Raw genomic sequence first — 57,671 nt, forward strand, 5'->3', positions numbered from 1 at the left:
CTGTCATTTCAACTCTGTGAACCGGTTTCTTTTGTCTTGCCATAGTAAAAAGCCCTCCTAATGATATTTATTTTATCATAGAAGGACCTTATCGTAGTTAATTTTACAGAAAAAGTTTCACATTCTCTTAATTGATTGTTATATATTATCTTGTTCAGGCTCACTAAATCTACCTCTTTTTTGTACTCTTGAACGCTTTTCAATTTCCTCAGGAGACATCTGTGCTGAAATTGATAATAAAACTTCTTCCAATCTTGCATTAATTTTTAAGTTTCTCTCTTGTTTTCTTCTAATTATCCCGTAGCAACCTACTGGTGATATATATATATCTTCCGGTGCATCAGGTGAAACAATTGATCTCATATCAGAGAATTTGCTTTCTTCTGGAACTGTTGTACAATTCAAAGTCAACTCTGAATTAACTTCTATAATATCCTTTCCAAAGTCAATATAAAATCCTTCATTTGGAATGTCTGTACGTCTTTTGGCTAACAAAAGATTCCCATTTCCTAATTTAAATTCATCTTTTTCATATGCCAATAATCTTTTTCCAATCCACTCAACAACTGGAACTGCCCAAGAATTTCCTGTTGCCTGATATCTATTTGTTTTTCTCGCACCTTTCAAATCAGTATATTTATCTGGGAATCCCATCAATCTTTCTGTTTCTAGTGCTGATAATCTTCTTATTCTATCGTCTTGAACCACAAACAATGACCCATTATAAGCGGCAGCATTTCCATTCCATTTTGTTCCATAAGCTGAGTATAAACAATCCGTATATTCTCTAAAGACCTCAAATTTATGACCGTCTTTCTCAAAAACAAGAGGAGCTGAGGGATACTCTTCCAAAGTATGTTCATGCTTCTCGAACAATATATTTTCTGGGTAAAAATCCTTTCCACCTGCCATTACATATAATCTTTTTCTTTGTTGTGGTAATCCAAAGAATTTTGCATCTAAAACTCTCCAGGCAACATTTCTTTTTGGTCCGTGTACAATTCCTGCATTTGGCCATTTTTTTCCTTCTATAACATCGCTAAATCCTGCTAAAGAAGAGATTAAACACCCAAAAGCATTAGTTTTATCTTTAAGAACCCCTTCAACATTCTCCCAAAAAAGAACTGTTCTGTCTTTCCCATTTTCGAGTCTAACTTTATCATTAGCCTCAATTATATCAACAAATTTAAGAGTCAAGTTTCCTCGGTCATCATTTAATCCATTTTGCCAACCGGCTAATGAAAATGCTTGGCAAGGTGTTCCTCCACAAATCATGTCCGGTGCAGTTATTTCTTTCTTTTGTATTTTATCTGGAATTTCACTCATATCCCCTAAATTAGGTGTGTTGGGATATTTCTTCTCCAACACTCTTGATGGAAAGTCTGCAATTTCAGAAAACCAATCAAACATTAATCCTAAAGGCTCCCATGCGACTGACGCAGCTTCTATTCCAGAGCAAATACTTCCAACATTTTTTATAAACATTGTATTACTCTTTTTCAATTGTAGTATATCGTATGTTAGCTAATATATACTCATATATCAAGTACTATTATCCTTTATTTAATTCTTTATTTATGCTATCTCTCCACAATGCAAAATCATACCAACAACAACCTTTGCAACCGTTTTCTGCAATTTTACCTTGTGGTTCTCCCACCCAATCTTCTGAACCTTCGTAGTAATACTTTATCCCGAACGGATAAGGCCTTTTACCAGTAAGTCGGCATTTTCTACAAACTTCTCTTTTTTCTTCGTTATGCTGATTTGTCATAAGCTGAAATTTCTCTCGAATGTCATCCTCCGACATATCATCTGGATTATGTCCGATAGTATCTTGATCCCAACGAATCTCCGGAAATTTGTGATCTGGCAATAAATGTGCATTTCTTTTATTGTCACATACATCAACCCCGCCTAATACTTGAATAATTCGTTTTCTTAAACAGTCACTCCACTGTTCATATCCATTACCTACCCCATTTCTTTCTATAGGCAACATCATCAAATGTGTTCTATTTCTATTACAAGCCTCACAACGGTACTTTGTTTTTGTAGCAAGGGTATACCCAAAATCTTTTATCTGTTGTATTCTTCTTTGTGGATTACCATTATCTGGACTTAAACAATGACAACACATCCATTTACCTGTGTTATCTAATAGCCCATCAAAAAAACGTTTTGTTTCTCCTGCATTACTGTGTTCGGCATTCCACCACTCATGATTTTCTTGCACCCAAGTTTTTAATTCCTCTGTTGTTTTAGGAATGCATTCCGAAACCCTATTCAAGTAGTCATACAAGCGATTTCTCTTAAGACGGTTTTCTTCCAAATCAATAGCATTCTTACCAGGATATTCTAAGAACAAACCATTTCTTCTATATACAATAGGAATAAATAAAATCCATGTTGCATCATCAAATGGAAACAGAACCTCAATATATTCTTCAGCAGCTTTGGAATGACCAATTGATTCTTCAGAAATAATTCTTATTCCATCATTTAAATTTGTATCTGGCATATTATTCCTCTTCCTGTAATTTATTTATTACTTTCTTTCGCCATGTTTCAATATCATACCAAGGGCATCCTATGCAACCTTTTTCTGCCTCTTTTCCCTTTTTAGGAATATTTTCATCCCATTCAGGACCGCCTTCATAAAAATATGGAATACCAAAAATAGTTCCTCTTTTTCCTGTCTGAAAACAATTTCTACATACTTCTCGTTTTTGCTGATTTCTTTGATTACTTAAAAGCTGAAATTTTGCCTTGATTTCCATATCAGTCATAGTGTCCGGATTCTCTGCTTTTGTATCATCGTCCCAACGAATTTCAGAAAATTTATGATCCGGTAAACAATGTGTTGCTGAAGTGTCTTCATATACATCCACACCACCAAGAACTTTAATTATTCTCTTTCTTAAAGCAGGAGACCATGTTTCATACCCATTTCCAGCTAATTCTACTCTTTTAATAGGTAGTAATTGCAAGTTTGTGCTTCTCGAATTACCACAAACAGGACATTTATAATTCACATGGGTTGCAATAGTATATCCCATCTCCTTTAAATCCTGAATTCTTCTAGCAAAGTTTGGATTAGATATATCACAATTTCTGCAATGCCATTTTCCATCATTCAAAACATAAAAAATGTCTTTTGTCTCAACAGAACGAGAAGAGCTCCACAACTTATCCTGCTCCTTTTTCCACTCAGGATAATTCACAGGATTAATCTGTTCATATACACTATTTAAATGATTCTCTAATGCCTCTGTATCTCCATCAACAATTGCTACACCAGTTCTTCTATACTGAACAGGTACCCAACCATCCCATTTTGTATTGCTGTCAGGATATGAAAAAATAACATGAACATATTCTTCCGAAGCCTTTGTATTAACAGTTCTTCCGCTAAATAATTTAATATTCTTATTTAATGCCATAATCGTTCCTCCTCGTTATTTCTCATCTTCTGAATTTTTTACAGTCTCTAAAATATCTTCAATTTGGCAATCCAACGCATCACATATTTTTAGTAAAACATCAGTGGTAATATTCTCACCCTTACCAAGTTTTGCTATTGATGCAGAGCTTATCCCTGCTACTTCTTTAAGCTGTTGTTTACTCATATCACGGTCAATTAACAATTTCCACAGTTTCTTATATGTAATCTGCATTGTATACTTCCACCTTTACTTATTTGCAATTCCTCATAAAAATGTACATTTTATTCTATCATATTTATATAACATTGTATATAAAAGAAAATATTTTTTCTGTAATTGTGAATATCGTCTTTCTCTTTTGAGTCTTTTTTATGCAAAAACAAATAAAAGCACTCTCTAATTGAGTGCTTTCATATTCATATACTTTTTATCTTAACTAACACAGATATGATTACTCTCTATGTCATCAAAGCAATGTGTTATTATTTCTCCATCCGGAACAAGATTATTTTTTAAGTAATCTAACAATGGTAAGTCATCTAGATAATAATACATATATGGAATATTAAATCTTGGAACATCCTGATGTGGTATAAAAAAGTAGACAGCTTGTTCTCAAGGATCTCATAATAAAATCAAGAGAACAAGGAGGTATTCAAAGTGGCACGTAAATATGACCAGGAATACAAAGTACAAGCAGTAAAACTTGCCAAAGAAATCGGTGGTGCTAAGGCTGCGAAAGAATTAGGAATCCCTGAAGGAACCATCCACACATGGTTAAAAGCCGTAAGAAACGGTAAACTGGATATCGGGGAAGGTTCCCATACCCCTGCCAGTGCAATGAGTCTTTCAGAAGAAATTACCATGCTGCGTAAGCGGGTTAAGGATCAGGACAAAGAAATCCGACGTCTGAAGGAGGAAAACGAATTTTTGGAGGAAGCCAGCGCTTTTTTCGCCGCCAGCCGTCGGAAGTCAGCAAAAACCAGAGAATGATGTTTCTGGCATTGAAAACAGAAGACGGCAGGATTACCGGAAAAATTTCATTTTATTGCCGGATGCTTGGTATCAGCCGACAAGGCTTCTATAAATATCTTGTGGACAAAGACCGTCCATGGAGATATCAGGAGCTGACGGATGCTATGAAAGAAATCATCAGCGAGGATGAATGTAACGATACTTATGGACGGAGCCGTATGTATCAGGCACTGCTGCTGAAACAGCCAGAGGGAGTCCGTATTCCCAGTGAGCGGACCGTATACCGGGTTATGAACCGGATGGGTCTGAGCCATCGACCAAAGAGAAAGCCGAATGGGATCACAAAAGCAGATCGGGAATCCATGAAATCGGAGGATCTGCTGAAACGGGATTTCCATGCAAATGCCCCATTGGAAAAATGTATTACAGACATCACGGAGATCCCGGCGTCCAATGGAAAACTGTATGTATCTGCGATTTTCGACTGCTTTGATCTTAGCGTCCTTGGACTGGCAATGGAAACAAATATGAAAGCAGATCTGTGTGTCCATACACTGGAAAATGCTTTGACTGCTTATCCCGCACTGGAAGGTGCAGTCATCCACAGTGACCGTGGAACGCAGTATACCAGCGAGACCTACCGTCAGGCCATCCGGGAGAACCACATCCATCAAAGCATGAACAGTGCCGGATGACGCTGCCATGATAATGCACGGTGTGAAAGTATGTGGGCTAGAATGAAGACGGAGCTTCTCTATGACCGCTATGACATAAAGCAGATGACAGTAGAGGATTTAAAGGTGCTCATCTGGAGATACTTCCTCAGTTACTGGAATAACCGGAGGATCTGCTCAGCCAATGGCGGCCTTCCTCCTATGATAAAACGCAGGCAGTATTATGAGGCTTTGGAGATGGCGGCATAGTCAGTGATATCCTTGAGGAAAATGCAAACTAATATTGACAATATCAGTTTGCATTTTAGGATTCTATGAAAGTTTTTCTGTAAATAAAGACTTAGAAGGTCTTCTATGATAAAATAATAAATCATAGGAGGCCTTTTATTATGGAAAGGGAAAACAAACCCGTACATAAAGTACAAATGACGAAAGGAAAAGGAAATATCATCCAAATGTTCCAGCGGGAGTATGACATTGAGTCTGCCCAGGACATCCAGGATGCGCTCAAAGACCTGCTGGGCGTACCATCAAGGAAATGATGGAAGCTGAAATGGATGAACACTTAGGTTACTCCAAATCAGAACGCTCTGACAGCGATGACTATCGCAATGGCTATAAACCTAAGAGGGTCAACAGGCAGCTACGGTAGCATGGAGATCCAGGTGCCACAAGACCGCAAATCCACCTTTGAACCTCAAGTGGTTAAAAAGCGCCAAAAGGACATTTCTGATATTGATCAGAAGATTATCTCCATGTATGCAAAAGGGATGACCACCCGCCAGATATCAGATACCTTAGAGGATATCTATGGCTTTGAAGCTTCAGAAGGCTTTATTTCTGATGTGACAGATAAACTCATGCCTCAGATCGAAGACTGGCAGAACAGGCCGCTTGCAGAGGTTTATCCAGTCCTCTATATAGATGCGATTCACTATTCCGTTCGGGACAACGGAGTCATTCGGAAACTAGCAGCTTATGTTATCTTAGGCATCAACCAGGATGGCCAGAAAGAAGTCCTGACGATCCAGGTAGGAGAAAATGAAAGTTCAAAATACTGGCTGTCTGTCTTAAACGGACTGAAAAACAGAGGAGTAAAGGATATCCTCATCATTTGTGCCGATGGACTTAGCGGTATCAAGGAAGCCATTTAAGCAGCTTTTCCAAAGACAGAGTATCAGCGCCGCATCGTCCATCAGGTACGCAATACCCTAAAATATGTGGCAGACAAAGACCGCAAGCCATTTGCGACAGATTTAAAGACCATTTATCAGGCTCCTACGGAAGAAAGTGCTCTGGAAGCCTTAGAGCGTGTCACAGAAAAATGGAGTGAGAAGTATCCGAACTCCATGAAAAGCTGGAGGCAAAACTGGGACGCTATTTCTCCTATCTTCAAGTTTTCAGCCGAGGTACGCAAAGTCATTTATACCATCAATGCCATTGAGAGTCTGAATGCCACTTACCGGAAGCTGAACCGCCAGAGGACTGTATTCCCAAGCGATACTGCATTGCTGAAAGCCCTGTATCTATCCACCTTTGAGGCCACGAAAAAGTGGACGATGCCGATCCGTAACTGGGGGCAGGTTTATGGGTGAGCATCATGTACGAGGGACGGCTACCAGAATAACCCATAAGGTTCCTGTAAGACAGGCGGACTTTCCGCCTGCCCTTGACATACACTGATAGTGCTGTTATATATAAAGTGAGGGCTGAAAACTCCGGAACGAGCCTTCAGCCCCAATCATTATCATAGAAGATCTTAATTACAGACTTTTCTTCACACACTCTTTTGAGGTTGGCACGCCCTGTATTTCAGCGCTGTAAAATACAGTTGAATATGAGAAAACCACACGAAAAGATCAGGCAGTCAGCCTCCCGCAAAGGAGACTGGCTGCCTTGTTCCTATCATCTCATATACTTAGTTCAACGGCTCAATCACAGGAGCAGTCTCGGCTGCTGTGGTTGACTGTGCGGCTTTGGAGGTCTCAGAGGCTTTTGTAGAATCTGCCGCCTTTGTGGATTCTGTACTGTTTGAGGCCTTAGTGGATTTGGCTGCTTCTGTGCTCTCGGCAGCTTTAGTGGACTTGGTCGACTCAGCAGCTTTGGTGGATTTTGCAGCCTCTGTACTTTTGGAGGCCTTAGTGGATTTTGTTGTCTCTGTACTCTTAGAGGCTTTGGTGGATTTTGCAGCCTCGGTGGATTTGGAAGCTTTGGTGGATTTATCCGCTTCCGTACTCTTAGAGGTTTTAGAGGACTTTGTCGTTTCCGTACTCTTGGAATCCTTATCCGTCTTAGAGGAAGAGGAAGTGCTGTCTTTTTCATCCTCTTTCTCAGTGCTGCTGCCATTGGTTCCGTTGGTGCCGTCTTCCGGAAAGTCGCTGCTGCGGCCGTTGGTGTCGATGCCGGAACTGTTCAGGGAAAACTCAGCCTGATTTGCGTTGCCTGCCATGTCCTCCAGATAGACTGTGAGAGAACCTTTTTCCAATTCAAAGGTTATGCGGCCGGTTTCCTTGTCATAACTGAGCGGGGTGATCTTTTTGCCGGAATCGTCGGTAGCATAAACGGAATCATAATTGATGCCGGATACGTTGTCCTCTGCCATCAGCTCCAGTTTTCCGTCCTCCATGACGACGCTGTCCTCATCGATGGAGGGCGCAGTATCATCCAGTACGGCAATGTGTTCATTGTGCTGGGCGGGCATACCATTCCAGCTTTCAGCGTAAACCTCCAGTGCACCGTTGTTGGTCAGAGTTGCGTGATAAACGCCGTTTTCCTTCTGAAATTCAATGTCCTGAGATTCCAGAGTGGTGGTGAGCTTGCGGATAGGGAGCAGAGATTTTACCTTGAAGGAGACATCTACGGTTTTGTAATCGGAGGTGTCGCCTATGGTCATCTCGATTCTGGGGGAAGAAGTCACCAGAAAATATAAAATAACGTTAAAGACAATAAAGGGCAGTATGTAGCATAAAAAATTGTGAAGGAAACGATTTTCATTTCCGGGACGGCCGCTGTTGCCGCGTTTTGGACTGCGCCGTGTACTGCCGGAGGCCGGCATACGGCCGCTGCGGGGCGCTGTATAGGATGAATGACGATCCATTGTCCTATCCTCCTTTAAAATTCCTGTAACAATTCAGGAAAGAGCGTTCTTTTAACCGGGAAAGCGGTTGGAACACGGTACAACCGTGCGTTCTCCTGGCTGCTGATAGTAAGACCCGTTTATGGTAGGGACAGATTTCTTATGACCCTTGATCTGCGCTGCCTTGAATGGTTACGGTTTTATGAAAAATACCACTATAGCATAGCAGAAATCCTCCTTACTTACAAGGAAAAAATAGTCTTGTAAGAGTGTTGTAAGAAACGGGCGCAAAAAGGGGATGAAAACGGTGGCGGGATGTGATATGATGAAGATGATACACACATCTTTCCGAAATGGCTCAGGAAACAAAAGAAGGCCGGGAGAAGATGCAATGATCCCCAGGGATCCCATGAGAAAAGGGGCAGGAATATGATAGAGGAAGCAGCATCATTTGCAGCAAAGGCGCATCAGGGAGTATTCAGGAAAGGGACAGAGATTCCGTATATTACGCATCCTATGGAGACAGCTGTTATTGTTTCCGGTTTTACAGATGATCCGGAAATGATTGCCGCGGCTCTTCTGCATGATGTGATCGAGGATGCGGGAGTGACGAAGGAGGAACTGGAGGCGCGTTTTGGCCCCAGAGTGGCGCAGCTGGTGGCAAATGAGTCGGAGGACAAAACAAAGAGCTGGCAGGAGAGAAAAAGCGCTACGATCCGTCATCTGAAATGTGCCTCACGGGAGGTAAAGATTCTGGCCCTTGGGGACAAACTCAGCAATATGCGGTGTACCTCCAAGGATTATCTGGTACTGGGGGATGCGATCTGGCAGCGGTTTAATGAAAAGGACAAGGCGAAACATTCCTGGTATTACTGGGGGATCGCGGATGCCTTAGAGGAACTTCAGGAACATCTGTATTATAAAGAATATATTATGCTCTGCCGGACGGTGTTTGGCAGAAAGCGAGGGTAATTTATAATTAAGGAGAATGATAGAATGGGCTGTTTTAGAAAGAAAGGCAGGTTTCTGGCAGCTGTGGCAGCGGCGGGAATCCTGCTGGGAATACAGGCAGTGACTGCGTATGCGGGAACAACGGGGATTGGATCTGCAAAGACAGAGACGGGCGGTCCCGGCGCAGGGGAGATGAGCCCGGAATCCGTGGATCAGAAGTCGGACGGGCAGACGGGAATGGATGCATCTGCAAGTCAGTCCGGTGCCGCAGAAGGCGGAGATCATGGACAGCAGTCCGGCAGTTCTGCGGGAACGGATTCATCCGCCCCCCTTCAGGTCAACTACAGCGCCTGTATCCCTGGACGCGGCTGGAGTGCCGTGACGGCAGATAATGAGGCCCTTAGGGCCAATGCCGGCGGCTGGGTTACGGCTATGCGGGCTAATTTGATCAATATTCCTGCAGACGCTCAGGTAGGAATCCGCTATCAGGTCAATTTAAGCGGCTCTGGATGGCTGGATCCGGCAGAGGATGGAGCGGAGACGGGAAATGCTTCCGCCGAAGCCCCTCTGGAGGCTATACGCATGGAGCTTTACGGTTCTTCAGCCTCATCGTATGACCTGTACTACACCGTTTATCAGAATGGTTCCTGGACTTCCTGGGCCATGAACGGGGAAACGGCCGGTACAGAGGGAGAAGGCCTGCGGGTAGACGGGATCTGCGCATCCATTACGGCAAAGGGAGCGCAAGCGCCTGCGGCGCCTTGGGTGACTGCCGCAGTGGATCCTTCCAGGCCCATGATCGCGCTTACCTTTGATGATGGCCCCAGGACAGCGGTCACCAGCCGTATTCTTGACAGTCTGCAGCAGAATGGCGGACGCGCCACGTTTTTTATGGTGGGCTCCAATGTGGAGGCAAATGCCGGAGTGGTTCGCCGAATGACAGAGCAGGGCTGTGAGGTAGCGAACCACACGTATAATCACAGGTATATCACGAAGATCGGGGCAGACGGCATCCGCAGTCAGGTCGGCTCCACCAATCAGAAAATTGCATCCGTCTGCGGCGTCTCTCCGGTGCTGATGCGTCCTCCGGGCGGTTATGTGGATGCGGCTTCCCTTTCTGTGTTAGGCTCAATGGGAATGCCGGCGATCATGTGGTCCATTGATACAAGAGACTGGCAGCACCGCAACACGCAAAAGACCATTGACATTGTGCTGGGCCAGGTGAAGGACGGCGACATTATCCTGATGCACGATATTTATGAGCCCACGGCCGCTGCTGCGGAGGTGCTGATTCCAGAACTTACAGCACGAGGGTATCAGCTGGTAACGGTCAGCGAGCTGGCTTCCTATCGTGGAGGGATCCAGCCGGGGCACAAATACAGCCAATTTCGCTGAAAAACTTGCAATTTTTAAAAGGGACATTTATAATATGCTTACCGGGCGGAATTCCATCCGCCCGGATTTTTTTCTAAGGGCTTCAGGGGTTCACACATCCGATAAATTCATTTCTTAATATTTCAAGGGCTCCCACACCAGGATTTATATTGAAAATGAAAAAATCATGCGGCTGTTTATGACAGCGGGAAAACAGGTGCAAAATCATTGTACATTGGCAGTTGAATAGGGGAAAGCTGTATCATTTTGCAGATATCAGGCTTACTGCAGGCTAAAAGGAAAGAAATGGGGGAATACAATGAAGGAAAAAAGAGGAATACGGCGGTTTCTGAGGCTGGCAGGCATGGCGGCTGTATTGACGGCAGGTATGGCGGGGGCAAAGCCGGATAAGGTCCAGGCAGAGCAGATGGTGCCTGAAATGTCTGTCCTGTCGGCGGAAGGGAATGGGCTGGATTCAAATACAGGGGCAGCCGGAAAAGTCATTTTAAAGCAAAGTCTGAAAGAAGAGGAACTGGCAGCCTTAAAGCAGCCGGAATTGTCCTATACAGACGAGAATGGAACGGAGTACCGTCTGGCAGACTGGGAGGTGCGGGAGGTACCGGGGCTTACAAAAAGCTGCACCCTGGAAAAGACGGCCCTGTATCAGGCGGTAGAAGGAGCGGAGACCTTGCCGCCTTACATAGACAGCCGTGAGAATGAGGACGGAACACAGCTGTCAGGCCGTTTATATATGAAGGAAAGCCGGATCCTGAAAGAAGAGTGGAGGGATGATTTTAGGGTTCCCGTGACATTTTACTCCTATGGGGCAGATGCCTACGAACTGGGAGAAATCACAGTTTCCGGGGAAAATGCCCTGGCATCGGTTCTTGAGGAACAGGAGCGGCTTTTAGGGGAAATGGGACTGTCGCCGGAGGACTACCGTATTACGTCTATAGACTGGGATGGAGAGAGCTTTATGGATGAGGAGGGACAGGTCTGCCGTCTTGCGTTGGCGGGCGGGGAGAGACGCCTGCGGGATTATGAGGCAGTATACAGCGGTCAGGTACAGGCAGAGGAACCCGTTTCTTATGAGGTTTCTGCCATTTATGAGACGGCGCGGGAATCAGCAGGAGAGGACACAGTGCCGGATATACAAGAGGAAACAGGAGAGAACGAAAGGCCCTCTCCCCTGCCGGATCGATATTCAAGGTGGGTTCAGACCGGTGTGGTGATCACGATTGCAGCAGGTTTTTTCGGCCTGATTTTGGGAATTTTTCTCCTGGCCATGTCCAGGAGAAGGAGAAGAAAAGAAAGGGAGGAGGAGTTTGAGTACAGCTGAATTTTAATTATATTTTCATAGATTTTAAAGAAAAATTCAAAAAAAAGACATAGTAAAAACACAGGTTACGTAGTAAGATTAACGTACATACAGAGATGTACGGAGAGAGGAGATGTTATATTTATGAAAAAAAGATATCTTATGATTGCAGTGATGACAGTGGCTCTGGGAATGACAGCCTGCTCATCTAAGAAAACAGAGACAACAGCAGCTCCCACTACGACAGAGGCCCAGACAACCCAGGAAGAAGCGACTCCTGAGGATGCAGTAGAGGCGTCTGAGAGTTTTTATGGTTTCGTAAAGGCGGTAGAGGGGCAGACAGTGACCGTTGCTGATGATACCGGCGCTACGGCCAAATTTGATGTATCTGCGGCGGCAGTTACAGGAGCAGATGCCATCGGCGAAGGCGACGAGGTAGATGTCTACTATACCGGAGAGCTGGGCGATACGGCTGCAAAGGCAGTGGAGGTGGATATTATCACATCCGCGGCTGACATTGCAAAAGAGGAGGCTGCTCAGACGGATGATCTGACAATTACAGGAACCATTGAGAGCACAGAGGATGGAAGCCTGACCTTAAAGACAGAAGACGGATCCTATAAGCTGAATACGCTCATTGCCCAGAAGGTCACAAAGGACGGCATCAAGGCAGGAACCGAGGCAGACATTACTTACTATGGAGATCTGGAGGACGAGGAAACTCCGGCAGTAGCTACAAAGATCGTTACCGCTGATGCAAGAGATACCGCAGAGGCCAAGATCAAGACGCTTACAGGCACGGTAGCTCAGGTGGAGAGCAATTACATTGTTCTGGATACGGCGGATCCTGACAACACATTTTTCTCTTTTGTAGGGAAAGACGGTATGTTTGACGGCGTGAAAACCGGCGATAAGGTTACGGTTATCTATGAGGGAACTCTGACAGCTAAGACGATCACAGCAACAGGGCTTCAGAAATAATAACTCTGTCCGTCCAGAGACAGGAAGATAAGCTGCCCTGAATCTTTATAAAATATAGTAAAGGTACGCCTGTCAGCCAGGATTTCTTTGGCTGGCAGGCGTTTTTTGATAGACAAAAAAGAATCTGCAAAAAAATTAGCACTCGACACTTGACACTGCTAACAACGTGTGTTATAGTACGGCTATAACAAAAACACAGACACACGATTCCGCAGATAAAGAAAGGGGAATGGCGTATGAATATCAATAAATTTACACAGAAATCAATGGAAGCAGTGCAGAACTGTGAGAAGCTGGCTTACGAGTATGGCAACCAGCAGATCGATCAGCCCCATCTGCTGTACAGCCTTCTGACCCTGGAGGACAGCCTGATTATGAAGCTGATTACAAAAATGGGCATCCAGGGAGAACTCTTTAAAAATGAAGCAAAGCAGGCCCTTGAAAAGCTTACGAAGGTAAGCGGAGGGGGTCAGCTTTATATCAGCAATGACCTGAATAAGGTACTGATCAATGCCGAGGATGAGGCTAAGGCCATGGGCGATGAGTATGTGTCCGTAGAGCATTTGTTTCTGGCGCTGTTAAAGCAGCCGGGCCGGGAGATGAAGGAGCTGTTTAAGACTTACGGTATTACAAGAGAACGGTTCCTTCAGGCCCTGTCCACCGTTCGAGGCAATCAGAGGGTGGTAAGCGACAACCCGGAAGCCACCTACGACACACTGGAAAAATATGGTTATGATCTGGTGGAACGGGCCAGGAACCAGAAGCTGGATCCGGTGATTGGCCGTGACAGTGAGATCCGGAACGTAGTCCGTATCCTGTCCCGTAAAACGAAAAACAATCCGGTGCTTATTGGTGAACCTGGCGTCGGAAAGACCGCCGTTGTGGAGGGACTGGCTCAGAGGATCGTCCGGGGTGATGTGCCGGAGGGATTAAAGGATAAGAAGCTGTTTGCACTGGATATGGGTTCTCTGGTAGCAGGCGCCAAGTACAGGGGGGAGTTTGAGGAACGCTTAAAAGCGGTTCTGGAAGAGGTAAAAAAGAGTGAGGGCCAGATCATTCTCTTTATCGATGAGCTTCATACCATTGTAGGCGCAGGAAAGACAGAAGGGGCCATGGATGCAGGAAATATGTTAAAGCCCATGCTGGCAAGAGGCGAGCTTCACTGTATCGGCGCTACGACCTTAAACGAGTACCGCCAGTATATTGAAAAGGACGCGGCTCTGGAGCGCCGGTTCCAGCCGGTTATGGTGGCAGAGCCTACGGTGGAGGACACCATTTCCATTTTACGGGGGCTTAAGGAGCGGTATGAGGTGTACCATGGCGTGAAGATCACAGACTCTGCTCTGGTAAGCGCAGCCATGCTTTCCGACCGCTATATTTCCGACCGTTTCCTGCCTGATAAGGCCATTGACCTGGTAGATGAGGCCTGCGCCATGATTAAGACGGAGATGGACAGTATGCCGGCAGAGCTGGATGAGCTGTCCAGGAAAATCATGCAGATGGAGATAGAGGAGGCGGCTCTTAAGAAGGAGACAGACCGCTTAAGTCAGGATCGTCTGCAGGATCTGCAGCGGGAGCTGGCGGAGCTTCACGATGAATTTACAGCCAAAAAGGCTCAGTGGGAGAATGAGAAATCCAGTGTAGACCGTCTCTCGGCCCTCAGAGAGGAAATCGAGGCGGTAAACCGCCAGATCCAGGATGCGAAACAGAAATACGATCTGAATAAAGCGGCTGAACTGCAGTACGGTAAGCTGCCGCAGCTTCAGAAGGAACTGGAGGCAGAGGAGGAAAAGGTCAGGAGCGAGGATCTGAGCCTGGTTCGTGAGAGTGTGACGGAGGATGAGATCGCAAGAATCATTTCCCGATGGACCGGAATCCCGGTGGCAAAGCTGACGGAAAGCGAGAGAAGCAAGACACTCCATCTGGATGAAGTGCTTCACAGGAGGGTGGTAGGACAGGACGAAGGCGTTGAGAAGGTGACGGAGGCGATTATCCGCTCCAAGGCCGGTATCAAGGATCCTACAAAGCCCATTGGTTCCTTCCTGTTCTTAGGGCCCACAGGCGTAGGCAAAACAGAGCTTGCCAAGGCGCTGGCGGAGTCATTGTTTGATGATGAGTCGAATATGGTGCGTATTGATATGAGCGAGTACATGGAGAAGCATTCTGTGGCCCGTCTCATCGGAGCGCCTCCCGGCTATGTGGGCTATGACGAGGGAGGCCAGCTGACGGAGGCAGTGCGCAGAAAGCCTTACAGCGTAGTGCTGTTTGATGAGGTGGAAAAGGCCCACCCGGATGTATTTAACGTGCTGCTTCAGGTGCTGGATGACGGCCGGATTACGGATTCTCAGGGGCGGACGGTAGATTTCAAAAATACTATAATCATTCTGACCTCCAATATCGGTTCTCAGTATCTGTTAGAGGGCATCGATGAAACGGGCAGTATCCGTCCAGAGGCGGAAAGCGCCGTGATGAATGACCTGCGGGCACATTTCAGGCCGGAATTTTTGAATCGTCTGGACGAGATCATCCTCTTTAAACCCCTGACGCGGGAAAATATCGGCAGCATAGTGAAACTGTGCGTGGAGGATCTGAATAGGCGGCTGGCTGACCGGGAACTGAAGCTGGAGCTGACAGACGCTGCTGGGAAGTTCATCACGGAACACGGCTATGACCCCATATATGGTGCTCGGCCGTTAAAGAGGTATCTGCAGAAGCACGTAGAGACTCTGGCTGCCAGACTGATTCTGGGAGACGGACTGCGGGAAGGTTCTGTGATTGTGGTGGATGTATCTGAGGATGGAAAGCGGCTGACCGCTTATGCAAAATAAAAGACGCAGCAGGATATATGGGATGATATGTTTTCAGTAATAGACAGAAAATTTCGCTTTTAGAAATATAATTGCAAAAACTGAAAGCCCCGACTGGCAGATTCACATAAAAATTGGTACAAATAGGAAAAATATATTGAAAAGGCTATTTTTCGGTGATATAATCGAAACGGCTGAGCGTTTCAGGCAGGCTTTGACTGACTGAAAGAACGGATATTTGCCAGATGCGGATCAGGACGGTTTTCGAGCCGCAGAGGGCGGGAAAGGCAGGAAACAAAAGGTGAGTACGATTCCCAGGGATCCTATGATCCTGTTGAGTTATGTAAATACACAGCTTCGCGACCGTTACAGTTCTTTAGAAGAGATGTGCAGGGAGCTGGAGCTGGAGCAGGCATCGATTGAGCATACGCTGGCGGAGGCAGGATTTGCCTATGACCCGGAGAGAAACTGTTTCCGGTGACGGATTGCCAGGCAGCGGCTGAAGAGTTGATTAGATGTAGGCTTTGGCCGGTCTTTTCTGATCTGTTGGGATCAGAAAAGACCGGCTTTTGCATGGCTGAATCGTTATATTTTGTGAAATAACATGGAGAAAATGGGGGAAGAATCAGAGGAATGCCGCGTTACAGATATACAGCGAAAGGTATGAACGGCAGAGTCTGCAAAGGCAGCATGGAGGCATCAGACCCGGCAGATCTGACAGAGCGTTTAAAACAGAGGGAGCTTTACTGTTTCCGGTGGAGGGAAATAGAGGAGTCCCGTTCCAGCGGTCTGTCTCCTCTCAAAATCAGAATGCTCCCTCCCCTGTGCCGGCAGTTCAGTTCCATGATGGCGGCGGGAGTGCCTTTGGGGGATATTCTGACGGTGAGCATTCGGGCGGAGGGAGACAAAGGGATGAAGAAGGTGCTTCTGCGGATCCGCAAGGCGGTTTATGAAGGCAGCACGCTGTCTGAAGCCATGGAGGCAACGGAAGGGATTTTTCCTAACCTTCTTGTATACATGATACAAACCGGTGAGGCCAGTGGCCGTCTGGATGAGATACTGGACCGTCTGGCAGCCTATTACAGCCGTGAGGAAGAACTGGCGGGAAAGGTTCGGGCCGCTATGACGTATCCGCTGATTCTTCTGTTCGTTACCATATGCTGTTCCATTTTTCTTCTGACAGCGGTCCTTCCCCAGTTTGCCGCCATGCTGCAGGGAGCCAGGCTGCCGGTGCTTACCCGGTTTATGCTGGGAGCGGGTGAGCAGCTGCGGCTTCATGGCGGTCTGTATGCTGCGGCAATGCTTATACTTATTCTCTTTATTCTTAGCGCATCTGCGGTTACCGGTGTGCGCCTGCGGATCGGACGGGCGCTGCTTCATATTCCGTTTGCAGGCAAACTGCTTAAAATTATATACACATCCCGGTTTGCGTCATCCTTCTCCGTGCTGTATGGAAGCGGAACCGGAATCCTTGAGGCTCTGGATATAGCGGGCCGCGTGATTGGAAATGAACATATTCGGCTGGAAATCAGGGAAGCCTGTTTTTGTATGGAACAGGGACAGAGTCTGTCAAAGGCCCTTGGCAGGCTGGAGATGTTTCCGCCGGTGTTTTTATCCATGACAGCAGCTGCGGAGGAGTCCGGTGATCTGGAACGGATCATGGAACAGACAGGCAGGTACTATGAGAAGGAGGCAGAACGGGCCATGAATCAGATGATTGCCCTTCTGGAACCGGCTATGATACTGGTAATGGCGGGGATGGTGGGAAGCATTGTGCTGGCTGTGATGCTGCCGATGTTTCAGATGTATTCCTCGATACTGTAGAAACAAATGTTTGACGAATGAGCTTTTGACAGCTGGGTGGATCAGGAATGAAATATTATCTCTATTTGACAGAACGCCGTCTGTTCTGCTTTGAAATAGAATGCGGGGCAGGCCTTTTGAGGGAAAGAAGGGAGCGCTTTCACCTGCTCTGCGTAAAGGCCTATGAAAATGGAGACAGCCTGGAAAAGGCGTTTAAGGAAACGGCCTGTCTTTGCGGACTGGAGGGACAAAGCGCCGTGCTGGCTCTGGAACCTTTGGCAGGGGCCCGGTCTATGAGACTTCCGCCGTCGGGAAAGAAAACGGCGGTTCGGATGGCAAAGGCACAGATGCTTCGCGCAGCTGCATATGAAAGAAAATGTGAAAAGGATTTCACGGATCCTTTTGATCGGGTTATGACGGTTCAGCTGCTTACCGGTTCTGTGAGAGAGGAGGGGATACTTGCCGCTTTTGGGAAAATGCCGGTTAAAGCGATGGTATATACGGCAGATCGGAACGTATTAAAGGATACGCTGCGAATGGCCAGACAGGCGGGAATCCGTCTGAAGGCGGCGGTGCCGGGGCCGGATTTTCTGGCTCATGTGTATGAGGCGGAGAGATGGAGACGGGTAGAAGATAGAATCCGGCTGGGGAAGGAGGCCGGTTTTATTGTTATATGCCCGGAGAAGGACGGCATACGGGTATGCGGGATCTGGAAAGGAAAATGCGCCGCATGGATCCGGTCGGAGCTGAAACCGGAGGTCTTTTTGAGGCTGGGAGGCACAGAGCTTTTATATGAGGAGCTTGGGGATCTGGCCTGTCAGGCCAGAGAAGAGATGGAAACGCTGGACGGCAGATTTGCACCAGCCGGTATTTTTCTTACTGCCGGGTGTCTGGAGGATGCAAAGGGGGCGGCTGAGGCGGTGGAAGCAGCCGCAAAGCTCCCATGCATATGTTTGGAAAAGCCAGGGATATCAGGGATAAGACATACCCGTTGGCTGTCGTTTCCCATATCGGCCGGATGGGGGAAACGCCAAACAGAAGAGGAGGCATCGTTGGCTTTAAGGGAAATGGATGTGGATTCTCTTGGCGCGTATGAGAGGAACCGGGGAAAATGGATTAAACTGCGCAGCGGGGGAAATGTGGGCGTGTTTTTACTGGCGGTCAGTCTGGCGCTGTTTATAGGACTTGGGAGCTTCTTTCAGGGAAAGCTGGAGAACGAACAGAAACGGCTGACGGAGGTTTCTGAACAGCTGGATCGGGAGGACAGGCAGGGGGAGGAGGAGCAGCTGGAAACGCTTAAGGATGAGCTGGAGGCGGTTCAGCCCCCATCCTTTCTGGGAATATTAGATTCTGTTCTGGAGCCGGGGCTGGAGATCCGGCAGGTGGAATGGGATGGGGAAGAAGGCCTGCTGACCATTGCGCTGAGGGCTGTCCGCGCGGGCCAGATCCCCATGTATGGGAACCGCGTGCAGGAAGCGCTCCCGTTTTTGCATATTACGGGAAGCAAGTGGGAAAAGTCCGGGGATGAAACCGTTTTCCTGGGAGTGATTACGGCCAGCGCTGGAAAGGAGGAGGCGGTTGAAACTGAGTAAGAGAGAACGGGCGCTGTTGTGGACGGTATTTCTGATGGCATTGTGGCTGATGTTTTACCGGTTTTATATGGAACCGATTCTGATACAGCTGGATGGCTGTGAGGAGGAGATTCGTGAAATACAAAGCCGGATGGAACGTATCAGCAGCAGAAAGAGCGGGGAACAGGAGGCGCTGTCCCCAGAGGAAGCAGGACAGGGCCAACTGTTTTATCGAAACCTGACGGCCGGGGATATGGACCGGATTCTCCGGGAACTGGCCGTGGCTTCTCAGATAGAGCTTTTAAGTTTTGAAACCGGAGAAACATCGCCTATGGGAACCGCTGGATTTTACCAGACGCCGGTAAAGCTGGAATTTCGCTGTGCCGGCCTGAACCAGTGGAGTGATTTGGCAGAACGGATCGGCAGCCGGGGTCTCGGGCTGCAGGTAAAAGAAGTGAGTCTCTGGGAAGAGGAAACAAAGGATGGGGCCGCAGGCGGCAGGAAGGGGACAATGACGGTGATGTTTTGCCATGAAAATGAATAAGGATCCGATACGGGGCCGGGAGGGCTTTTCACTGATAGAGGCCGTGTTGAGCGCGGCTCTGATCCTTCTTGGGGCCACTGCATTTCTCACCATGGCTGCCGCAAACGGAAAACTGCTTTTACAGAGCGGCCGGATTGCCAAAGACAGCTACGGATGGGAGGCTGCGGCAGCCGACGGAGAGGGAGAGAAAACAGGGGAAACCATGGAGGTTATATTCCAAAAAGACGGGGAAGAGGCTGTGGAGGTATTCGATCAGTATCGGATGCCGCAGGATGAGCAATCAGCGGGAGAGGGGGTACCGTTTTTCCGTTACAGAGAACCGTAGAGGAGAGCGCAGAATCGCAAAAACACGAAGGAAGCAGGAGCGCCTGGGGCGCAAGGAGAAATGGGATGTCCAAAAGATACGGCGCGAGGGGTAAGGGCATGGAAAGGGACACGGCTTACAGGGATAAATGGGGTTATACGCTTATAGAGCTTGTAACGGCTCTTTCTGTCAGCGTGATGATAGGAACATTCCTGGCCGGATTTCTGTTTCAGCAGGCAAGTCTCTACCGCCGGCAGAGCGCTGCAGCCCAGGCTTTGAGCCTGGGCGGATTGATCTATGTACAACTGGAGGAGCAGCTGCGCTATGGGGAGCACTTTTACCCAGACCCTCAGGATCCGGGAAGGCTCTTTTATGCGGTAAGGCGGGAGAATTCGGGAACAAAGGACGCAAAAGTGTGGAAAAGTCTTGGCGCTGGGGAGCTTTTTGTGGATATCCCCCAGGGCTTTGAGACAAAAATAGACTTTAGCGGAACAACAGATAAGAGGGCAGAGGCTGAGATGACGATTTTATTTCAGGGAGACATAGTTTACACCCAGAAATATACCATCTGTTCTCTTTTGGGTGATATAGGGGAGAGTTTGGAGGATGAATGAAACAGGCATACCAGAAGAAGGGCAGGACAGAGTTGTGTGATGTACGGGAAATAAAACACAGCATGGGAGACCGACGCTGCGGGGGCAGCTCCATGGTATATGTGATCCTTATGATTACGCTTATGGTCACGCTTTCCTGCGGGTATATGGTTATTTCCCACCGCAGTCTTCAGTCGGCGCTTCGGACCAGGAAATACCTGAAAGCCAGTCTGAATGCAAAGTCCATGCACCGGGGATTCTGCGAAGCCGTCAGCCGCGGTGACAGTCCTTCCATGAATCTGATATGGGATGAATTTGACGCAGACTGCCTGGAACTGCGGGAAACCTATGAAGAAGAGATGGAAATGGCGCAGGACAGAGAGGGCGATTCCAGGAAACAGACGGATTGGGAGGAATACCTGAAAGAATACCTTGGAGATAAGGAGTATGTGATAGAAGGATATGGGGAGGACGTTTCAAACAGACTTAAGGTTCATATCACGGTTCGGGCAAAGCCTATGCATGAGCGGGCCTTTGTGGAAACGGCTGTTACAGAGGACGGATATCAGATGTCCCTTGAGAGTGAGATCCGTTTCGACGGGGCTTTGGACAGCGGGGATTAACCAAATCAATTCTCTGGCCGTCGGGGATTGACCGGTTCCCCGGTCAGCTCCGAGGCCTCACAGGCTTTCTCCTTGTTGCTGTTTCTACAGGCCCCACAGTCCCATATACCACTGGCCGAGTTCATTTCCAAAGAGAACTGTCGTGATGAGGGCAGCAGTGAAAAATGGCATCATAGGAAGCCGGTCTTTCGGATCCGCACGGCCTGAGAGGAGCAGCGGAAGGCAGAATACAGAGGCAAGCACATACCCTGCGGCCATAGCGCAGAACCCATGGGGCCAGCCAAGGAAAAAACCGCAGGCTGCCATCATTTTTACATCCCCAAGGCCTATGCCTCCTCCGGTTAAAATACGCAGCAGCCACAGCCCGCCTCCGCAGATCACAAGGCCGGCCATGCGGCGGAGAAATTCGGGCCAGAATCTGCCGTGATCTGCGAAAAATCCGACGATTCCCAGAATAAGCACCAGAAGGGAGAGTCCATCCGGTATATAAAAATGCCGTCCGTCGATGAAAGCCGCTGTTATAATCAGAGAGAAGAAGGCGCACAGGATCACGGATCTGAACCCGGTTCCCCGAAAGAAACAGGTCAGAGAAAATAAAATCCCCATCCCCAGTTCGACGGCAGGGTACTGTATGGAAATGTTCGCCCTGCACCAGCGGCATTTTCCGCCCAGAAAGAGCCAGGAGAGAACCGGAACCAGTTCAAGGGCGCGCAGCGTGCGGCCGCAGACGGGGCAGGCCGAGCGGCCGGATATAAAACTGCGCCCCTCAGGGATCCGCAGGATGCACACATTTAAAAAACTGCCGGTTAAAATACCGGCAATACCATATAAAAGGATAAAAAGCTTCATCTATATCACCTCTATGCTGTTATGGGCAGATGGGATCGGTATATCACCGCATTTATCTGCTGAACCGTTATCAGTATATCATTACCGGAAGAAGGGAGCAACCAGTGGATCAGCCATATATTACAGCCATGAAACCAACGATAGAAGAGATCCTTGTGGAAGAGGGCTATATTTCCAGACAGCAGTTAAGGCGTCTGCGCCTCTTCCATAAGAAATGTCCGGAGCGCTCCGTAACAGAGCTTTTGACAGAGCTGGGATATGCGGATGAAAACAGGATTCTGATGTGCGCGGCAGGCAGAGAGCATCTGGAGGTGGCGGATCTTAAGAAGCTGACTCCAGATCCGGACGTCCTTTCGCTGATTCCGGCGGGATTTGCGGTACGAAACCGGCTGCTGCCGCTGTCCTGTCCGGATCAGATACTGACAATGGCCTGCGGATTTCCGCTGCCTTCGGAGGCTCTGGCGGAGGCGTCCCTTCTGACGGGGAGGGAGATCCGGCCAGTGCTGGTTCCTTCCGGGGAATTGGAAGATGCTGTGAGAGCGGCATATGCTGGTGCAAAGGAAGAGACCAGAAAGGAACATAGCGGGGAGACGCAGCCGCTTAAGGAGGAGTTTCTCACAGAGGAGGGGGATGAGACGGCTCCTGCAGTGCGGATGGTCAACCGCCTGATCGAGACGGCTTACCGGGAAAATGCCAGCGATATCCATGTAGAACCTGGAAGAAAGACGTGTATCATCCGTCTGCGCATCAATGGGGATCTGGAGCGTCACGGAGAGATGGAACTGTCCTTTTACCATCCCATGGTCACGCGGCTAAAGCTGATGGGCGGTATGGATATCGCAGAAAAACGGCTTCCTCAGGATGGAAAATACCGCTACCAGAGGGGAGAGATTGCTACGGATCTGCGCATTTCCACCCTTCCGTCCGTTTACGGGGAAAAGGTGGTGCTGCGTCTGCTTGGGAACGACAGGGACCGCAGGCTGATGGATATCCGTCAGCTGGGGATGGAACCGGAACAGATGGGCGCATTTGAGCGGATGATAAAGTCTCCTTACGGCCTGGTGCTGGTAACAGGGCCTACAGGAAGCGGGAAATCCACCACGCTGTATGCGGTTTTAAGCCGTCTGGCAGAGGGGAAGATCAACGTAGTTACGGTGGAGGATCCAGTGGAAAAGGAGATAGAGGGAACGGTTCAGGTGCAGGTAAATACCAGGGCAGGGCTGAACTTTGCCTCGGCTCTGCGGTCCATCCTAAGGCAGGATCCCGATGTGATTATGGTGGGAGAGATGAGGGATGAGGAAACGGCTGCCATGGGCGTCAGGGCCGCCATCACAGGCCATCTGGTACTGTCTACCCTGCATACCAACGATTGTCCCGCTGTGGTGAACCGCCTGCGCAATATGGGTGTTCCTTCCTATATGATAGCGGCAGCTCTTACGGGAGCGGTGGCCCAGAGGCTGGTAAAGGTGCTCTGTCCCTGCTGTAAGCGGAGGGTAAAGGCGAGGCAGGAGCAGAGACAGACATTGTGCCGCCTTGCCGGCAAGGCGGCGGAGGAGGTGTGGGAAGCGCCGGGGTGTGAAAGCTGCCGGGGAACCGGTTACATCCATCGCCGGGCCATCTACGAGATCATGGAAGTAGACGGGGAGATTAAGGAGATGATCCTTCAGGAAGAAAGTGCCGCCAGGATCCGCAAAGCCCTGAGGGAGCGGGGCTGTCCTTCCCTTAGGGATCAGGCGGCCAGACTGGTGGCCGAGGGAGAGATCGATTTGAAGGAAGCAGAGAGAATACTGTATTTTGGGGAATAAAGGAGATATGTCCCATCCGGTTCAAAACGGTCTTTTCCATGGACAATCCATACAAAGGAGAGAAATGATATGAAACAGAAACGCAGTACAAATTCACAGTCCGGCTTTACCCTGGTGGAGATGATCTGTGTCATCGCCATTCTGGGAATCCTGGCTGCGGTGGCAGTTCCGGCCTACAGTAAAATTCAGGAAAAATCCGCCAGCCAGGTGGCCATCACCAATGCTAAGAGCAATTACATCCAGGGACGGGCACAGCAGGAAATGGTGGAAGGCGGAGTGATGAAACCCTCAGAGACAGAAGATTTTCACTATGATGCCCAGGAGGACAGCGCCTACTGGGAGGGCGAGATCGGAGGAAAGACGTATCATGCCGTTTATCCCGGAGAGGACGGAGAAGGCACGGTGGAGGCTGGAAATAAATAGCGGAATATGATAGACTGGAGGAGAAAACGATGCCAGAAAGATCCAGCCGGAGAAATGACGGCTTTACGCTTGTGGAACTGACAGCTGTTTTGGCGATTCTGACGGTTCTGATGTATATTGCGGTTCCTGGTATGTTAAGCTATATAAAGAAAGCAGAAGAAACAGCCGCCTTTACCGAAGCACAGGTTGCCGCAGAGGCGGTTCAGCGCTATCTGAACGATGAAAAAGAGGCCGGCCGTCTGACACCGGGCCGCCTCCACCGCCTGATGAATGTGAGGTTAAATGATCCTTCCGGCCCGCTAAAGCCGTATATCAGCACCAGTTCCAGGAATGCAAGGGTAGTATCTGTGGATGTGGATCTGGCAGAGGGACGTTTGAAGAGCCTTACATATGAAAACAAAAAAGTCCGCGTGAAGGTAACAATAGAGGAGGACGGGACTAAGAAAGTGGAGGATGCCGGATCAGACAGCCCGTAAAAAGGCAGGAGGAAGCATATGACCCATCTGATTGTTATCAATCTGTTGTTTTCCGTTATTATTGTGTTTTTTCAGCGCAGGGATCCCAGGTCTGTGTGGACCTGGCTCCTTGCGCTGAATTTTATTCCTGTATTTGGCATTGTATTTTACCTGCTGTTTGGCCAGGATCTGAAAAAAAGCCGGATGTTTAAGGTAAAGGAGATCAGCGACCGTTTAAATATGCCGGTCAGGAATCAGGAGAAGCTTCTTCTTTCCAATGATATGCCGGAGGAAATGATGGATCCCATGTCAAGAGATTTCAGCAGCCTGATTCTCTATAATCTGGCAACATCCGGGGCGGTGCTGACCATGGATAACCACGTTAAGGTCTACACAGACGGACAGGTGAAATTTGAGGCCCTTAGAACCGCCCTTCGGAAAGCCAGGAGGTTTATTCATATTCAGTACTACATTATCAAAAATGATGAGGTTTTTGATTCAATTATTCCTATTTTAGAGGATAAGATCCGGGAAGGCGTGGAGGTGCGGATTCTCTATGACGGCATGGGCGGCCGTTTTATGCCAAAGAAAAAATGGGAGCAGCTGCGCCGGTCCGGGATTCGGGTGGGAGTATTCTTCCCGCCGTTTCTTGGGTGGCTGAACCTTCGCGTCAACTACAGAAACCACCGTAAAATCGTGATCATTGACGGAGCGGTGGGATTTGTAGGCGGGTTTAATATAGGACGGGAATATATTTCAAAGGATCCTGCGTTCGGTTACTGGCGGGACACCCACCTTCGAATCACGGGGGAAGCGGTAGTCAGCCTCCAGATCCGGTTTGCACTGGACTGGAATTATGCAACAGGGGAGAACCTCTTTAAAAATGAGGCTTACTTTCAGCCGTCGCAGTCTGGCGATGGGGACTCTCCACATAAGGCTGAATCTGCAAAATTGGATGAGCACGCCTGTCAGGACGGCAGCCAGGTATGTATGCAGATCATTGCCAGCGGGCCGGACACCCGAGAGCCCCATATACGAAACAACTACCTGGCGCTGTTTCACAAGGCCAAGCGCCATATCTATATCCAGACCCCGTATTTTGTGCCGGATGATGCTATTTTGTCAGCCTTAAAAATAGCCGCTCTGTCTGGCGTGGATGTCCGCCTTATGATCCCCTGCAAGCCGGATCACCCCTTTGTATACCGCGCCACCTGTGCCTATGCGGGGGAGCTTTTGGACTATGGGGTTAAGGTCTATATTTACACCAACGGCTTTCTTCACTCCAAGGGAATCATGATCGACGGACGTGTCAGCTGTTACGGCACAGCCAATATGGATATACGCAGCTTTGAATTAAACTTCGAGGTAAATGCAACGATTTACGATGAAGATGTCACTGCTGAGCTGGAGCGGGCCTTTATGAACGATCTTCCCCACTGCCGTCAGGTCACTCGGGAGAATTACGAAAAACGGGGACTCTGGACACGGATCAGAGAGCAGGGAAGCCGACTGCTGTCGCCTTTGCTGTAGCTGGGAATCGGCGCGGGTGGAGCGTAAGAAAAACGCGGCGGAATAGTTTTTGTCCGATCCGTCCATACTAGCCCTATGAAGAATCTGCAAAAAAACCTTTTTTACAATCACTGTTTGCTGAGGGAGTCTGGAGTCCTTTGCCGTATAGTACATTCCCGCTTTTTCATCGGCTTCTGCCGCTGCGGGGTAGCGGGCTGGTGCCTGGAGGTATTGTTTACCTCGGCAGAGTCCTGGATGCGGGGGGATCTGCGGCTTATGGGGCGTACCTCTCTTTGGATGTTTCCCATCTATGGCATGGGCGTCCTGCTGCCTGGAATCACCGGATTTGCCGACCGGTGGCTTACAGGGCTTTGCCTGTTTCCGCAGGCAGGAGAGCAGCATATATCTGCGTCTGCCCGTCTGGTGCGCCACGGACTGATGGACATGGTACTGATCTTTACCGCGGAATACCTGACAGGCGTGTTTTTAAATGCCTTTGGCGTCTGCCCCTGGGATTATTCCATGTGGCCGGACCATATTGGCGGCGTGATCCGCCTGGCCTTTGCGCCCTTGTGGTTTTGTACCGGCCTTCTCTTTGAACGGATCCTGGCCCCTTCGTAAGAAGGGGCTGCACACGCGTTGGAACCTGGCTGCAACAAAGTATTGTGTTTGCTCCGTTTCCTGTTATATAATGAGAACATACCGGATAAGGTATGTTTTTCTGTTTCCGGTATATCCTAAAATAAAAGGCAAAGGAGAATACATATGATACGCTTGATCCTGGCAGTCATTGCCATTGTCCTGTATCTGATCCTGACCATTCCGGTTTTATGGATCTTAAAGGTGCGGGAGAGGAAGAACCCAGAGGCCGCCAACTGGCGCAGCTTTTATATGGTTCGCTGGATTTTCCGGCTCATCAGCCGTCTTGCCGGAATCCGGTATGAGGTGCGGGGACTGGAAAATATACCCAGTGACCGTGCGGTGCTTTATGTGGGAAACCACAGAAGCTATTTTGATATTGTGATGGGATATATAACGGTTCCCGGCCTTACCGGCTTTATCGCAAAGAAGGAGATGGCTAAGATCCCTCTGTTAAATCGCTGGATGGATAGGATGAACTGCCTTTTTCTCGACCGTTCCAATATCAAGGAGGGGTTAAAGACCATCCTGACCGGTATTGAAAAGATCAAAGGCGGGATTTCCATGTGGATCTTCCCGGAAGGCACCCGCGGTGCCAGTGAGGATCCAAAGGAACTTCTGGAGTTTCATGAAGGGAGCTTAAAAATTGCGGAAAAAAGCGGCTGTCCCGTGATCCCTGTCGCCATGGTGGGAACGGCGGAGGTTTTGGAACGCCATTTCCCATGGATCCGCCCCAGCCATGTGATTATCCAGTACGGAAAGCCCATTTACATAAAGGAGCTTTCGGAAAAGGACCGTAAATTCCCCGGAGCATATACAAGACAGGTCATAAGCTCCATGGTGGAGGAATTGGAGGGACAGAGATGAAGGAACTGAATCTGCAGAACATCCGTCAGCAGCTGGATGTGATGGATGCCCAGCTGACGGAACTGTTTGAGAAACGAATGGAATTGTGCAGAGAGGTAGCTGAATATAAAATACATACGGGCAAACCTGTTTATGACAGCGCAAGGGAAAAACAGAAGCTGGAAGCCGTCACCGCCCTGGCGCACAGCGATTTTACCAGGAAAGGCACCTATGAATTGTTTTCCCAGATCATGACCATCAGCCGCAGACTCCAGTACGGCCTTCTGGCCGCTCACGGCCAGGCCATGGATATGGGTTTTACCATGGTCGAGGATCTGAAACGGGAAAATGTCCGCATCGCCTATCAGGGTGTGGAAGGCTCCTACGGCCACGGGGCGGCTCTTCAGTATTTCGGCCGGGAGGCGGATGTGTATCACGTAAAGACCATGGAGGATGCTATGGTCGAGGTGGAGGAAGGACGGGCGGATTACTGCATCCTTCCGATTGAAAACTCCTCCGCCGGAGCGGTCAGCGATAATTACGACCTGCTGGTAAAGCATGATGTATACATTGTGGCGGAGACAGAGCTTCCTGTAAGCCATGCACTTTTAGGTCTGCCGGAGGCATCCTTAGAGGATATCCGGACGGTGTATTCTCACCCTCAGGCGCTGATGCAGAGTTCCAGGTATCTCAATTCGCATCGGGACTGGAAGCAGATCAGTACAGTAAACACCGCTGTGGCGGCAAAGAAGGTGGCAGAGGAAAAGAACATCTCCCAGGCAGCCGTAGCCAGCCCCGCAGCGGGAGAGCTCTACGGCCTTAAAGCCCTTGAAACCTCCATTAACCACAATAAAAACAACGTGACCCGTTTTATCATTTTATCCAGGATTCCGGTGTACAAGAAAGGCTCCAGTAAAGTAAGCATCTGCTTCGAGGGCGCCCACAGGAGCGGTTCACTTTACAATATGCTGGGCAATCTTATTTATAACGATATCAATATGCTTATGATCGAGTCCCGGCCCATTCCCGGAAGAAGCTGGGAGTACCGTTTCTTTGTAGATGCCCAGGGATCTTTAAGCGACGCAGCTATTCAGAACGCTTTAAAGGGTATTTCCGAGGAGGCGGTTTCTTTAAGAATCCTTGGAAATTACTAATCTAACCACAGTCGAGGAAATAAATATGGATATCAGAGAACGCGTGATTTACCGTAATTTAAAGCATGAAGAACTCCTGGAACACATGGCCTGCCTTATGGGGATGGCAAAGTGTGACGGTGAGCCGGATCCGTTTTCCTGTGCCGGACAGCTGGTTGATCTGGCAGCCCGGTATGGATTTGAGGGAAACCTATGGCACTGTTTTTTGGCGCTGTGCCTTGGGGATAATGAAAATGCCTATACAACTGCCTGTGAAGTCCGGGGGGCGGCCGGTGGAACCTTAGATGAGCTTGCAAAGGGGGATTTCTCTATTTTTAAGGCATTGTTTGACTTTGACCTGACCTCTTTATCCCCCTCTTTTGTGTGGAAACAGCTGGCAGACTACCGCCCTGCGGTTCAGGAAAGCCGTGTTTTCAACCGCAGGATCAGGGATCGCCTGGTAAAGCTGGCGGTGATGCTGGGGCAGGCAGAGGACACAGAGACCTTCCAGAACCATATGGTGGAATTTTACAGGGAGTGCGGAGCCGGCAAATTCGGCCTCAACAAGGCTTTTCGGATCCTTGAAAAAGAGGAGGGCGCAGAGACCGTCATTGATCCCATTGTCAATGTGGAGCACATTTATTTTAAGGATATCGTAGGCTATGAGCTGCAGAAAAAGAAGCTGATTGAGAATACAGAGGCCTTTGTAAACGGGAAAGAGGCCAACAACGTGCTTCTCTTCGGTGATGCGGGAACAGGAAAATCCTCCAGCGTCAAGGCGGTTCTCAACGAATACTACAGCCGGGGCCTGCGCATGATCGAAGTATACAAGCACCAGTTTAAGGCGCTTTCCGATGTGCTGGAGCAGATCAAGGATCGGAATTACAAGTTCATTATCTATATGGATGACCTTTCTTTTGAGGAATATGAGCTGGAGTATAAATATCTGAAGGCTATTTTGGAGGGCGGTCTTGGGAAGAGGCCGGGCAATGTGCTGATCTATGCCACCTCCAACCGCCGCCATCTGATCCGGGAGAAATTCAGCGACAAGAGGGAGCTGGACGACGATCTTCACAACAACGATACAGTGCAGGAGAAATTATCTCTGGCTGCCCGTTTTGGCGTTACCATCTACTATGGTTCTCCTGATAAGCGTCAGTTCCAGACCATTGTCAAGGCGCTGGCAAAACGAAGCCATGTAGATATGGCGGAGGAAGAACTGTTTTTAAAGGCCAGTCAGTGGGAGCTAAGCCATGGCGGGCTTTCCGGCCGTACAGCCGCTCAGTTTATCACACATCTTCTGGGGCAGGATCAGGAGAAATAGGAGAGGAAAGCAGGGAGCGCAGTTACATAAGTACATGGTAAAAAGGAGGAGCAGCGTGGCAGTAAAAATGTTTGCGGCAATCGAGATTGGTTCATTTGCCCTGGAGCTGGGGATCTATGAGATCTCGGAAAAGACGGGGATCCGCTGTGTGGACAGTGTCCGCCATGTGATCTCCCTGGGAAATGATACTTTCAGTGAGGGAAAGATCAGCTATGGGCTGGCGGATGAAATGTGCTCCGTGCTGGAGGATTTTACAGGGATCATGAAAACCTACCGGGCGCGGGAATACCGCGCCTATGGCACAACTGCTTTAAGAGAGGCGAAAAACAGCCAGGTTATCCTGGAACAGATCCGGGTAAGAACCGGCCTTAAGGTGCGTATTATCAGCAACTCGGAACAGCGTTTTATCAGCTATAAGGCAATAGCCCTAAAGACGGGGGAGTTTAACCGGATCATCCAAAAAGGAACAGCCATTGTGGATGTGGGATTTGGAAGCGCTCAGATTTCCCTCTTTGACAAGGATACGCTGGTAACGACCCAGAGCCTGCCTCTGGGTACATTAAGGATCAGCAGCCAGCTGGCCAGGATTCCGGCCAGCGTAAAGGATCACTGCCTTCATATCGAAGAGATTGTGGACAATGAACTGCTCACCTTCCGGAAAATGTATCTGAAAGACCGTCATATTGACAATCTGATCGGTATTGGTACCAACATCGCCTATCTGATGCGCCAGCTGGGAATGAACACGGCGGCCGACAGGGCGGATGCTGCCGCTATGGAAGTGTTCTATAAGCGCCTGTCCCAGATGACGCTGGATCAGATTGAAGAAAATTTCAGCGTCAACAGCGAATACGCGCCGCTGCTATTGCCGGCTGCCGCCGTGTACCGCCGTGTGATGGAGGCTACAGGGGCCAGTCAGTTCTGGATCCCCGGCATAGGGCTCTGCGACGGGATTGCGGCGGAGTACGCCAGCTCGTCCCGTCTCATCCGCTTTAACCACAATTTCGAGAATGATATCCTGGCGGCAGCCAGAAATATGGCTAAGCGCTACAAATGCCATGCGGGCCATAATCAGACGCTGGAGCAGTATGCCCTGTCCATTTTTGATGCCACCCGGAAATTCCACGGCATGGGAGCCAGAGAACGGCTGCTGCTCCAGATCGCTGTAACCCTGCACAGCTGCGGCAAATTTATCAGCATCCGCAATTCCAACGAAAGCAGTTATAACCTGATTATGTCCACGGAAATTATAGGCCTCAGCCATCTGGAGCGGGAGATCATCGCAAATGTAGTCCGCTATAATATCCGCGACTTCGACTATGACATGATCCAGCTTGAGACCCATATCGGCGAGGAAAATACAGGAGATCTGAACGTGGGGGCTATTACCATCCTTATAGCCAAGCTGACTGCGATCCTGCGCCTTGCTAATTCTATGGACAAGACTCACAAGGCCAAGATGCAGGACTGCCGGATGGCCATACGGGAGGGCGAGCTTGTGATCACCACCGGATATACGGGAGACCTGGCGCTGGAGCGGGCTTCCTTTGAACAGAAAGCGGATTTCTTTGAAGAAATATTTGGAATACGGCCGGTATTAAAACAGAAAAGGAGAGTGTGACATGGCCGAAAAGGAAAAAAATATAAAATCTGTCAAGGCGGATAAGACAGCAGAAAAAACGGCGCACAGGCCGGATGCCGCAGATTTCGGAGCCAACTCCTCCAACTATGTAAACCGTGAACTCAGCTGGCTGGAATTTAACTATCGTGTGTTAAGCGAGGCCAGAGATAAGACGCTACCCCTTTTTGAGCGTCTGAAATTTTTAAGCATCACAGCCTCCAACCTGGATGAGTTCTATATGGTTCGCGTGGCTTCCTTAAAGGATATGGTGCACGCAAAATACACAAAGCCGGATATTGCAGGGCTGACGGCTCAGGAACAGCTGGACGCCATCAGCGTCAAGACCCATCAGCTGGTAGAACTGCAGTATTCCACCTATACCCGTTCCCTGGTGCCCGCCCTGCGTCAGAATGGCCTGCGGATCATCATGGGGCATGAGGAACTGACACCAGAGGAGGCTTCCTATGTGGACTCCTATTTCCAGACCAATGTATACCCGGTGCTGACGCCCATGGCCTTTGACTCTTCCCGGCCTTTTCCGCTGATCCGCAATAAAACCCTGAACATAGCGGCTCTGTTAAAGAAGAAGAACGGGGACGGGGAAATGGAATTTGCCATGGTTCAGGTGCCTTCTGTGCTTCAGAGGATCGTGGAACTGCCGGAGCAGATCAATGAGGATGGGACAAAGCAGCGGGTGGTGATGCTTTTGGAGGAGATTATAGAGCGGAATATGCCGTCGCTGTTCCTGAACTACGATATCATCGCTTCCCATCCTTTCCGCATCATGCGCAACGCCGATCTCTCCATTGATGAGGAGGAGGCGGTGGATCTGCTGGAGGAGATTCAGAAACAGCTCAAAAAGCGCCAGTGGGGCGAAGCGATCCGTCTGGAAATCGAATCGGACGTAGATAAGCGCCTTCTTAAGATCATAAAGAAAGAACTGCTGATCAGCAGCCAGGATATCTTCTCTATCGCCGGCCCTCTGGATCTCACCTTTTTGATGAAAATGTATGGTCTGGACGGCTTTGAGCACTTCAAGACGCGAAAATATAGGCCTCAGCCAGTGCCGGCTCTAATGAATGAGGATGATATCTTCACCAATATCCGCAGGGGAGACATCCTGCTCCACCATCCATACCAGAGTTTTGATCCGGTGGTGGATTTTGTGCGCAGTGCTGCCAGGGATCCCGAGGTGCTGGCTATCAAGCAGACCTTGTACCGGGTCAGCGGAAATTCGCCTATCATCGCGGCGCTGGCAGAGGCGGCGGACAATGGCAAACAGGTATCCGTGCTGGTGGAGCTTAAGGCTCGTTTTGATGAGGAAAATAACATTAACTGGGCTAAGATGCTGGAGAAGGCAGGCTGTCATGTGATCTATGGTCTGGTTGGACTTAAAACACACAGCAAAATTACCCTTGTGGTCCGTATGGAGGAGGATGGTATCCGCCGCTACGTTCATCTGGGCACCGGAAACTACAACGACTCTACGGCAAAGCTGTACACGGACTGCGGGATACTGACCTGTGATCCGCAGATCGGAGAGGATGCTACAGCTGTATTTAATATGCTGTCGGGCTACTCGGAACCCAAGGCGTGGAACAAACTTGCTGTGGCCCCTCTGTGGCTGAGAACCCGGTTTCTGCGTATGATCCGCCGGGAGACGGCTCACGCCAGGGAGGGCCGTCAGGGACGAATCATGGCGAAAATGAACTCTCTCTGCGATAAGGAGATCATTACTGCCCTGTATGAGGCTTCCTGCGCCGGTGTCGAGATCGAACTTGTGATCCGGGGAATCTGCTGTCTGCGGGCAGGGGTTCCGGGACTCAGCGAGCATATCTCAGTCCGGTCCATCGTAGGAAACTTCCTGGAGCACAGCCGCATCTTTTATTTCCTCAACGATGGAAGCCCGGAGGTCTATATGGGAAGCGCCGACTGGATGCCCAGAAACTTAGACCGCCGGGTGGAGATCATGTTCCCGGTCGAGGACGAAGGCTTAAAGGAAAAGGTGATCCACATCCTGGAGGTGGAGCTGGAGGATAATGTAAAAGCCCACATCCTGCAGCCAGACGGCACCTATGAGAAGGAGGACAAGCGGGGGAAGGTTCTTATAAATTCTCAGGAGCAGTTCTGCCAGGAGGCCGTGCAGCTGGCAAAGGAAGGCAAGGGAAAGGACGACCCGGCTGTAACCCGGATCTTCCAGCCTATTGAGAGCGGAAATGTATAAATGTGAAAAACGGCTGCGTTAGCGGCCTGGGATTCTCCGGACAGACAGGAGAGCCCCTGTAAATGGAACGGGGCGCCTGTCAGGTTCGGAGAATATTTTTTAACCCGTTGAAGAACATATGTTCATGTGATATATTGGGATTGTAACATAATTCCCATAATTTTTCAAGAAAAAAGTAAGGAAATACGAGAGTTCTTATGTTAGAATAGACATAAAGAGCCGGAACGTCGGCACGGCAGAGGCAGAAATCAGACAAAGCCGTTCTGGATCGTTCTGAATGAACATAAATGATAACATATGAGGAGGGGATCGTATGCCCGATATTAATATTCTGGTAGTAGATGATGAAAAGGAGATCGCAGACCTGATTGAGATCTATCTGGTCAGCGACGGCTATAAGGTCTTTAAGGCGGAAAACGCGGCCATGGGTCTTGAGATCCTGAACAGGGAAGATATCCATCTGGTGCTTCTTGACATTATGATGCCGGGGATGAACGGCCTGGAGATGTGCAAGAAGATCCGGGAAACCAACAATATTCCGATTATTATGCTGAGCGCCAAGTCAACGGATCTTGACAAGATTCTGGGACTGGGGACGGGAGCAGACGACTATGTGGTAAAGCCCTTTAATCCGCTGGAACTGACGGCCAGAGTCAAGTCCCAGCTCCGCCGCTATACCCAGTTAAACCCCAACAGCATGGCCCGCGAGGCAGTCAGCAGCGAGATCACTATTAAGGGAATGACCATTAACAGGGACAATCACAAGGTAGTGGTGGATGGAGAGGAGATCAAACTGACTCCTATTGAGTTTGATATTCTTTATCTTCTGGCATCCAATCCGGGTAAGGTATTCAGCACTGACGAGATCTTCGAGCGGGTTTGGAATGAAAAGGTATATGAGGCCAATAATACGGTTATGGTACATATCAGGCGATTAAGAGGAAAGATGAAGGAAGATACCAGGCAGAGCAAGATCATCACTACCGTATGGGGCGTAGGATATAAGATTGAAAAATAATATGGGCGGCAGTTACCGTGCCCGCGTACTGACTCATATTGTATACAGCGCCATCATCACCTGCCTGGTAGAGGTATTTCTCATTACGAACCTCTCGATGGTGGCAAAGTATATGCAGCAGAAAGGACAGATCTCGGCACTGTCCCAGTTAATTCTGGAGCAGCATACGGCGGTGGTGATCCTTTATGTACTCTTTGGGATCCTGATCTTTTCTGTCACTTTTATGCTCTTAGAGGAACCGGGGATCCGCTATATGGGGCGTATCTCAGACGCGGTGGAGAGCATCTCTCAGGGAAATCTGGGGACAGAGGTAGATGTGACGGGAGATGATGAGTTCTCTGCCATGGCAGCCAATTTAAATAAAATGGCCTCTGACATCCGAACCCTTATGGACAAGGAGCGGGAGGCAGAGCGGACGAAAAATGAACTGATTACCAATGTGGCCCACGATCTAAGAACGCCTCTGACCTCCATCATCGGCTATCTGGAACTGCTGGCGGGCAATACAAAGGTTCCGGCAGAGATGGAGCACAAGTACATAGAAATCGCTTACAGCAAGGCCAGACGGCTGGAAAAACTGATCGAGGATCTTTTCGGATTTACGAAGCTAAACTATGGAAAGATTGCCATGCACGTGGGTCAGCTGGATATTGTTAAGCTGTTAAGCCAGCTGCTGGAGGAGGCCTATCCGAATTTTGTGGAAAAGAACCTGTCCTATGACCTTCAGAGCAATGTTCCGGCAAAGACCATCAGTGCCGATGGAAACCTGCTGGCCAGGCTGTTTGATAACCTCATTGGGAATGCCATTAAATACGGGGCTGACGGCAAGCGGGTGCTGGTTAAGATCCATGCGGAGGATGATACTGTTACCGTGTCGGTCACTAATTACGGCTATGTCATCCCGGCCGACGAGCTGCCTCTTCTGTTTAATAAATTCTACCGGGTAGAGCAGTCGCGTTCCACCACCACCGGAGGCACCGGTCTGGGACTTGCCATTGCCAAGGAAATTGTGGATATGCACGGCGGCACCATCAGCGTATCCAGCGACTTAAACGGCACTGTGTTTACTGTAAAGCTCCAGGTTTATTTCGATGTAAATAAGGAAAATTTCGCATCCCAGTCATGATTTGGCAGATTGAACAGAAAAGAGAGGAAATACAGATGTACAGATACAGATGGGTGCTGAAAAGCACCCTTTTTGCCCTTTTGCTATCCCTTTTTGCCGCTGTAACCGTTTCGGCAGCTATGACGGCAGACGGGCCTGGAAACGCAGGTTCTTCCTTACCGGGCAGTGCTGCCGGGCCACGGACGGCAGACGGTATATCCCAGGAGGGGATGATGGACGGCCCCGTGACAATGGAGGTGGTATACGGCTATGACAATGTAGCCAGAAGCGGAAGGATCCTTCCGATGACCCTTACCTTTAAAAACTCCATGGATCAGGATTTTACAGGGACTCTGCGCGTTGCCACTCTGGAGCCGGAATACCAGTCTTACTCAGGCAGAAGCCAGTGGAATTACAGCACCTATTCCTACGAATATCCGATAGAGGTCGGAGCGGGAGAGACAGCAGAACAAAAGATTCAGATCTCTTTAAGCGACAGGGTAGATCAGGTGCATCTGTCTCTGGTGGATGAGAACGGGAAGGAGACAGCCAGCCGAAGGGTGAAACTGGATCTGAATCTGAATACAGCCGAGCTTTATATCGGTGTCTTAAGCGACCGGCCGGAGCGGCTGTCCTATCTGGATAATATGGGGATCAATTACAGCACGCTGCGCACCAGGGTTATTGAATTGGATCTGGACACGCTGCCGGAAACTCAACGGGGACTGGATCAGCTGGATGTGCTGCTGATCAATGATTTTGATACAAAGAGGCTGTCGGAAACCCAGAAGGAGGCTGTGTGGGAGTGGGCCCAGAGAGGCGGAGTCCTGCTTTTTGGCACGGGAGAACATGGAAGGGAAACCATGAGCGCTTTCTCACAGGAGCTTTTAGCGTATCCTTTGCCGGAGGCAGGTGTGTTTGACATTGATATGGCGATGGAAAAGGATTCTGCAGCCAGGGACGAAGGCGTCCTTTCTCTCAGCTGTTCGGAGGTGGAGCTGAAGGGAGGAACCGAGCTTATCACAAAAGGGCCGCTGGTGATCCTGTCCGAAACCTCGGTGGGAAATGGGGCAGCGGCTGCGGCGATCTATGATTTCGGCGATCTGAAGGAATACTGCAGCTCTAACCCGTCTTATGTGGATCATTTTTTTACAGAGCTTTTGGGGGAGGAGCGGCTGAACCTTTTAAGCAGCGGGAACGGAGGCGCAAGTTCCGGCCGTTACTGGGAGGTTCAGAGCCTGATCAATACGGGGAATGTAAACCGCCTGCCGCGGGTGGGCCTGTATGTGGTGCTGGGAACGGCTTATGTGGCGCTTGCAGGGCCGGGGCTTTACTTCTTTTTAAAACAGAGGGAGCTGCGCCAGTATTATCAGCCGGCCGTAGCGGTGCTTTCGCTGTGCTGTACCGGCATGGTCATTTTAATGGGCGTGCCCACACGGTTTGACGGCCCGTTTTTAACCTATGCTTCGATCCAGGATGCAGGGGACAAGGATACCACGGAGACTCTGTTTATCAATATGAGGTCTCCCTATAACCGCACCTATTCCGTGGGCCTGGATCCCTCCTACCAGCTGTTTCCTGTGTCAGATTCCTCCTACTATGATCCGGCTCAGGCCCCGGCTCTTACAGGGGCTGAGGACCCGGATATGGTGATCCGGTACGGACAGAAGGCTACCCGGATTGAGGCGAGGGATACCGGAGCATTCAACTCCAAGTATTTCCAGATGGAGCGGACGCAGACCAATGAGACCGGGGAGGGATTCTCCGGAGAGATCCGCGCCTTTGACGGCAGGGTAACAGGAACAATCACCAACAATTATTCGCAGACTGTGGAAAATGCTGCCCTGCTGCTCTATAATCAGATGATCGTCATCGGAGCGATGGAGCCGGGACAGACGATTTCTCTGGACGGTCTGGAGGGGGTCTACTGCGCTACGGATCTTGGATATGCCATGGCGGCCCAGATAACAGGAGCCTCCCAGTACGGCCAGAAGGTGGATATCGAGGATCAGGAGTATGTGAAGGCTTTGGAGCGGGCCAATCTTCTGTCATTTTATATTGACAATTATTTCTCCGGCTACCATACCCAGGGACGGGTGGTGGCTTTTGGCCAGGATCAGAGCGGGCAGGACTTTCTGACAGATCAGGGCATAGAGACCTATGGCTGTACCCTCCTTACATCCCAGATCAATGTAAATTATGAGCAGGGAGGCCTGGTGTACCGCTCTGCCATGCAGAAGCGCCCGAATGTGCTGTCGGGGGAATATGACGCTGTCAGAAATACCATATATGGCATGAATCCGGTGATTCTGGAGTATTACCTTGGAAATGACCTGGATGTGGAAACCCTGGATTTTCACCGTTTAAGCGATGAGGTAGTGGCAAATCTGCGGTATTACTATACCGTTCCCTTTGCAGGGGATATGTACTTTTACAATTATAATACAGGCAGCTATGATCTGATGGACAGCTCAAGGAGCCGCTATAATAAAGAGGATCTGGAGGCCTATCTGTCTCCGGGCAATACAGTTACGGTAAAATACGTTTACGATACAGCCGGGGAATATACCTGGAACATTATGCTTCCGGTTCTTACGGTTACAGGAAGGAGGCAGTCCTGATGCTTACCATACGAAACCTTCATAAGATATACGGAAAGTACCATGCCCTGAGCGGTCTGGACATGAATGTGGCGGATGGGGCGCTCTACGGCTTTGTGGGGCCAAACGGGGCGGGAAAAACCACCACCATAAAGATTATGACCGGACTTTTGGGGGCGGAAGAAGGCTCCGTTGAGATTGACGGAACGGACGCCCTGGGGGAACCGGATGCTTTAAAGGGGCAGATTGGATATGTGCCGGATTTCTTTGGTGTGTACGATAACCTGACGGTGGGAGAGTATATGAGTTTCTTTGCTTCCTGTTACAGGATCGATGGTCTGGTGGCCAGAAAACGGTATACCGCGCTTCTGGAACAGGTAGGTCTGGAGGATAAGCTGGATTTCTATGTGGACGGCCTCTCCAGAGGGATGAAACAGCGCCTCTGTCTGGCAAGGGCGCTGATTCATGACCCGGCGATCCTGATCCTGGATGAGCCTACCTCGGGTCTGGATCCAAGGACAAGATTTGAGTTTAAGGAGATTTTGGAAGAGCTTAAATGCGCAGGGAAAACCATTATTATCAGCTCTCATGTTCTTTCGGAGCTTTCGGAGATGTGTACGGATATCGGCATCATTGACCAGGGCCGTATGGTTCTGGAGGGAAATATCGGAGATATTCTTTCCCGCGTCAATGCCTCCAATCCTCTGGTGATCTCGGTGTACAGCAATATGGAGCAGGCCATGGCAGTGCTGCGGCGTCATCCCTGTGTACAGACCATTTCCATGCGGGAAAAGGATATCTGTGTCCGCTTTGCGGGGGACAGCGCCGATGAGGCCATGCTTCTCCAGCAGCTCATTGACGCCGGGGTTCTGGTAAATGGCTTTGTCCGTGAGAAAGGCAGTCTGGAATCCGTCTTTATGCAGCTGACGGATCATGAAGAAGAAAGGGTGGTGACGTCATATGAGGCCGAATCCGGTCTATATTCGTGAGATGAGAGTCAGCGCCAGAAGCCCGCGGTTTCCGTTTATCGTGGCTCTTTTTAACGGAATCCTGTGCCTGGTGGCGCTGATCAATATGTATTCGGTGGTGCTTCGGGTCCGCACCAACGCAACCATCCAGTACAGCAGTTTTATGGATATCTATGAGTTTGTAACAGCCATCGAGTTTGTCCTTCTCCTGTTTATTGTTCCGGCGGTGACTGCCGCCAGCATCAGCGGGGAACGGGAGCGTCAGACGCTGGATCTGATGCTGACTACCCGGATGACGGCCGTTCAGATCGTGACTGGAAAGCTTCTTGGGGCGTTAAGCTCCCTGTTTGTATTGATCTTGTCCAGCCTTCCCGCAGTGGCAATGGTCTTTGTTTACGGCGGCATTACCTGGAAAGACGCCTTCTCCCTGCTTCTGTGCTATGTGGCAGTTGCCTTTATGGCAGGCAGTCTTGGGCTGTTTTACTCTGCCGTGTTCCGGCGGTCCGCCGTTTCAACGGCAGTGACCTACGGGACGATCATAGCTGTAGCGGCGGGAACCTATTTTCTCAACCGTCTGGCCTTGTCTCTTTCCTCCACAAACCTGAACCGGACGGTAGCGGCTTATACAATGGGTGAAAATGCAGTGCGCGCTTCTTCAGGAGGTATGTTCTATCTGTTCCTGATGAATCCGGCCTTTACGTTTATGGCGGTGATTGGAAATCAGGCGGGCCGGAGCACCTCATTTTCCAAGCTCTGTAATTACTTCGGAGTGGAAGGCACCGGCTTTGTGATGGAGCATTGGGTCGCCCTCAGCATCTGTCTGCAGCTGGCAGTCGGAGCCATCCTGTTAGCGGGGGCCGTGCGGTGCCTGGAGCCGGTGAAGAGGAAGAGAAAACGGAAGAAGTAGGAAATACAGACCATTTCAGAGAGGAGAGTTAAAAATGGGACTGATTAAAGCGATTGAGTCAGCAATAGGAACAGCCCTGGGAGATCAGTGGCTGGAGGCCATAGAGCCGGACGATATGGGAGGACAGACGGTCTTTGTGAGGGGGATTCAGGTACGAAACGGCCGGGGATCCAACACAAAGGGAGCGGGTGACATTGTTTCCAACGGTTCTGTGATCCATGTGTATCCAGACCAGTTTATGATACTGGTTGACGGGGGGAAGATAGTGGATTATACGGCGGAGCCTGGATATTATAAGGTGAGCCAGTCCTCCCAGCCCTCGCTTTTTTCCGGGTCTTTTGGCGGGGCATTAAAAGAATCCTTTGACCGTATCCGCTTTGGAGGCGTGCCCTCAGGGGCTCAGAAGGTATTTTATGTGAACCTTCAGGAGATCAAGGGGCTGAAGTTTGGCACCCGCAGCCCGGTAAACTATTTTGACAGCTTCTACCAGGCGGAACTTTTTCTTCGGGCGCACGGAACCTATTCGGTGAAGATTACGGATCCGCTGAAGTTCTATGCGGAGGTGATTCCCAGGAATGCAGATCGGGTAGAGATGGATGAGATCAATGAGCAGTATCTCAATGAGTTCTTAGCGGCCCTTCAGACCTCCATCAATCAGATGTCCGCTGATGGGATCCGAATCTCCTACGTACCCTCCAGGAGCCGGGAGTTGGGGCGGTATATGGCGGATACCCTGGATGAGGAGTGGAGCAAGCTCCGGGGCATGGAGATCCAGGCAGTGGGCATCGCCAGCATTTCCTATGATGAGGAATCCCAGAATCTGATCAATATGAGAAACAAGGGAGCTATGATGGGCAATCCCATGGTGAGGGAAGGATATGTGCAGAGCACCATTGCGGAAGGCCTTAAAAGCGCCGGGGAAAATCCCGCAGGTTCTATGGCCGGATTTATGGGAATGGGTTTTGGAATGCAGACCGGGGGAGGTTTTATGGGAACGGCTTCGGCAGCCAATGCAGAGCAGATGCGGATGATGGGGCAAAACGGAGGTTTGGGCGCAGGAATGGGATCCTGCGGAGCAGGCGGAGGTTTGGGAGCAGGCGGCAGCTTCGGAGCCGAAACCGCGGTTGGAAACGGGGCCGCAGTGGGCAATGGAACTGCAGTCGGAAACGGGGCCGCCGGAACCTGGATATGCCCGCAGTGCAGAACGCAGAATGAGGGGAAATTCTGCAGCGAATGCGGAAAGCCCAGGCCTGCAGGCCCCTGGACCTGTACCTGCGGCACGGTAAATACAGGTAAATTCTGCAGTGAATGCGGGAAACCAAGGGGAGACAGATAAGATGGCGGCGATCACCTACAAATGCCCAAACTGCGGAGGCGGCCTGATATTTGAGCCAAAATCCCAGAAGTATCACTGTGAATTCTGCCTCTCTGACTTTACAGAGGAAGAGATGGAGAAAATTCAGGAGAAGGAGCAGGAAAAGGAAGAAAAGGGGGAGAAACAGGAAGCGCCGGTGCTGTATACCTGTCCCAGCTGCGGCGCACAGATTGTTACCGACGCTACGACAGCGGCCACCTTCTGCTATTACTGTCACAATCCCGTGGTACTGGCAGGGCGTCTGACCGGCAGCTTTGAGCCGGATTATGTCATTCCCTTTCAGATCGACCGAAAAAAGGCAGAAGAGATATTCGGCCAGTGGATTCGCAGAAAGCGGTTTGTCCCTGATTCCTTCTATTCTCCAAAGCAGATCCAGACCATGACAGGGGTTTATTTCCCTTATTGGCTCTACCGCTGCCAGCTCCACGGAAATCTTACAGCAGAGGGAAGGAACAACCGGGTCTGGACGGCAGGAAATATTCGCTATACAGAGACAAAGGTCTACGACGTCCGAAGGGAAGGAGATCTGGACATTGATTCGGTTGCAAGAAACGCCCTTAAAAAGGCCAACCGAAAACTGGCAGACGGCGTCCTGCCTTACCGGATGGAGGAAAAAAAGCCGTTTTCAATGGGATATCTCTCCGGCTTTGTGGCTGAAAACCGGGATATGGAACGGGAGTCGTTCGTATCAGAGGTTCAGTCCGAGGTGCGTCAGTTTGCGCTGGAAAACCTGAAGGCCAGCGCAGGTGATTTCAGCAGCCTGGAGGTGAAAAACAGCGAGGTGGATGTGACAGAGGAGGGATGGAATTATGCCCTTTTGCCGGTGTGGACTCTGACCTACAATGATAAAGCCAGGGGAAAGATCTACTATTTTGCCCTTAACGGACAGACTGGAAAGGTATGGGGGGAACTGCCGGTGGACAATAAAAAGCTGGCAGTGCTGTTTCTTGGGGTCGTTCTGCCGCTGCTTATACTGCTCTTGACGGGAGGATATTTTCTGGGATGAGAAGAGAAGAAAGAAAAAGGCGGAATATACATTTCAGGACAGTGAGGCAGAGGTTTGGAGGATACCTTCTGTTTATCGGAGTTCTGTGGTTTTTCTTCGTATGCCCGTTTATGTCATATGGCGCTCAAGGCCGTGTGTTCGATCAGGCGGGAATCTTTACAGACAGTGAGATAATACAGCTGGAACGTGGGGTAAATGACTTTACCCAGACTACAAAACAGGATGCCGTGATCGTCACCGCCTGGGCGCAGACCGGGAAAACTGCAGAAGAGTATGCCGATGATTTTTATGACGAAAATGACTTTGGCACAGGAAAGACAAAAAGCGGGGTTCTCCTTCTGTATTATATGGATGGGCCGGGAAGCCAGGAGGGAACCTACTGGATCTCTACCTGCGGAAATATGATACAGATCATGACCGATGCAAAACTCGACCGTGTGAAAAAACATTTGTCAGCATATCTGAAAAAAAGGGATTTTGCAGGCGGAGCAGAGGCATTTCTGGAAGATACTGCCATGGTTGTGAAACAGGGAGTTCAGTCCGGGCAGTATACATACGATCGGGATACCGGCGAGATTCACCGCTATCGAAGCATCCGCTGGTATGAGGCAGCCTTTGCGGCAGGTATTTCCCTCTTTGCGGGAGCTGCGGTGTGTCTTGATGTAAAACGCAGATATGCCATGAAGCTGAGCGGCCGCCAGCAGGAAAACGGCCTTCTGGCTTACCGGGCCCAGGCAGGTTTTCATTTTACAGACACCGATGACCGTCTGATTCATCAGTTTACTACCCACGTGCGGATTGCAAAACAGAATGATATCTGGAGAGGGGGATTTCCGGGCGGAGGAAATACTGCCGGGCGCAGTACCACCCACCATTCCAGCAGCGGCCGCAGCCATGGGGGCGGCGGAGGAAGATTTTAAGCCGCCGTTTTTGCGAACCTTTTTTGCTGGTATGCGTATAGTATACTATAGATATCGGAAAACTCTCTGGCAGCACCCATATGGCGCATCCAGCTGGTGCTTTATCATAGATACAGACCTTCGGGTCCGGGCGGTGATGGCGTTTTGGCGTGATCGCCGTTTACATAGAAACCGGATAAGACAAATGAACGAAAATTACACCTATATTCTGCGATGTGCAGACGGAACCTACTACTGCGGCTGGACCAACAATCTGGACAGGCGCTTAAAGGCCCACAATGAGGGAAAAGGAGCAAAATACACCAGGCCCCGCAGACCGGTGGTTCTGGTTTATTATGAGGCCTTTTCCACGAAGGAAGAGGCCATGAAACGGGAATATCAAATAAAACAGCTCCCCCGAAAGAAAAAGGAGGAGCTGATCTTTATGCGACAAACTGATACATCATCATATAATGGCAGAGGCTGCCGCCCATAACAAAGAGATGGAAAATCTCGTGGGAACCGAAGTACCGGTGCCTGGAATTGAAAACAGGCAGCTTCAGGGCGTAAATGATGCCGCCCAGGGTATAGATGATGCCTCCTGCCAGCAGCCATATAAATCCTTCCCTAGGAAGGGCAGTGAGGATCTTTGAAAATGCCAGGACACATACCCAGCCCATGGCAATGTACACCATGGAGGAAAACCATTTGGGACAGGTGATCCAGAAGGCGTTGATCAGGATTCCCAAAAAGGCAATGATCCATACCAGCCCCAAAAGGAACCAGCCTGTTTCATCCCCCAGCACAATAAGGCATACCGGAGTGTAGGTGCCGGCGATCAGCACAAAAATCATCATGTGATCGATTTTGCGCAGCAGGCGGTTCACCTTTGGGGAAATGTCCAGCGTATGATAGATGGTGCTGGCTGCATAAAGTCCTACCATACTCAGGATGAAAACTGCCAGAGCTGCCAGATGGAACTGCGCCGGAGAACGGGAACCCTTGATGAGAAGGGGAACCGCCGCTGCCGCTGCCAGAATCATGGCTGTGAAATGAGTCAGGGCGCTGCCGGGATCTTTTATTTTGAGAATATTGCGTTTTATTTTCTGTGCCATTGCAGATACCTCCTTTTTAATCGTAGAATTTAACATAAAGTTATAATAACTAATTTATGTAGTTTTTAATACTACATAATACCGTAATACATACTATACACGGAATACGAAAAATATGCAATACTTTTGAAAAAATACTGCAGCTGTTCAGAACGACGGGAAAATACTTGATCCTGAATCGTTACAAAATACGTTTAATATCAAAGTAATTGATAGGAAAGGATTTACTATGCTTTCTGTATTATATGAGGATAAAGATATTCTGGCAGTCATCAAGCCGGCAGGGATAGAATCCCAGTCGGCCAGAGGCTTTGCAAGGGATATGGTAAGCGAGATCCGGCGGTATCTTGCCGCACCTTTGGGAAATCCACAAAATATCCACAAATTAGCCACAAAATCATCCACAAGGCCCAATCGTGCCCAGCCTCCGTATGTAGGAGTTATCCACAGGTTGGATCGTCCTGTGCCGGGAATCATGGTATATGCTAAGAACCGAACTGCCGCGGGGGCACTTAGTACCTTGATGCAGCAAGGGAAGATGGAAAAATGGTATAAGGCAGTGGTATGTGGAAAACCTGTGGATAATCAGGGGACATATGTGGATTACCTCAGACAAATACAGGGAGAAAACCGATCGGAAATTGTGGATAAGTCAGCGGAAGGGAGCAGGAGAGCAGAACTGAAATACCGCGTTGCAGCACAGACGGAGCGCCAGGAGGAAGGTGAAAAAATATACAGTCTCGTAGAGATCCGCCTTCTCACCGGCCGCCACCATCAGATCCGCGTTCAGTTCTCCAGCCGGGGAATCCCTCTGTACGGAGATGAAAAATATGGGACAGTATCCCTTTGCGCCGGCAGTGAGAAAACCAGCGTCCTCCCCCATTCTTTCCCCCCTCACAAGCCGACGCCCTTAGCCCTTTGTGCCTTCCGTCTTGTCTTTCCCCATCCTGTGACAGGAAAACGGCTGGAATTTCAGATGGAGCCTTCCGGAGGAGCCTTTGACTGGTTTAAAACGGCAGAATCGGAAAGTTTAGGGACTGAAACGGTTTAAAACCCGCCTTAAAACTTATTTAAAAACGTTTAAAAAATGTTACTTTTGCAGAATGACGCTGTATTTGTTTTTTGATATAATATCAACAGGAACAGCAGGATAAGGATGAGGAGCTAAAAACATGGAACAGACGCAAAAAGTAAAGCTTGAAAAGCTGCTGCATTACAATATGACCTGTATCGGCGGTTTTATGGGAACCTGCGCGATCTGCGGTTTTGAGGGCAATTTTGCCTCTGCTCAGACTGGAAATATTATGAGCCTGACAAAGGAACTGGTAGGCGGCGACCTGTTTCAGGTATCCCTTCGTCTTGGGGCGTTGATTCTGTTCTGCCTTTCCATGGCAGTATCATTTCTGATAAAGCGTTTTTTAAAACCCGATATGGAACGTCTTTCTCTGATGGTAGATGGGGGATGTCTCCTTTTGTCACTGACTCTGCCTGAGGGGATACCTGCTATAATCCGCCTTTATCCTGTTTTTATTGCATCCAGTTTCCAGTGGGGGACATTTTCAGGAGCCGGAGGATATAACAGTGCCAGTATCTTTACAACCAACAATCTGAAACAGTGCGTGCTCAGCTGGACTCAGTATGTCCTGGACCGGGAGGAGGCCATGCTGGACAGGGCCTGGTTTTATACCTGGACGGTTACAAGCTTTATCACCGGAGCTGTCACCGGATGCATTTCCATGCTGGATATGGGAAATAAAGGGATATTTATAGGGCTGGCTATGATCCTTTTGGCAGAGCTTATCTGCCGGCGCAAAAATAAGTGTATCCGCCGGGAGCAGGATCAGATGGATAAGAATCCCCGCCAGGCAGCCGCCCTCTGAGGCAGACTGAGGCGGGAAGAGAATATTAAAAACCGGCATACAGCTGCGATTTTGTTGCAGCTGTATGCCGGTTTTGCATATCTGAAACCGCTGCCTATGACAGACGCAGCGCCCAGTCTCTGCAATCCCACACATCCGTTGCCAGCCCCTCATAAAACTCCGGCTCATGGCAGATGAGAAGGATGCTTCCCTTATACTCTTTTAATGCCCTTTTAAGCTCCGCTTTGGCGTCCGCGTCCAGATGGTTGGTGGGCTCGTCAAGGAGCAGTACATTGGATTCACGGTTGATCAGCTTGCACAGCCGCACTTTTGCCTGTTCGCCGCCGCTTAGCACCCGTACCTGGCTCTCGATGTGCTTGGTAGTCAGGCCGCATTTTGCCAGGGCTGACCGTACCTGATACTGGGTATAGGATGGAAATTCCTTCCATATTTCATCCAAACAGGTATTTGTGTTGCCCGGAGCCATTTCCTGTTCAAAATATCCGATGGACAGATAATCTCCCAGAGTTACACAACCGGACAGCGCCGGAGTCAGCCCAAGGATACTCTTTAAAAGCGTGGACTTTCCGATACCGTTTGCACCAACCAGCACTGCCTTCTGGCCTCGCTCCATCACCAGATTTAAGGGGCGCGATAAAGGCTCGTCGTAGCCGATCACAAGCTCTTTTGTCTCGAAAATATATTTTCCGGCTGTACGTGCCTCCAGGAAATGAAACTCCGGCTTCGGCTTTTCCTTTGCAAGTTCGATCACTTCCATTTTGTCCAGCTTTTTCTGCCGTGACATAGCCATATTCCGGGTGGAAACGCGGGCCTTGTTGCGGGCCACAAAGTCCTCCAGCTCTGCAATTTCCTGCTGCTGCCGCTTATAGGCTGCTTCCAGCTGTGCTTTTTTCACGGCGTAGACCTCCTGGAATTTATCATAATCTCCCACATACCGGTCCAAACGCTGGTTTTCCATATGATACACCAGATTGATGACGCTGTTCAAAAATGGAATGTCATGGGAAATAAGGATAAAGGCATTCTCATAGTCCAGAAGATACCGCTTAAGCCATTCGATGTGCTGGACGTCCAGATAATTGGTAGGCTCGTCAAGGAGCAGGATATCCGGCTTTTGCAGCAGCAGCTTTCCCAGGAGTACCTTGGTTCTCTGGCCGCCGGAAAGCTCTGTTACATCACGCTCCATTCCGATCTCGTCTAAACCAAGGGCTCTGCCCACCTCGTCTACCTTGGAATCGATGACATAGAAGTCGTGAGCCATGAGAAGATCCTGGATGGTGCCAAGCTCCTCCATCATCTCGTTCATCTGATCCTCATCTGCTTCGCCCATGCGGTCGCAGATGGTATTCATCTTCGCCTCCATATCAAATAAGGGTGCAAAGGCGCTCTTTAGCACCTGACGGATGGTCATTCCCTTTTCGAGGACTGTGTGCTGGTCCAGGTAGCCTACATTTACATTTTTTGCCCACTCTACCTTTCCCTCGTCGGGCATCAGCTTTCCCGTGATGATGTTCATAAAGGTGGACTTTCCCTCTCCGTTTGCACCCACAAGGCCGATGTGCTCTCCTTTTAAAAGACGGAAGGACACATCCTGGAAAATGGCCCTGTCTCCAAAGCCATGGCTTAAGTGTTCTACATTTAAAATACTCATGTTTCGTTCAAACTCCTTATATCTGCTGTTAAGTGTCAGGCATATTCCAGTCGATTGTACATGAGAACCGGGGCGGTGGCAAGGTTTTTCCGAAAAATGTCCCGGCTTTTGAGGCTAAAGGCTCTGTTTTAGCTGAAAATAGTTCCGTTCTGTTTCCAGTATGCCCTCATCCCGCATCCGTCCAAGCTCCGCCGACATGGCGCTGCGGTCCACACTTAAGTAGTCTGCCAGCTGCTGCCGGTTAAAGGGGATAGTAAACTCTCTGCTCTGATGCACCGCAGCCTGAAAGGACAGATAGGACAGGAGACGCCCCCGGATGGATTTTGGAGAGGTATGGAAAATGCGTCTGGACAGGTTCAGGTTCTTTCGGGCTGACAGAAGCAGGAGGTTTTGAACCAGTCGGCTGTGATGGGAACAGGCCGAGGGACAGGAAGTCAGCACCCGGCTGGCATTTAAAAAGAGGATGTCACAGTTTTCCGCCGCCACGGCGCTGACCATCATGGGTTCGCCGGGTATGCAGGCGTAGGTTTCAGCGAAAACCTGCCCCGGCCCAACGCTGTCCAGAACGCTTTTATTGCCCCAGAGATCGTCATTTTCAATCTGTACCCGGCCTGCCAGCACCAGGCCGATGGAACGGACGGTGTCTCCTGCGTGCAGGATGACAGTTCCTCTGGAAAAGGATTGCTCCTTTGTGCCCAGACATTTTAACATAGCGCCGATTTCTTCTGTGGACGAGCCCTGAAAAAGCAGGGTGCTTTGTAAGAAATTCAGATCCATTTTATCTCCTTTTGTTGTAGAAACAACATACTTTTGGGGTTGATTGTAGTATACTCCGGTCATAAAGTCAAGATTCATGCCGGAGGGAACCATATGATAAGAAGGATTATTCACATTGATGAAGAAAAATGTACTGGATGCGGCCTCTGTGCCGAAGCCTGCCATGAGGGAGCCATTGCCATGGTAGACGGAAAGGCAAAGCTGATGCGGGACGATTACTGCGACGGTTTAGGTGACTGTCTGCCGGCCTGTCCCACAGAGGCCATTTCCTTTGTGGAACGGGAGGCTGCAGCCTATGACGAGGCAGCAGTGGAGGAAAATAAAAAGAGAAAGGCGGCCCATAAAGCAGTGGCAGGCGGCTGTCCTGGAAGCCGGATGCAGCTTTTTAACCGCACCCAGGAGAATGAGACAGATGCCAAAGGGGCTCAGACAGAAGCGTCAGAACCGTATACGGCTCCGGCCTCTGAACTTCGCCAGTGGCCCGTTCAGATCAAACTGGTGCCGGTGAACGCCCCCTATTTTAAAGATGCGAAGCTGCTGATCGCCGCTGACTGCACCGCTTATGCCTATGCCCGTTTTCACCAGGATTTTATGAGGGGTAAAGTAACGATCGTGGGCTGTCCCAAGCTGGACGAGGGAGATTACACCGAGAAGCTGACCCAGATTATTTCCCAAAATGATATTAGAAGCGTAACCATTGTCCGTATGGAGGTTCCATGCTGCAAAGGCCTGGAGCAGGCGGCTGTCAATGCCTTAAAAGCAAGCGGGAAATTCCTGCCCTGGCAGTCAGTGACGCTGTCGCTGGACGGACGTATTTTAGACTAAAGAGAGTCCCCCTGTGTGTATGCACAGGGGTATTCTCATTTCCAGATAAAAAATTATCTTGAAAAAATCCCCCAAAATGGGTAAACTGTTATCATGGAATTATTATATAGGAAAACAACGGATGGGATCTGCCTGGAGCGCTGCTATACCCTGGACGGCGCTCCCGTCCTTCCGGATTATATGGATGGGATGCCGGTAACGGAGCTGGAACGGTATCTTTTTTCACAGACTGTTCGGGGGAGGGAGACACCGCCGGATCATCTGAGGGAGGAACCCCAGCTTTGCGGACGGGCTGTTAAGGAGTTAGCGCTCCCGCAGCATCTAAAAAAAGTGGGAGCCTATGCTTTTTATAATTGCTCTGAACTAAAGACGCTGTCGTTTGGGAGTACGGTGCAGGATTGGGGAGCAGGGGTGTTTACCGGCTGTACAGGTATTAACTCCCTGCGGATTCGGATAGTTCCCGGCAGTAAGTCCTGTTTTAAGGAGGTTTTGTCCGAGCTTCGCCAGGAACTGACTGTGGAATATCTGGACGAGGAAGGACGGCTTCTTGCGAAGCTGATTTTTCCGGAATTTTTCGAGGATTCCGTGGAAAACACCCCGGCCCGGATCATTATGCGAAAGATGCACGGCTGCGGCCATATGTACCGCTATTGTTTTTCAGGGACGGAGTTTTTGTTCAGGGAGTATGACAGGCTCTTTCCCAATGCGGTAATCGTGGAGCGGCCAAAGCTTGTGACGCAGCTGGCCCTTTACCGCCTCTACTGGCCCTATGGACTTACGGAGGAATGGAAGGGAGGGTACTGGGACTATTTAAAACAGCACCCCATGGAAGCCGTAAAAGGGCTTATGACCCGCAGGGAGGATGATATTTTAAGATGGCTTTCCTGCCAGGAGGAGGCAGATGCGTCCTTTTTGGCTGCGGCCCTCAAGGCGGCTGAGAGGGAAGAGGATCCCCAGTCATCCGCCCTGCTGCTGGACGCCGTGCACCGGCGGTTCGGTTCGGAGAGAAGAAAGCAGGCTGCGGCCCGCACCTTTGAGCTTTAGGGATTTGGCTCGGAGTTTTGAAAATGAAATCAATAACCTACAGGAGGATAAACACAATGGCAAACAAGACAGAAGCACAGAAGCTTCAGGAAGAGCTTACCTGGTCCGCGCCTCATATCGCAAAAGAGGCTCCGGAGCAGAAGGAGCAGGCATATAAATACTGTGAGGGCTACAAGGAGTTCCTGAACACAGGAAAGACAGAACGGGAGTGTGTAAAAGAGGCGGTTAGGATGCTGAAGGAGGCAGGCTACAGGCTGTTTGACCGCTCAGAAACCTATGCGCCCGGTGATAAGGTATATTTTGTAAACCGGGAAAAGGCTGTGATCGCCACTACCTTCGGAACGAAGCCTTTAAAGGAAGGACTGCGCATCAACGGTGCCCATATCGACGCCCCCAGACTGGACTTAAAACCCAATCCTCTTTACGAAAAGGAAGATATCGCCTACTTTAAGACTCATTATTACGGTGGAATCCGCAAGTATCAGTGGGGAACCGTGCCGCTGGCGATCCACGGAGTAGTGGCAAAGAAGAATGGAGAACGGATTGAGATCTGCATTGGAGAGAAGGAGGATGAGCCTGTATTCTGCATTACAGATCTGCTTCCCCATCTGGCTGCCAAGCAGAATGAACGTCCCTTAAAGGATGGCTTAAAGGGCGAGGAATTGAATGTGATCATGGGTTCTGTGCCTTATGAGGGAGAGGATATAAAGGAGGCTGTAAAGCTTACGGTTCTGTCCCTGCTAAATGAAAAATACGGCATCCGGGAGAAGGATTTCTTTCGTGCGGAGTTTGAACTGGTTCCGGCAACCAAGGCAAGGGATATCGGCCTGGACCGCAGCCTGATCGGCGCATACGGCCAGGACGACCGCGTGTGTGCATATACAGCTCTTACAGCGGAGATCGACACAAAGAAGCCGGTGCATACTACGGTGACGATTCTTACGGACAAAGAGGAGATTGGTTCTGAGGGCAATACAGGCTTAAACTCCGACTATGTGCTCCATTACATCGAGGATCTGGCAGAGCAGGAGAAGGTGGCTGTGCGGGATGTATTAAGAGCCTCTCTCTGCCTTTCCTCCGATGTGAATGCCGCATACGATCCCACCTTTGCGGACGTATTTGAGAAACGCAACGCCAGCTACATCAACAAGGGATGCGTTCTGACAAAATACACCGGAGCAAGAGGCAAATCCAGCTCCAATGACGCCAGTGCAGAGACCATGGCAAAGGTGATCGGAATTATGGAGGACGCGGGAGTATACTGGCAGGCAGGAGAGCTTGGCGCGGTAGATATCGGCGGCGGCGGAACCATTGCCAAGTATGTGGCTCATATGGATGTGGACACAGTGGATCTGGGAGTGCCGATTCTTTCCATGCACGCTCCGTTTGAACTGTCCTCCAAGCTGGATGTATACAATACATATAAGGCATTTAAGGCATTTTATGCATAAAAGGCTTTTTTTTCACGGCCTTGTATGGTATAACTATGTACAGCGTCTGCCTGTGCTGTCTGCGGATGAGAGATCCGCAGATGGAACGCAGGCGAAAATAGTATGAAATAGAAAAGGGAAACCATTATGAAAAAAATTGCATTATTTTGTCTGTGCAGTCTTGCGTCCATGTCTATTCTGGCAGGATGTTCCGGCAGCGCCGACGGTAACGTTAATCTGGGGACCGTGACTCTTTCTGAGTACAAGGGAGTGAAGATCAATGTAGCCGCCCCTGAGGTGACAGATGAGGAAGTGGATGCAAAAATCCAGACAGCTTTAAAGCAGAACCCCGACCTGGTAGAGGTAGACCGGGCCGCACAGGACGGCGATACAGTGAATATCGACTATACAGGGAAAAAGGACGGAGAGACGTTTGACGGCGGCACTGCAAGGGATCAGGATTTAAAGCTGGGTTCCGGCACGATGATCGACGGCTTTGAAAGCGGGCTGGTCGGCGCAAAGAAAGGCGATACAAAGACGCTGGATCTGACCTTCCCGGAGGACTACAAGGAGCAGTCCCTGGCTGGTAAGGAAGTGGTATTCGAGGTAAAGGTCAACTCTGTAAAGGAGCAGCAGGACGCACAGCTCAATGATGATTTTGTGAAGAAAGTATCAAATGATGAGTATCAGACTGTAGACGAGTATAAGGCAAGCATCCGTGAGAGCCTGCTGGAGCAGAAGCAGGCAACCGCAGAACAGCAGATGGAGGAGGATGCCCTTCAGAACGTGGTTGACAGCTCCCAGTTTAAGCTTTCCAGAAACGGCCTTTCCGTCCGCTACAATCAGATGGTAAAGCAGTATACGGATCAGGCTAAGACATACGGCATGACCTTTACTCAGATGGCGCAGGCAAACGGCATGAGTGAGCCAAGCTTTAAGGAGTATATTTACGCAACTGTAAAAGAGGCCGCCAAGAGGGAACTGACAGTAGAGGCCATTGCTGCAAAAGAGGGCCTGGATCAGCTGACCGATGAGGACAGAGAGCTGTTTGCCCAGGACAACGGTATGTCTAAAGATACTCTGGTAAGTATGTACGGCCAGGAGAATGCGGATGAATACGTACTCCAGGATAAGGTGATGCGTTATCTGGCAGAGAATGCAGATAATGAGGCAGAGAATCCGGCAGCTGTTTCCGAACGGGTGTTAGAGACTACAGAGGCGGCGTCCGAGGAGGGCAGCGAGGCAGCAGATACCACAGAGGCGGCATCTGAGGAGAGCAGCGAGGCAGCAGATACCACAGAGGCGGCATCCGAGGAGAGCAGCGAGGCAGCACAGACCACAGAGACGGCATCTGAGGAGAGCAGCGAGGCAGCAGATACCACAGAGGCGGCATCCGGGGAGAGCGGCGAGGCAGCACAGACCATAGAGGTGTCCTCTCAGGCAGAATAAACAGAACATACCATATAAAAAGGGTGCGCGCCAGGGATTTACGGCGCGCACCTTGTTACAAAAAAATAACCCCAGGGGGGCTGCGAGTGAATCAAGGAGGATACATATATGCAGATCTTAAAAGACCGGATCCGCAAAGACGGAAAAATCAAAGCCGGTAATGTTTTGAAAGTAGACAGCTTTTTAAACCATCAGATGGACATCAAACTCTTCGGGGAGATCGGAAAGGAATTTAAACGCAGATTTGCTGACACAGAGGTAAACAAGATCCTTACCATCGAGGCCTCCGGCATTGGAATTGCCTGCATCGTAGCCCAGTATTTTGACGTGCCGGTGGTATTTGCCAAAAAGACCCAGACAAAGAACATCGCAGGAGAGGTCTATACCACAAAGGTGGAGTCATTTACCCACGGAAGAGTATATGATATCATTGTTTCCAAAGAATTTTTAGGCAAAGGGGACAAGGTTCTTCTGATCGATGATTTTCTGGCAAACGGCAAAGCGTTAGAGGGGCTGGCAGCGCTGGTAAGAGACTCCGGCGCAGAATTAGTGGGAGCCGGCATTGTCATCGAAAAGGGATTCCAGGTAGGCGGCGATCTGCTTCGCTCAGAAGGGATCCGTCTGGAATCCCTTGCGATTGTGGACAGCATGGATGAAGAGGCAGGAACCATTGTATTCAGGGATGACGAGTAGAGATATGAAAGCATTATTTTTTGATATTGACGGCACCCTTCTTTCTGAAAAGACCAGGCAGGTTCCAGAAAGCGCGAAGGAGGCCATTAAGGAGGCCAGGCGCCGGGGACATCAGGTGTTTATCAACACAGGCCGGGTGTACTGCCATCTGGCCCAGATCCGCTCTCAGGTAGAAGCCGACGGGTATCTCTGCGGATGCGGAACCTGTGTGGTGGTTCACGGTGAGATCCTGTACCGCCATGCCATTCCCCATGATAGGGGGATGCAGATTAAAAGGGATATTGATGAATGCGGCCTGGACGGTGTATTAGAGGGAACGGAAGGCTGCTATATCCACAAGACGCCATCCAGGATCCCAAAGGTAGAGGAGTTAAAGCAGGCTCTGGCAGACAGCGGCTGCATAATCCCCCATTACTGGGAGGAGGACGGTTATGTCTTTGACAAATTTTATCTGGGAGCCGATGAGAACAGCCGGCCCATGGAATTGTTCGGGCGTATGAAGGACATTGAGGTCATTGACCGGGGAGACGGCTTTTATGAGTGTGTGCCCAGAGGCCATTCCAAGGCAACTGCCATTGACCAGGTATTAAAGCACTGCGGCATCCGTCTGGAGGATGCCTATGTGTTTGGAGACAGCAGCAACGATCTGTCCATGTTCCGCTATGCTTCCAACTGTATTCTTATGGGCAGCCACAGTCCGGTGCTGGAGCCCTACGCCTCCTTTGTTACAAAGACCGTGGAGGAAGACGGAATTGCTTATGCCATGAAGGAGCTGGGGATCATATAGATCCCGGCCTGGAGCGCAGAAAGCAGGGAACAAGGAAATGAAACGAAAGACCTGGATCTTAAGTGCCGTGATGTACGTCATAGTCGCTATGGCGTGCTTTGGGGTGCTGCACCTTTTAAAGAAAATGACCCATCCCCAGGAGCCGTTTGAAACATCCGCCCAGGAGAGCAGTTCCCGGTCTGAGGAACATGGGGAGCAGGAAACAGAAACGCAGGAGGAAACACAGCCTGCAGAGTCTGAGACGCTAAAGAGCAGGGAGGCTGCTCTGGAACGGGGCAGCGGCTATAGCGGCTGGAAAAAGGAACTGCCCGGTATCTTTCCGCCTCAGCCGGAGGAAACGCCCTATGAGCCGCCTAAGCTGATTCTGGCAACGGATCTTCATTATCAGAGCGCTTCTGCCGACGATGGGGGAGAGGCCTTTCAGCTTTTTGTGGAGCGGTGCGACGGCAAGGTGGTGGAATATCTTCCAGAGCTTCTGGATGCCTTTATGGATCAGGTAATTGAGGAAAATCCTGCGGCTCTGGTGCTCAGCGGCGATATTACCATGAATGGGGAAAAGATCAACCATGAGGAACTGGCTGAGAAGCTAAAAAAAGTTCAGGATGCCGGTATTCCCGTATTAGTTATCCCCGGAAATCATGATATTAACAACACCAATGCCTCTGTGTATTTTGGAGCAGAAAAGACGCCGGCGGATCCGGTGACACCAGAGGAATTTTACAACATTTACCATATGTACGGTTACGATCAGGCTATCAGCCGGGATGAGGCCTCTCTAAGCTATGTATACCAGCTGGATGAAAAGAACCGCCTTCTGATGCTTGACACCTGTCAGTATGAACCCAAAAATCTGGTAGAAGGGCGACTGAAGGAGGAGACTCTTCAATGGGCCGACGAGCAGCTGAAAAAGGCGAAGGAGGATGGGATGAATGTTCTTCCCATCGGCCATCACAATCTTTTGGCCCAGAGCCGGATGTACACAACGCAGTGCGCCATGGACAACAATGGAGATGTGATTGAACTGCTGCAGAAATATCAGCTACCTTTATATCTAAGCGGCCACCTTCACGTCCAGCGTATCCGCAAGCACAAGGCGGAGCCTGGAGTGGCGGACAGCGCTTATGGCATTATGGAAATTGTCACCGACGCGTTGAGCATACCTCCCTGTCAGTACGCGGTACTCCAGTGGAAAAAGGACGGGAGTATGGAATATGCCACAAAGGCGGTGGATGTGTCTGCCTGGGCGAAGCGCACCGGCAGCGGGGATCCCAATCTGCTTGATTTTGAGGGCTGGTCAGAGCAGTATATACAAAAGCTGATCATTGACCAGATCCGGGGCGTGGTAAAGAACCTGGGAGACGAGGTGGAACATTCCATGGCGGAGGTTTACGCCGCAGTGTATATTGACTATTATGCGGGACGCGAGATCGACGCAAAGGGCGTCAGGAACTCCAAGGGATATCGGTGGTGGCAGAGGAATATGCCTGACAGCTATCTGATCCGGGAGCTGGACGCCATGATCGATGACTCGGATCGGGATAATAACTATATGCTGCTGCCGGAATTACAGAATGCAGCAAAGGAATAGTATAAGCTTTGAAGTATTTATAAGAAAACAGGGGAGCCTGTATACAGGCTGAGAGGAAATTTGTAATTTCGACCCATAACCTGATTTGGATAATGCCAACGTAGGGAAATACAGAGTAAAGAATGGTTTTGGCCTCTGTCCTGCGGGATGGGGGCTTTTTGCATGACGGCAGAGGAGGATGATGAGAATGAAGGAATGGAGAGGACGGGCGGTTTTGGTGGGGGGAGCTATGGGGCTTTTAGCGGTGTGGGAGCTGTCAGTGAAGATCTTTGGCATTCCTCTCTATGTGCTTCCCGCTCCTACGGATGTGGCTGCCGCTTTTGGAACAGAATGGGAGACGCTGGCGGGCCATGGGGCAGTAACTACGCTGGAGGCTCTGGCTGGAATCGGGATATCCTTTATTCTGGCGCTGGCGCTGGGGATTCTCATGGACTGGTTCCCGGCGGTAAAAAAGGGCGTTTATCCTCTCCTGGTGGTGACGCAGACGGTGCCTATGCTGGTTCTGGCACCGATCTTTATTATTTATATGGGCTTTGGCATTGGGCCGAAGATCCTGACTGTGGTGCTGATGTGCTTTTTCCCGGTTGCAGTCAGCTTTTCTGACGGTCTTGGCAGGGTAGATGAGGAATATGTGCATCTTGTCCGTTCCTGCGGCGCAGGCAAATGGGGCGCTTACCGGCTGGTAA

At 49.8% G+C, this 57,671-nt stretch carries 51 protein-coding genes, 2 pseudogenes and 1 riboswitch (1 of these 54 running past the window's edge); of the genes and pseudogenes, 44 read left to right on the forward strand and 9 right to left on the reverse strand.

Going from position 1 to position 57,671, the window contains the following annotated elements; translation table 11 throughout:
* Positions 1-138: 138 nt before the first annotated feature.
* The 4 genes from HW447_RS08010 to HW447_RS08025 all read right to left on the reverse strand — a co-directional run bounded on the left by HW447_RS08010 (position 139) and on the right by HW447_RS08025 (position 3,677).
* The gene (locus HW447_RS08010; RefSeq protein ID WP_176254799.1) at positions 139-1,485 is read right to left on the reverse strand and encodes a DNA cytosine methyltransferase; all 1,347 of its coding nucleotides are present in this window, start codon (positions 1,483-1,485) and stop codon (positions 139-141) included.
* 67 nt (positions 1,486-1,552) lie between these two features.
* Positions 1,553-2,521: a restriction endonuclease gene (locus HW447_RS08015; protein ID WP_176254800.1), complete on the reverse strand. Its 969-nt coding sequence runs from the start codon at positions 2,519-2,521 to the stop codon at positions 1,553-1,555.
* 1 nt (position 2,522) lies between these two features.
* Positions 2,523-3,443 (reverse strand): restriction endonuclease, encoded by a 921-nt coding sequence (locus tag HW447_RS08020; RefSeq protein WP_176254801.1) that lies wholly within the window; start codon positions 3,441-3,443, stop codon positions 2,523-2,525.
* 15 nt (positions 3,444-3,458) lie between these two features.
* Complete coding sequence (locus HW447_RS08025) at positions 3,459-3,677, reverse strand: helix-turn-helix domain-containing protein (RefSeq protein WP_176254802.1); 219 nt, start codon at positions 3,675-3,677, stop codon at positions 3,459-3,461.
* A 429-nt stretch (positions 3,678-4,106) separates the two neighbouring features.
* On the opposite strand from HW447_RS08025, the gene HW447_RS08030 reads away from it, so the two are divergent.
* The 3 genes and pseudogenes from HW447_RS08030 to HW447_RS08040 all read left to right on the forward strand — a co-directional run bounded on the left by HW447_RS08030 (position 4,107) and on the right by HW447_RS08040 (position 6,722).
* Positions 4,107-4,439, forward strand: coding sequence for a transposase (locus tag HW447_RS08030; protein ID WP_176254803.1), 333 nt, complete (start codon positions 4,107-4,109; stop codon positions 4,437-4,439).
* Positions 4,436-5,344, forward strand: a pseudogene (locus HW447_RS08035) (IS3 family transposase). Before HW447_RS08030 ends, HW447_RS08035 begins: the two are co-directional and overlap by 4 nt.
* A 140-nt stretch (positions 5,345-5,484) precedes the next feature.
* A pseudogene (locus HW447_RS08040) lies at positions 5,485-6,722 on the forward strand (IS256 family transposase).
* A gap of 291 nt (positions 6,723-7,013) precedes the next feature.
* On the opposite strand, the gene HW447_RS08045 reads toward HW447_RS08040, so the two are convergent.
* On the reverse strand, positions 7,014-8,192 hold the full coding sequence (locus HW447_RS08045) for a hypothetical protein (protein WP_176254804.1): 1,179 nt from the start codon (positions 8,190-8,192) through the stop codon (positions 7,014-7,016).
* A 408-nt stretch (positions 8,193-8,600) separates the two neighbouring features.
* Here HW447_RS08045 and HW447_RS08050 point away from each other — a divergent pair, with 408 nt between their 5' ends.
* From HW447_RS08050 to HW447_RS08105, 12 genes are all read left to right on the forward strand, one after another.
* On the forward strand, positions 8,601-9,143 hold the full coding sequence (locus HW447_RS08050; protein ID WP_176254805.1) for an HD domain-containing protein: 543 nt from the start codon (positions 8,601-8,603) through the stop codon (positions 9,141-9,143).
* Positions 9,144-9,167: 24 nt separating this feature from the next.
* Positions 9,168-10,517 carry a polysaccharide deacetylase family protein gene (locus HW447_RS08055; RefSeq protein WP_176254806.1) on the forward strand — a complete coding sequence of 450 codons (1,350 nt, stop codon included), beginning with the start codon at positions 9,168-9,170 and terminating at the stop codon, positions 10,515-10,517.
* Between the two features lie 298 nt (positions 10,518-10,815).
* Positions 10,816-11,835: a hypothetical protein gene (locus tag HW447_RS08060; RefSeq protein ID WP_176254807.1), complete on the forward strand. Its 1,020-nt coding sequence runs from the start codon at positions 10,816-10,818 to the stop codon at positions 11,833-11,835.
* A gap of 123 nt (positions 11,836-11,958) precedes the next feature.
* The gene (locus tag HW447_RS08065) at positions 11,959-12,795 is read left to right on the forward strand and encodes a hypothetical protein (RefSeq protein ID WP_176254808.1); all 837 of its coding nucleotides are present in this window, start codon (positions 11,959-11,961) and stop codon (positions 12,793-12,795) included.
* Between the two features lie 236 nt (positions 12,796-13,031).
* On the forward strand, positions 13,032-15,623 hold the full coding sequence (clpB, locus tag HW447_RS08070; protein WP_176254809.1) for an ATP-dependent chaperone ClpB: 2,592 nt from the start codon (positions 13,032-13,034) through the stop codon (positions 15,621-15,623).
* Positions 15,624-15,903: 280 nt separating this feature from the next.
* Complete coding sequence (locus HW447_RS08075; RefSeq protein ID WP_176254810.1) at positions 15,904-16,083, forward strand: DUF4250 domain-containing protein; 180 nt, start codon at positions 15,904-15,906, stop codon at positions 16,081-16,083.
* 152 nt (positions 16,084-16,235) lie between these two features.
* A complete protein-coding gene (locus HW447_RS08080; RefSeq protein WP_176254811.1) occupies positions 16,236-17,426 on the forward strand; it encodes a type II secretion system F family protein in 1,191 nt (396 codons plus the stop codon).
* 47 nt (positions 17,427-17,473) lie between these two features.
* A complete protein-coding gene (locus HW447_RS08085) occupies positions 17,474-18,997 on the forward strand; it encodes a hypothetical protein (protein ID WP_176254812.1) in 1,524 nt (507 codons plus the stop codon).
* On the forward strand, positions 18,984-19,520 hold the full coding sequence (locus HW447_RS08090; RefSeq protein WP_176254813.1) for a hypothetical protein: 537 nt from the start codon (positions 18,984-18,986) through the stop codon (positions 19,518-19,520). The genes HW447_RS08085 and HW447_RS08090 overlap by 14 nt, the downstream gene beginning before the upstream one ends.
* Positions 19,507-19,845, forward strand: a complete 339-nt coding sequence (locus HW447_RS08095; RefSeq protein ID WP_176254814.1) for a type IV pilus modification PilV family protein — start codon at positions 19,507-19,509, stop codon at positions 19,843-19,845. Before HW447_RS08090 ends, HW447_RS08095 begins: the two co-directional genes overlap by 14 nt.
* 65 nt (positions 19,846-19,910) lie before the next feature.
* Positions 19,911-20,438: a PulJ/GspJ family protein gene (locus tag HW447_RS08100; protein WP_176254815.1), complete on the forward strand. Its 528-nt coding sequence runs from the start codon at positions 19,911-19,913 to the stop codon at positions 20,436-20,438.
* The gene (locus HW447_RS08105; protein ID WP_176254816.1) at positions 20,435-21,040 is read left to right on the forward strand and encodes a hypothetical protein; all 606 of its coding nucleotides are present in this window, start codon (positions 20,435-20,437) and stop codon (positions 21,038-21,040) included. The genes HW447_RS08100 and HW447_RS08105 overlap by 4 nt, the downstream gene beginning before the upstream one ends.
* An 84-nt stretch (positions 21,041-21,124) precedes the next feature.
* Here HW447_RS08105 and HW447_RS08110 read toward each other — a convergent pair whose 3' ends face one another.
* Positions 21,125-21,889: a prepilin peptidase gene (locus HW447_RS08110; RefSeq protein WP_176254817.1), complete on the reverse strand. Its 765-nt coding sequence runs from the start codon at positions 21,887-21,889 to the stop codon at positions 21,125-21,127.
* A 104-nt stretch (positions 21,890-21,993) separates the two neighbouring features.
* On the opposite strand from HW447_RS08110, the gene HW447_RS08115 reads away from it, so the two are divergent.
* The 19 genes from HW447_RS08115 (at position 21,994) to HW447_RS08205 (ending at position 44,242) form a co-directional block, all read left to right on the forward strand.
* On the forward strand, positions 21,994-23,694 hold the full coding sequence (locus HW447_RS08115) for a GspE/PulE family protein (protein WP_243176246.1): 1,701 nt from the start codon (positions 21,994-21,996) through the stop codon (positions 23,692-23,694).
* 69 nt (positions 23,695-23,763) lie between these two features.
* A complete protein-coding gene (locus tag HW447_RS18125; protein ID WP_176254818.1) occupies positions 23,764-24,117 on the forward strand; it encodes a type II secretion system protein in 354 nt (117 codons plus the stop codon).
* A 29-nt stretch (positions 24,118-24,146) separates the two neighbouring features.
* Positions 24,147-24,593, forward strand: coding sequence for a type IV pilin protein (locus tag HW447_RS08125; protein WP_176254819.1), 447 nt, complete (start codon positions 24,147-24,149; stop codon positions 24,591-24,593).
* A gap of 18 nt (positions 24,594-24,611) precedes the next feature.
* Entirely contained in the window at positions 24,612-26,102 is a 1,491-nt protein-coding gene (gene cls, locus HW447_RS08130; RefSeq protein ID WP_176254820.1) for a cardiolipin synthase, read from the forward strand.
* A gap of 114 nt (positions 26,103-26,216) precedes the next feature.
* Positions 26,217-26,702, forward strand: a complete 486-nt coding sequence (locus HW447_RS08135; RefSeq protein WP_408609677.1) for a putative ABC transporter permease — start codon at positions 26,217-26,219, stop codon at positions 26,700-26,702.
* Between the two features lie 144 nt (positions 26,703-26,846).
* Positions 26,847-27,587 carry a lysophospholipid acyltransferase family protein gene (locus HW447_RS08140; RefSeq protein WP_176254822.1) on the forward strand — a complete coding sequence of 247 codons (741 nt, stop codon included), beginning with the start codon at positions 26,847-26,849 and terminating at the stop codon, positions 27,585-27,587.
* Complete coding sequence (gene pheA / locus HW447_RS08145) at positions 27,584-28,720, forward strand: prephenate dehydratase (protein ID WP_176254823.1); 1,137 nt, start codon at positions 27,584-27,586, stop codon at positions 28,718-28,720. The genes HW447_RS08140 and pheA overlap by 4 nt, the downstream gene beginning before the upstream one ends.
* A 25-nt stretch (positions 28,721-28,745) precedes the next feature.
* On the forward strand, positions 28,746-30,023 hold the full coding sequence (locus tag HW447_RS08150; protein ID WP_176254824.1) for an ATP-binding protein: 1,278 nt from the start codon (positions 28,746-28,748) through the stop codon (positions 30,021-30,023).
* Positions 30,024-30,078: 55 nt separating this feature from the next.
* Positions 30,079-31,644, forward strand: a complete 1,566-nt coding sequence (locus tag HW447_RS08155) for a Ppx/GppA phosphatase family protein (protein ID WP_176254825.1) — start codon at positions 30,079-30,081, stop codon at positions 31,642-31,644.
* A gap of 1 nt (position 31,645) precedes the next feature.
* A complete protein-coding gene (locus tag HW447_RS08160; protein WP_176254826.1) occupies positions 31,646-33,868 on the forward strand; it encodes an RNA degradosome polyphosphate kinase in 2,223 nt (740 codons plus the stop codon).
* Positions 33,869-34,181: 313 nt separating this feature from the next.
* Positions 34,182-34,886, forward strand: a complete 705-nt coding sequence (locus tag HW447_RS08165) for a response regulator transcription factor (RefSeq protein ID WP_176254827.1) — start codon at positions 34,182-34,184, stop codon at positions 34,884-34,886.
* A 1-nt stretch (position 34,887) separates the two neighbouring features.
* Positions 34,888-36,012: a HAMP domain-containing sensor histidine kinase gene (locus tag HW447_RS08170; RefSeq protein WP_390471214.1), complete on the forward strand. Its 1,125-nt coding sequence runs from the start codon at positions 34,888-34,890 to the stop codon at positions 36,010-36,012.
* Between the two features lie 35 nt (positions 36,013-36,047).
* Positions 36,048-38,612 (forward strand): hypothetical protein, encoded by a 2,565-nt coding sequence (locus HW447_RS08175; RefSeq protein WP_176254829.1) that lies wholly within the window; start codon positions 36,048-36,050, stop codon positions 38,610-38,612.
* Positions 38,612-39,580 (forward strand): ABC transporter ATP-binding protein, encoded by a 969-nt coding sequence (locus HW447_RS08180; protein WP_176254830.1) that lies wholly within the window; start codon positions 38,612-38,614, stop codon positions 39,578-39,580. Before HW447_RS08175 ends, HW447_RS08180 begins: the two co-directional genes overlap by 1 nt.
* A complete protein-coding gene (locus HW447_RS08185) occupies positions 39,552-40,466 on the forward strand; it encodes an ABC transporter permease (protein ID WP_176254831.1) in 915 nt (304 codons plus the stop codon). The genes HW447_RS08180 and HW447_RS08185 overlap by 29 nt, the downstream gene beginning before the upstream one ends.
* 34 nt (positions 40,467-40,500) lie before the next feature.
* Entirely contained in the window at positions 40,501-41,802 is a 1,302-nt protein-coding gene (locus HW447_RS08190) for an SPFH domain-containing protein (RefSeq protein ID WP_176254832.1), read from the forward strand.
* A 1-nt stretch (position 41,803) separates the two neighbouring features.
* Complete coding sequence (locus HW447_RS08195; protein WP_176254833.1) at positions 41,804-42,847, forward strand: TFIIB-type zinc ribbon-containing protein; 1,044 nt, start codon at positions 41,804-41,806, stop codon at positions 42,845-42,847.
* Entirely contained in the window at positions 42,844-43,767 is a 924-nt protein-coding gene (locus HW447_RS08200) for a TPM domain-containing protein (RefSeq protein ID WP_176254834.1), read from the forward strand. The genes HW447_RS08195 and HW447_RS08200 overlap by 4 nt, the downstream gene beginning before the upstream one ends.
* A 184-nt stretch (positions 43,768-43,951) precedes the next feature.
* Positions 43,952-44,242 carry a GIY-YIG nuclease family protein gene (locus HW447_RS08205; RefSeq protein ID WP_176254835.1) on the forward strand — a complete coding sequence of 97 codons (291 nt, stop codon included), beginning with the start codon at positions 43,952-43,954 and terminating at the stop codon, positions 44,240-44,242.
* Here the strand turns inward: HW447_RS08205 and trhA are convergent.
* Entirely contained in the window at positions 44,190-44,861 is a 672-nt protein-coding gene (trhA, locus tag HW447_RS08210) for a PAQR family membrane homeostasis protein TrhA (protein ID WP_176254836.1), read from the reverse strand. The two genes, HW447_RS08205 and trhA, sit on opposite strands and share 53 nt — an antisense overlap.
* 229 nt (positions 44,862-45,090) lie before the next feature.
* Here trhA and HW447_RS08215 point away from each other — a divergent pair, with 229 nt between their 5' ends.
* Positions 45,091-45,912 (forward strand): RluA family pseudouridine synthase, encoded by an 822-nt coding sequence (locus tag HW447_RS08215; RefSeq protein WP_176254837.1) that lies wholly within the window; start codon positions 45,091-45,093, stop codon positions 45,910-45,912.
* 121 nt (positions 45,913-46,033) lie between these two features.
* On the forward strand, positions 46,034-46,741 hold the full coding sequence (locus HW447_RS08220; protein ID WP_176254838.1) for a YoaK family protein: 708 nt from the start codon (positions 46,034-46,036) through the stop codon (positions 46,739-46,741).
* A 94-nt stretch (positions 46,742-46,835) separates the two neighbouring features.
* Here HW447_RS08220 and HW447_RS08225 read toward each other — a convergent pair whose 3' ends face one another.
* Together HW447_RS08225 and HW447_RS08230 are read right to left on the reverse strand one after the other, a co-directional pair.
* Positions 46,836-48,392, reverse strand: coding sequence for an ABC-F family ATP-binding cassette domain-containing protein (locus tag HW447_RS08225; RefSeq protein ID WP_176254839.1), 1,557 nt, complete (start codon positions 48,390-48,392; stop codon positions 46,836-46,838).
* Between the two features lie 114 nt (positions 48,393-48,506).
* Entirely contained in the window at positions 48,507-49,169 is a 663-nt protein-coding gene (locus HW447_RS08230) for a Crp/Fnr family transcriptional regulator (RefSeq protein ID WP_176254840.1), read from the reverse strand.
* 93 nt (positions 49,170-49,262) lie between these two features.
* Between HW447_RS08230 and HW447_RS08235 the strand changes: the two genes are divergently transcribed.
* The 8 genes from HW447_RS08235 to HW447_RS08270 all read left to right on the forward strand — a co-directional run.
* On the forward strand, positions 49,263-49,994 hold the full coding sequence (locus tag HW447_RS08235; RefSeq protein WP_176254841.1) for an ATP-binding protein: 732 nt from the start codon (positions 49,263-49,265) through the stop codon (positions 49,992-49,994).
* Positions 49,995-50,087: 93 nt separating this feature from the next.
* Positions 50,088-51,038, forward strand: coding sequence for a leucine-rich repeat protein (locus HW447_RS08240; RefSeq protein ID WP_176254842.1), 951 nt, complete (start codon positions 50,088-50,090; stop codon positions 51,036-51,038).
* A 56-nt stretch (positions 51,039-51,094) separates the two neighbouring features.
* Positions 51,095-52,489 (forward strand): aminopeptidase, encoded by a 1,395-nt coding sequence (locus tag HW447_RS08245; RefSeq protein WP_176254843.1) that lies wholly within the window; start codon positions 51,095-51,097, stop codon positions 52,487-52,489.
* 126 nt (positions 52,490-52,615) lie between these two features.
* The gene (tig, locus tag HW447_RS08250; protein WP_176254844.1) at positions 52,616-53,917 is read left to right on the forward strand and encodes a trigger factor; all 1,302 of its coding nucleotides are present in this window, start codon (positions 52,616-52,618) and stop codon (positions 53,915-53,917) included.
* Positions 53,918-54,025: 108 nt separating this feature from the next.
* Positions 54,026-54,610, forward strand: a complete 585-nt coding sequence (locus HW447_RS08255) for a xanthine phosphoribosyltransferase (protein WP_176254845.1) — start codon at positions 54,026-54,028, stop codon at positions 54,608-54,610.
* Positions 54,588-55,397 carry an HAD family hydrolase gene (locus HW447_RS08260; protein ID WP_390470982.1) on the forward strand — a complete coding sequence of 270 codons (810 nt, stop codon included), beginning with the start codon at positions 54,588-54,590 and terminating at the stop codon, positions 55,395-55,397. Before HW447_RS08255 ends, HW447_RS08260 begins: the two co-directional genes overlap by 23 nt.
* Before the next feature lie 37 nt (positions 55,398-55,434).
* On the forward strand, positions 55,435-56,985 hold the full coding sequence (locus tag HW447_RS08265; protein ID WP_176254847.1) for a metallophosphoesterase: 1,551 nt from the start codon (positions 55,435-55,437) through the stop codon (positions 56,983-56,985).
* A 19-nt stretch (positions 56,986-57,004) separates the two neighbouring features.
* A riboswitch (TPP riboswitch) is annotated at positions 57,005-57,109 on the forward strand.
* Between the two features lie 63 nt (positions 57,110-57,172).
* Positions 57,173-57,671: the 5' portion of an ABC transporter permease gene (locus HW447_RS08270; protein WP_243176248.1), read on the forward strand. The gene runs 308 nt beyond the window's last position; 499 of the gene's 807 nt are visible here — the first part of the coding sequence; its start codon is at positions 57,173-57,175; the stop codon falls past the right edge of the window.

Source organism: Enterocloster alcoholdehydrogenati, from assembly GCF_013282095.1.
Taxonomy (GTDB): Bacteria; Bacillota; Clostridia; order Lachnospirales; family Lachnospiraceae; genus Enterocloster; species Enterocloster alcoholdehydrogenati.

What these genes read in the sequence shown, in the direction of transcription:
- HW447_RS08010 (WP_176254799.1), bottom strand. Translation starts at nt 1,485, where the DNA reads ATGTTTATAAAAAATGTTGGAAGTATTTGCTCTGGAATAGAAGCTGCG.
- HW447_RS08015 (WP_176254800.1), bottom strand. Translation starts at nt 2,521, where the DNA reads ATGCCAGATACAAATTTAAATGATGGAATAAGAATTATTTCTGAAGAA.
- HW447_RS08020 (WP_176254801.1), bottom strand. Translation starts at nt 3,443, where the DNA reads ATGGCATTAAATAAGAATATTAAATTATTTAGCGGAAGAACTGTTAAT.
- HW447_RS08025 (WP_176254802.1), bottom strand. Translation starts at nt 3,677, where the DNA reads ATGCAGATTACATATAAGAAACTGTGGAAATTGTTAATTGACCGTGAT.
- HW447_RS08045 (WP_176254804.1), bottom strand. Translation starts at nt 8,192, where the DNA reads ATGGATCGTCATTCATCCTATACAGCGCCCCGCAGCGGCCGTATGCCG.
- HW447_RS08050 (WP_176254805.1), top strand. Translation starts at nt 8,601, where the DNA reads ATGATAGAGGAAGCAGCATCATTTGCAGCAAAGGCGCATCAGGGAGTA.
- HW447_RS08055 (WP_176254806.1), top strand. Translation starts at nt 9,168, where the DNA reads ATGGGCTGTTTTAGAAAGAAAGGCAGGTTTCTGGCAGCTGTGGCAGCG.
- HW447_RS08060 (WP_176254807.1), top strand. Translation starts at nt 10,816, where the DNA reads ATGAAGGAAAAAAGAGGAATACGGCGGTTTCTGAGGCTGGCAGGCATG.
- HW447_RS08065 (WP_176254808.1), top strand. Translation starts at nt 11,959, where the DNA reads ATGAAAAAAAGATATCTTATGATTGCAGTGATGACAGTGGCTCTGGGA.
- clpB (WP_176254809.1), top strand. Translation starts at nt 13,032, where the DNA reads ATGAATATCAATAAATTTACACAGAAATCAATGGAAGCAGTGCAGAAC.
- HW447_RS08080 (WP_176254811.1), top strand. Translation starts at nt 16,236, where the DNA reads ATGCCGCGTTACAGATATACAGCGAAAGGTATGAACGGCAGAGTCTGC.
- HW447_RS08085 (WP_176254812.1), top strand. Translation starts at nt 17,474, where the DNA reads ATGAAATATTATCTCTATTTGACAGAACGCCGTCTGTTCTGCTTTGAA.
- HW447_RS08095 (WP_176254814.1), top strand. Translation starts at nt 19,507, where the DNA reads ATGAAAATGAATAAGGATCCGATACGGGGCCGGGAGGGCTTTTCACTG.
- HW447_RS08100 (WP_176254815.1), top strand. Translation starts at nt 19,911, where the DNA reads ATGTCCAAAAGATACGGCGCGAGGGGTAAGGGCATGGAAAGGGACACG.
- HW447_RS08105 (WP_176254816.1), top strand. Translation starts at nt 20,435, where the DNA reads ATGAAACAGGCATACCAGAAGAAGGGCAGGACAGAGTTGTGTGATGTA.
- HW447_RS08110 (WP_176254817.1), bottom strand. Translation starts at nt 21,889, where the DNA reads ATGAAGCTTTTTATCCTTTTATATGGTATTGCCGGTATTTTAACCGGC.
- HW447_RS18125 (WP_176254818.1), top strand. Translation starts at nt 23,764, where the DNA reads ATGAAACAGAAACGCAGTACAAATTCACAGTCCGGCTTTACCCTGGTG.
- HW447_RS08125 (WP_176254819.1), top strand. Translation starts at nt 24,147, where the DNA reads ATGCCAGAAAGATCCAGCCGGAGAAATGACGGCTTTACGCTTGTGGAA.
- cls (WP_176254820.1), top strand. Translation starts at nt 24,612, where the DNA reads ATGACCCATCTGATTGTTATCAATCTGTTGTTTTCCGTTATTATTGTG.
- HW447_RS08140 (WP_176254822.1), top strand. Translation starts at nt 26,847, where the DNA reads ATGATACGCTTGATCCTGGCAGTCATTGCCATTGTCCTGTATCTGATC.
- pheA (WP_176254823.1), top strand. Translation starts at nt 27,584, where the DNA reads ATGAAGGAACTGAATCTGCAGAACATCCGTCAGCAGCTGGATGTGATG.
- HW447_RS08150 (WP_176254824.1), top strand. Translation starts at nt 28,746, where the DNA reads ATGGATATCAGAGAACGCGTGATTTACCGTAATTTAAAGCATGAAGAA.
- HW447_RS08160 (WP_176254826.1), top strand. Translation starts at nt 31,646, where the DNA reads ATGGCCGAAAAGGAAAAAAATATAAAATCTGTCAAGGCGGATAAGACA.
- HW447_RS08165 (WP_176254827.1), top strand. Translation starts at nt 34,182, where the DNA reads ATGCCCGATATTAATATTCTGGTAGTAGATGATGAAAAGGAGATCGCA.
- HW447_RS08170 (WP_390471214.1), top strand. Translation starts at nt 34,888, where the DNA reads ATGGGCGGCAGTTACCGTGCCCGCGTACTGACTCATATTGTATACAGC.
- HW447_RS08175 (WP_176254829.1), top strand. Translation starts at nt 36,048, where the DNA reads ATGTACAGATACAGATGGGTGCTGAAAAGCACCCTTTTTGCCCTTTTG.
- HW447_RS08180 (WP_176254830.1), top strand. Translation starts at nt 38,612, where the DNA reads ATGCTTACCATACGAAACCTTCATAAGATATACGGAAAGTACCATGCC.
- HW447_RS08185 (WP_176254831.1), top strand. Translation starts at nt 39,552, where the DNA reads ATGAGGCCGAATCCGGTCTATATTCGTGAGATGAGAGTCAGCGCCAGA.
- HW447_RS08190 (WP_176254832.1), top strand. Translation starts at nt 40,501, where the DNA reads ATGGGACTGATTAAAGCGATTGAGTCAGCAATAGGAACAGCCCTGGGA.
- HW447_RS08195 (WP_176254833.1), top strand. Translation starts at nt 41,804, where the DNA reads ATGGCGGCGATCACCTACAAATGCCCAAACTGCGGAGGCGGCCTGATA.
- HW447_RS08200 (WP_176254834.1), top strand. Translation starts at nt 42,844, where the DNA reads ATGAGAAGAGAAGAAAGAAAAAGGCGGAATATACATTTCAGGACAGTG.
- HW447_RS08205 (WP_176254835.1), top strand. Translation starts at nt 43,952, where the DNA reads ATGAACGAAAATTACACCTATATTCTGCGATGTGCAGACGGAACCTAC.
- trhA (WP_176254836.1), bottom strand. Translation starts at nt 44,861, where the DNA reads ATGGCACAGAAAATAAAACGCAATATTCTCAAAATAAAAGATCCCGGC.
- HW447_RS08215 (WP_176254837.1), top strand. Translation starts at nt 45,091, where the DNA reads ATGCTTTCTGTATTATATGAGGATAAAGATATTCTGGCAGTCATCAAG.
- HW447_RS08220 (WP_176254838.1), top strand. Translation starts at nt 46,034, where the DNA reads ATGGAACAGACGCAAAAAGTAAAGCTTGAAAAGCTGCTGCATTACAAT.
- HW447_RS08225 (WP_176254839.1), bottom strand. Translation starts at nt 48,392, where the DNA reads ATGAGTATTTTAAATGTAGAACACTTAAGCCATGGCTTTGGAGACAGG.
- HW447_RS08230 (WP_176254840.1), bottom strand. Translation starts at nt 49,169, where the DNA reads ATGGATCTGAATTTCTTACAAAGCACCCTGCTTTTTCAGGGCTCGTCC.
- HW447_RS08235 (WP_176254841.1), top strand. Translation starts at nt 49,263, where the DNA reads ATGATAAGAAGGATTATTCACATTGATGAAGAAAAATGTACTGGATGC.
- HW447_RS08240 (WP_176254842.1), top strand. Translation starts at nt 50,088, where the DNA reads ATGGAATTATTATATAGGAAAACAACGGATGGGATCTGCCTGGAGCGC.
- HW447_RS08245 (WP_176254843.1), top strand. Translation starts at nt 51,095, where the DNA reads ATGGCAAACAAGACAGAAGCACAGAAGCTTCAGGAAGAGCTTACCTGG.
- tig (WP_176254844.1), top strand. Translation starts at nt 52,616, where the DNA reads ATGAAAAAAATTGCATTATTTTGTCTGTGCAGTCTTGCGTCCATGTCT.
- HW447_RS08255 (WP_176254845.1), top strand. Translation starts at nt 54,026, where the DNA reads ATGCAGATCTTAAAAGACCGGATCCGCAAAGACGGAAAAATCAAAGCC.
- HW447_RS08265 (WP_176254847.1), top strand. Translation starts at nt 55,435, where the DNA reads ATGAAACGAAAGACCTGGATCTTAAGTGCCGTGATGTACGTCATAGTC.